The 54,716-nt window shown below is 63.5% G+C and carries 62 protein-coding genes and 1 pseudogene (1 of these 63 cut by a window edge); 27 read left to right on the top strand and 36 right to left on the bottom strand.

Going from position 1 to position 54,716, the window contains the following annotated elements; genetic code table 11:
- On the top strand, positions 1 to 321 hold the full coding sequence (locus tag HBA99_RS22465) for a hypothetical protein (RefSeq protein ID WP_057965465.1): 321 nt from the start codon (positions 1 to 3) through the stop codon (positions 319 to 321).
- Positions 322 to 378: 57 nt separating this feature from the next.
- Here the strand turns inward: HBA99_RS22465 and HBA99_RS22460 are convergent, their stop codons facing one another.
- Complete coding sequence (locus tag HBA99_RS22460) at positions 379 to 1,176, bottom strand: crotonase/enoyl-CoA hydratase family protein (protein ID WP_030097288.1); 798 nt, start codon at positions 1,174 to 1,176, stop codon at positions 379 to 381.
- Positions 1,177 to 1,204: 28 nt separating this feature from the next.
- Between HBA99_RS22460 and HBA99_RS22455 the strand changes: the two genes are divergently transcribed.
- Entirely contained in the window at positions 1,205 to 1,693 is a 489-nt protein-coding gene (locus HBA99_RS22455; protein WP_030097287.1) for a flavin reductase family protein, read from the top strand.
- Here the strand turns inward: HBA99_RS22455 and HBA99_RS22450 are convergent.
- On the bottom strand, positions 1,690 to 2,124 hold the full coding sequence (locus HBA99_RS22450; protein WP_070951932.1) for a tautomerase family protein: 435 nt from the start codon (positions 2,122 to 2,124) through the stop codon (positions 1,690 to 1,692). The genes HBA99_RS22455 and HBA99_RS22450 overlap by 4 nt on opposite strands.
- A 27-nt stretch (positions 2,125 to 2,151) precedes the next feature.
- Positions 2,152 to 2,847, bottom strand: coding sequence for an SDR family oxidoreductase (locus tag HBA99_RS22445; protein WP_070951933.1), 696 nt, complete (start codon positions 2,845 to 2,847; stop codon positions 2,152 to 2,154).
- An 89-nt stretch (positions 2,848 to 2,936) separates the two neighbouring features.
- Between HBA99_RS22445 and HBA99_RS22440 the strand changes: the two genes are divergently transcribed.
- Positions 2,937 to 3,404 (top strand): winged helix-turn-helix transcriptional regulator, encoded by a 468-nt coding sequence (locus tag HBA99_RS22440; RefSeq protein ID WP_057968455.1) that lies wholly within the window; start codon positions 2,937 to 2,939, stop codon positions 3,402 to 3,404.
- A 4-nt stretch (positions 3,405 to 3,408) separates the two neighbouring features.
- Here the strand turns inward: HBA99_RS22440 and HBA99_RS22435 are convergent, their stop codons facing one another.
- From HBA99_RS22435 to HBA99_RS22395, 9 genes are all read right to left on the bottom strand, one after another.
- Positions 3,409 to 3,705 (bottom strand): ArsR/SmtB family transcription factor, encoded by a 297-nt coding sequence (locus HBA99_RS22435; RefSeq protein WP_070951934.1) that lies wholly within the window; start codon positions 3,703 to 3,705, stop codon positions 3,409 to 3,411.
- Between the two features lie 81 nt (positions 3,706 to 3,786).
- Positions 3,787 to 3,942, bottom strand: coding sequence for a hypothetical protein (locus tag HBA99_RS22430; RefSeq protein ID WP_044105389.1), 156 nt, complete (start codon positions 3,940 to 3,942; stop codon positions 3,787 to 3,789).
- A gap of 74 nt (positions 3,943 to 4,016) precedes the next feature.
- On the bottom strand, positions 4,017 to 4,625 hold the full coding sequence (locus HBA99_RS22425) for an SRPBCC family protein (protein WP_070915790.1): 609 nt from the start codon (positions 4,623 to 4,625) through the stop codon (positions 4,017 to 4,019).
- A gap of 24 nt (positions 4,626 to 4,649) precedes the next feature.
- A complete protein-coding gene (locus HBA99_RS22420) occupies positions 4,650 to 5,396 on the bottom strand; it encodes a succinate dehydrogenase/fumarate reductase iron-sulfur subunit (RefSeq protein WP_030097281.1) in 747 nt (248 codons plus the stop codon).
- A 1-nt stretch (position 5,397) separates the two neighbouring features.
- A complete protein-coding gene (locus tag HBA99_RS22415) occupies positions 5,398 to 7,311 on the bottom strand; it encodes a fumarate reductase/succinate dehydrogenase flavoprotein subunit (RefSeq protein ID WP_064409839.1) in 1,914 nt (637 codons plus the stop codon).
- Between the two features lie 45 nt (positions 7,312 to 7,356).
- Positions 7,357 to 8,166, bottom strand: coding sequence for a hypothetical protein (locus HBA99_RS22410; protein ID WP_057968443.1), 810 nt, complete (start codon positions 8,164 to 8,166; stop codon positions 7,357 to 7,359).
- Complete coding sequence (locus HBA99_RS22405) at positions 8,163 to 8,435, bottom strand: hypothetical protein (protein WP_030097278.1); 273 nt, start codon at positions 8,433 to 8,435, stop codon at positions 8,163 to 8,165. Before HBA99_RS22405 ends, HBA99_RS22410 begins: the two co-directional genes overlap by 4 nt.
- Positions 8,436 to 8,545: 110 nt before the next feature.
- Positions 8,546 to 9,586, bottom strand: coding sequence for an isocitrate/isopropylmalate dehydrogenase family protein (locus HBA99_RS22400; protein WP_420063459.1), 1,041 nt, complete (start codon positions 9,584 to 9,586; stop codon positions 8,546 to 8,548).
- Positions 9,587 to 9,594: 8 nt separating this feature from the next.
- Complete coding sequence (locus HBA99_RS22395) at positions 9,595 to 11,010, bottom strand: NAD-dependent succinate-semialdehyde dehydrogenase (protein WP_070952415.1); 1,416 nt, start codon at positions 11,008 to 11,010, stop codon at positions 9,595 to 9,597.
- A 91-nt stretch (positions 11,011 to 11,101) separates the two neighbouring features.
- Between HBA99_RS22395 and HBA99_RS22390 the strand changes: the two genes are divergently transcribed.
- Positions 11,102 to 12,388, top strand: coding sequence for an aspartate aminotransferase family protein (locus HBA99_RS22390; RefSeq protein WP_199252987.1), 1,287 nt, complete (start codon positions 11,102 to 11,104; stop codon positions 12,386 to 12,388).
- Positions 12,388 to 12,882, top strand: a complete 495-nt coding sequence (locus tag HBA99_RS22385) for a DUF3830 family protein (RefSeq protein ID WP_030097274.1) — start codon at positions 12,388 to 12,390, stop codon at positions 12,880 to 12,882. Before HBA99_RS22390 ends, HBA99_RS22385 begins: the two co-directional genes overlap by 1 nt.
- A 7-nt stretch (positions 12,883 to 12,889) precedes the next feature.
- Here the strand turns inward: HBA99_RS22385 and HBA99_RS22380 are convergent, their stop codons facing one another.
- The gene (locus tag HBA99_RS22380; RefSeq protein ID WP_057965461.1) at positions 12,890 to 14,281 is read right to left on the bottom strand and encodes an amidase; all 1,392 of its coding nucleotides are present in this window, start codon (positions 14,279 to 14,281) and stop codon (positions 12,890 to 12,892) included.
- Entirely contained in the window at positions 14,274 to 15,140 is an 867-nt protein-coding gene (locus HBA99_RS22375) for a D-2-hydroxyacid dehydrogenase (RefSeq protein WP_234796973.1), read from the bottom strand. Before HBA99_RS22375 ends, HBA99_RS22380 begins: the two co-directional genes overlap by 8 nt.
- 190 nt (positions 15,141 to 15,330) lie before the next feature.
- Between HBA99_RS22375 and HBA99_RS22370 the strand changes: the two genes are divergently transcribed.
- From HBA99_RS22370 to HBA99_RS22355, 4 genes are read left to right on the top strand one after another with little or no spacing between them, the layout of a single operon-like run.
- Complete coding sequence (locus HBA99_RS22370) at positions 15,331 to 16,092, top strand: maleate cis-trans isomerase family protein (protein ID WP_030097271.1); 762 nt, start codon at positions 15,331 to 15,333, stop codon at positions 16,090 to 16,092.
- Positions 16,085 to 16,822 carry a maleate cis-trans isomerase family protein gene (locus HBA99_RS22365; RefSeq protein ID WP_030097270.1) on the top strand — a complete coding sequence of 246 codons (738 nt, stop codon included), beginning with the start codon at positions 16,085 to 16,087 and terminating at the stop codon, positions 16,820 to 16,822. Before HBA99_RS22370 ends, HBA99_RS22365 begins: the two co-directional genes overlap by 8 nt.
- Positions 16,803 to 17,495, top strand: a complete 693-nt coding sequence (locus tag HBA99_RS22360) for a GntR family transcriptional regulator (RefSeq protein WP_070921144.1) — start codon at positions 16,803 to 16,805, stop codon at positions 17,493 to 17,495. The genes HBA99_RS22365 and HBA99_RS22360 overlap by 20 nt, the downstream gene beginning before the upstream one ends.
- A gap of 29 nt (positions 17,496 to 17,524) precedes the next feature.
- Positions 17,525 to 18,289, top strand: a complete 765-nt coding sequence (locus tag HBA99_RS22355; protein ID WP_064409833.1) for an isocitrate lyase/PEP mutase family protein — start codon at positions 17,525 to 17,527, stop codon at positions 18,287 to 18,289.
- Here the strand turns inward: HBA99_RS22355 and HBA99_RS22350 are convergent.
- Positions 18,286 to 19,224, bottom strand: a complete 939-nt coding sequence (locus HBA99_RS22350; RefSeq protein WP_070921143.1) for a hydrogen peroxide-inducible genes activator — start codon at positions 19,222 to 19,224, stop codon at positions 18,286 to 18,288. The two genes, HBA99_RS22355 and HBA99_RS22350, sit on opposite strands and share 4 nt — an antisense overlap.
- A 99-nt stretch (positions 19,225 to 19,323) precedes the next feature.
- Between HBA99_RS22350 and HBA99_RS22345 the strand changes: the two genes are divergently transcribed.
- Positions 19,324 to 19,911: a peroxiredoxin gene (locus tag HBA99_RS22345; protein ID WP_070921142.1), complete on the top strand. Its 588-nt coding sequence runs from the start codon at positions 19,324 to 19,326 to the stop codon at positions 19,909 to 19,911.
- A 15-nt stretch (positions 19,912 to 19,926) separates the two neighbouring features.
- On the top strand, positions 19,927 to 20,454 hold the full coding sequence (locus HBA99_RS22340; protein WP_030097265.1) for an alkyl hydroperoxide reductase: 528 nt from the start codon (positions 19,927 to 19,929) through the stop codon (positions 20,452 to 20,454).
- A gap of 60 nt (positions 20,455 to 20,514) precedes the next feature.
- On the opposite strand, the gene HBA99_RS22335 is transcribed toward HBA99_RS22340, so the two are convergent.
- From HBA99_RS22335 to HBA99_RS22320, 4 genes are all read right to left on the bottom strand, one after another.
- Positions 20,515 to 21,243, bottom strand: a complete 729-nt coding sequence (locus HBA99_RS22335; protein ID WP_070951936.1) for an isochorismatase family protein — start codon at positions 21,241 to 21,243, stop codon at positions 20,515 to 20,517.
- A gap of 87 nt (positions 21,244 to 21,330) precedes the next feature.
- Positions 21,331 to 24,552, bottom strand: coding sequence for a bifunctional cytochrome P450/NADPH--P450 reductase (locus tag HBA99_RS22330; protein WP_234798072.1), 3,222 nt, complete (start codon positions 24,550 to 24,552; stop codon positions 21,331 to 21,333).
- Between the two features lie 138 nt (positions 24,553 to 24,690).
- Entirely contained in the window at positions 24,691 to 25,437 is a 747-nt protein-coding gene (locus HBA99_RS22325) for a cutinase family protein (RefSeq protein WP_109494236.1), read from the bottom strand.
- A gap of 53 nt (positions 25,438 to 25,490) precedes the next feature.
- Positions 25,491 to 25,973 (bottom strand): DUF4383 domain-containing protein, encoded by a 483-nt coding sequence (locus HBA99_RS22320; RefSeq protein WP_064409829.1) that lies wholly within the window; start codon positions 25,971 to 25,973, stop codon positions 25,491 to 25,493.
- A gap of 55 nt (positions 25,974 to 26,028) precedes the next feature.
- On the opposite strand from HBA99_RS22320, the gene HBA99_RS22315 reads away from it, so the two are divergent.
- Both HBA99_RS22315 and HBA99_RS22310 read left to right on the top strand, forming a co-directional pair.
- Positions 26,029 to 26,742, top strand: coding sequence for a TetR/AcrR family transcriptional regulator (locus HBA99_RS22315; RefSeq protein WP_234798073.1), 714 nt, complete (start codon positions 26,029 to 26,031; stop codon positions 26,740 to 26,742).
- A 255-nt stretch (positions 26,743 to 26,997) separates the two neighbouring features.
- Positions 26,998 to 27,966 carry an acyl-ACP desaturase gene (locus HBA99_RS22310; RefSeq protein WP_199252986.1) on the top strand — a complete coding sequence of 323 codons (969 nt, stop codon included), beginning with the start codon at positions 26,998 to 27,000 and terminating at the stop codon, positions 27,964 to 27,966.
- Between the two features lie 27 nt (positions 27,967 to 27,993).
- On the opposite strand, the gene HBA99_RS22305 is transcribed toward HBA99_RS22310, so the two are convergent.
- Positions 27,994 to 28,422 (bottom strand): Hsp20/alpha crystallin family protein, encoded by a 429-nt coding sequence (locus HBA99_RS22305; RefSeq protein WP_030097258.1) that lies wholly within the window; start codon positions 28,420 to 28,422, stop codon positions 27,994 to 27,996.
- Positions 28,423 to 28,592: 170 nt separating this feature from the next.
- On the opposite strand from HBA99_RS22305, the gene HBA99_RS22300 reads away from it, so the two are divergent.
- The 3 genes and pseudogenes from HBA99_RS22300 to HBA99_RS25050 all read left to right on the top strand — a co-directional run.
- Positions 28,593 to 29,252 carry a VC0807 family protein gene (locus HBA99_RS22300; protein ID WP_057965458.1) on the top strand — a complete coding sequence of 220 codons (660 nt, stop codon included), beginning with the start codon at positions 28,593 to 28,595 and terminating at the stop codon, positions 29,250 to 29,252.
- Between the two features lie 20 nt (positions 29,253 to 29,272).
- Positions 29,273 to 29,941, top strand: coding sequence for a VC0807 family protein (locus HBA99_RS22295; protein ID WP_070951939.1), 669 nt, complete (start codon positions 29,273 to 29,275; stop codon positions 29,939 to 29,941).
- Between the two features lie 44 nt (positions 29,942 to 29,985).
- A pseudogene (locus HBA99_RS25050) lies at positions 29,986 to 30,549 on the top strand (VC0807 family protein); the annotation flags it as partial.
- A gap of 56 nt (positions 30,550 to 30,605) precedes the next feature.
- On the opposite strand, the gene HBA99_RS22290 reads toward HBA99_RS25050, so the two are convergent.
- The 10 genes from HBA99_RS22290 to HBA99_RS22245 form a co-directional block, all read right to left on the bottom strand.
- Positions 30,606 to 31,157: a GNAT family N-acetyltransferase gene (locus tag HBA99_RS22290; RefSeq protein WP_070921138.1), complete on the bottom strand. Its 552-nt coding sequence runs from the start codon at positions 31,155 to 31,157 to the stop codon at positions 30,606 to 30,608.
- A gap of 18 nt (positions 31,158 to 31,175) precedes the next feature.
- Positions 31,176 to 32,051 carry a 5-oxoprolinase subunit C family protein gene (locus HBA99_RS22285; RefSeq protein ID WP_057965457.1) on the bottom strand — a complete coding sequence of 292 codons (876 nt, stop codon included), beginning with the start codon at positions 32,049 to 32,051 and terminating at the stop codon, positions 31,176 to 31,178.
- Entirely contained in the window at positions 32,048 to 32,695 is a 648-nt protein-coding gene (locus HBA99_RS22280) for a 5-oxoprolinase subunit B family protein (protein WP_064409826.1), read from the bottom strand. The genes HBA99_RS22285 and HBA99_RS22280 overlap by 4 nt, the downstream gene beginning before the upstream one ends.
- Positions 32,696 to 32,734: 39 nt before the next feature.
- Entirely contained in the window at positions 32,735 to 33,448 is a 714-nt protein-coding gene (locus tag HBA99_RS22275; protein ID WP_030097252.1) for a queuosine precursor transporter, read from the bottom strand.
- Positions 33,449 to 33,458: 10 nt separating this feature from the next.
- On the bottom strand, positions 33,459 to 33,851 hold the full coding sequence (locus HBA99_RS22270; protein ID WP_070941525.1) for a hypothetical protein: 393 nt from the start codon (positions 33,849 to 33,851) through the stop codon (positions 33,459 to 33,461).
- The gene (locus HBA99_RS22265; protein WP_081347740.1) at positions 33,851 to 34,831 is read right to left on the bottom strand and encodes an ABC transporter substrate-binding protein; all 981 of its coding nucleotides are present in this window, start codon (positions 34,829 to 34,831) and stop codon (positions 33,851 to 33,853) included. Before HBA99_RS22265 ends, HBA99_RS22270 begins: the two co-directional genes overlap by 1 nt.
- A gap of 60 nt (positions 34,832 to 34,891) precedes the next feature.
- The gene (locus tag HBA99_RS22260) at positions 34,892 to 35,434 is read right to left on the bottom strand and encodes a TetR/AcrR family transcriptional regulator (protein ID WP_191985279.1); all 543 of its coding nucleotides are present in this window, start codon (positions 35,432 to 35,434) and stop codon (positions 34,892 to 34,894) included.
- A gap of 41 nt (positions 35,435 to 35,475) precedes the next feature.
- Complete coding sequence (locus HBA99_RS22255; protein WP_064409822.1) at positions 35,476 to 36,543, bottom strand: NAD(P)-dependent alcohol dehydrogenase; 1,068 nt, start codon at positions 36,541 to 36,543, stop codon at positions 35,476 to 35,478.
- Positions 36,540 to 37,007, bottom strand: coding sequence for a DUF4334 domain-containing protein (locus tag HBA99_RS22250; protein ID WP_030097247.1), 468 nt, complete (start codon positions 37,005 to 37,007; stop codon positions 36,540 to 36,542). Before HBA99_RS22250 ends, HBA99_RS22255 begins: the two co-directional genes overlap by 4 nt.
- A 67-nt stretch (positions 37,008 to 37,074) precedes the next feature.
- Positions 37,075 to 37,668 (bottom strand): LysE/ArgO family amino acid transporter, encoded by a 594-nt coding sequence (locus HBA99_RS22245; RefSeq protein WP_030097246.1) that lies wholly within the window; start codon positions 37,666 to 37,668, stop codon positions 37,075 to 37,077.
- 71 nt (positions 37,669 to 37,739) lie between these two features.
- On the opposite strand from HBA99_RS22245, the gene HBA99_RS22240 reads away from it, so the two are divergent.
- Positions 37,740 to 38,615: a LysR family transcriptional regulator ArgP gene (locus HBA99_RS22240; RefSeq protein WP_070951941.1), complete on the top strand. Its 876-nt coding sequence runs from the start codon at positions 37,740 to 37,742 to the stop codon at positions 38,613 to 38,615.
- Here HBA99_RS22240 and HBA99_RS22235 read toward each other — a convergent pair.
- Positions 38,612 to 39,370, bottom strand: coding sequence for an IclR family transcriptional regulator (locus HBA99_RS22235; RefSeq protein WP_420063460.1), 759 nt, complete (start codon positions 39,368 to 39,370; stop codon positions 38,612 to 38,614). The two genes, HBA99_RS22240 and HBA99_RS22235, sit on opposite strands and share 4 nt — an antisense overlap.
- Before the next feature lie 162 nt (positions 39,371 to 39,532).
- On the opposite strand from HBA99_RS22235, the gene HBA99_RS22230 reads away from it, so the two are divergent.
- From HBA99_RS22230 to HBA99_RS22215, 4 genes are all read left to right on the top strand, one after another.
- A complete protein-coding gene (locus HBA99_RS22230; protein WP_070952420.1) occupies positions 39,533 to 40,024 on the top strand; it encodes a MaoC family dehydratase in 492 nt (163 codons plus the stop codon).
- Positions 40,021 to 40,848: an HpcH/HpaI aldolase/citrate lyase family protein gene (locus HBA99_RS22225; protein ID WP_070951943.1), complete on the top strand. Its 828-nt coding sequence runs from the start codon at positions 40,021 to 40,023 to the stop codon at positions 40,846 to 40,848. Before HBA99_RS22230 ends, HBA99_RS22225 begins: the two co-directional genes overlap by 4 nt.
- 91 nt (positions 40,849 to 40,939) lie before the next feature.
- Entirely contained in the window at positions 40,940 to 42,580 is a 1,641-nt protein-coding gene (locus HBA99_RS22220; RefSeq protein ID WP_070951944.1) for an AMP-binding protein, read from the top strand.
- Positions 42,570 to 44,453 (top strand): acetoacetate--CoA ligase, encoded by a 1,884-nt coding sequence (locus HBA99_RS22215; RefSeq protein WP_070951945.1) that lies wholly within the window; start codon positions 42,570 to 42,572, stop codon positions 44,451 to 44,453. The genes HBA99_RS22220 and HBA99_RS22215 overlap by 11 nt, the downstream gene beginning before the upstream one ends.
- A gap of 17 nt (positions 44,454 to 44,470) precedes the next feature.
- Here HBA99_RS22215 and HBA99_RS22210 read toward each other — a convergent pair whose 3' ends face one another.
- Entirely contained in the window at positions 44,471 to 45,526 is a 1,056-nt protein-coding gene (locus HBA99_RS22210) for a ferredoxin--NADP reductase (protein ID WP_070952421.1), read from the bottom strand.
- A gap of 59 nt (positions 45,527 to 45,585) precedes the next feature.
- On the opposite strand from HBA99_RS22210, the gene HBA99_RS22205 reads away from it, so the two are divergent.
- From HBA99_RS22205 to HBA99_RS22190, 4 genes are read left to right on the top strand one after another with little or no spacing between them, the layout of a single operon-like run.
- A complete protein-coding gene (locus HBA99_RS22205) occupies positions 45,586 to 46,470 on the top strand; it encodes an SDR family NAD(P)-dependent oxidoreductase (RefSeq protein ID WP_052399558.1) in 885 nt (294 codons plus the stop codon).
- A gap of 35 nt (positions 46,471 to 46,505) precedes the next feature.
- The gene (locus HBA99_RS22200) at positions 46,506 to 47,426 is read left to right on the top strand and encodes a ferritin family protein (protein WP_046255047.1); all 921 of its coding nucleotides are present in this window, start codon (positions 46,506 to 46,508) and stop codon (positions 47,424 to 47,426) included.
- Between the two features lie 11 nt (positions 47,427 to 47,437).
- Positions 47,438 to 48,937, top strand: coding sequence for a flavin-containing monooxygenase (locus HBA99_RS22195; protein ID WP_070951946.1), 1,500 nt, complete (start codon positions 47,438 to 47,440; stop codon positions 48,935 to 48,937).
- Positions 48,934 to 49,692 carry a MerR family transcriptional regulator gene (locus tag HBA99_RS22190; protein ID WP_070951947.1) on the top strand — a complete coding sequence of 253 codons (759 nt, stop codon included), beginning with the start codon at positions 48,934 to 48,936 and terminating at the stop codon, positions 49,690 to 49,692. The genes HBA99_RS22195 and HBA99_RS22190 overlap by 4 nt, the downstream gene beginning before the upstream one ends.
- An 18-nt stretch (positions 49,693 to 49,710) precedes the next feature.
- Here HBA99_RS22190 and HBA99_RS22185 read toward each other — a convergent pair whose 3' ends face one another.
- The 3 genes from HBA99_RS22185 to HBA99_RS22175 form a co-directional block, all read right to left on the bottom strand.
- A complete protein-coding gene (locus tag HBA99_RS22185) occupies positions 49,711 to 49,971 on the bottom strand; it encodes a cytochrome C oxidase subunit IV family protein (protein ID WP_070951948.1) in 261 nt (86 codons plus the stop codon).
- 4 nt (positions 49,972 to 49,975) lie between these two features.
- The gene (locus HBA99_RS22180) at positions 49,976 to 50,488 is read right to left on the bottom strand and encodes a cytochrome c oxidase subunit 3 (protein ID WP_165615242.1); all 513 of its coding nucleotides are present in this window, start codon (positions 50,486 to 50,488) and stop codon (positions 49,976 to 49,978) included.
- Positions 50,489 to 50,565: 77 nt separating this feature from the next.
- Positions 50,566 to 51,318 carry a hypothetical protein gene (locus HBA99_RS22175; protein ID WP_070951950.1) on the bottom strand — a complete coding sequence of 251 codons (753 nt, stop codon included), beginning with the start codon at positions 51,316 to 51,318 and terminating at the stop codon, positions 50,566 to 50,568.
- A gap of 496 nt (positions 51,319 to 51,814) precedes the next feature.
- Between HBA99_RS22175 and HBA99_RS22170 the strand changes: the two genes are divergently transcribed.
- Positions 51,815 to 52,210, top strand: coding sequence for a hypothetical protein (locus HBA99_RS22170; RefSeq protein ID WP_070951951.1), 396 nt, complete (start codon positions 51,815 to 51,817; stop codon positions 52,208 to 52,210).
- Here the strand turns inward: HBA99_RS22170 and ligD are convergent.
- Complete coding sequence (gene ligD, locus HBA99_RS22165) at positions 52,207 to 53,415, bottom strand: non-homologous end-joining DNA ligase (protein WP_070952422.1); 1,209 nt, start codon at positions 53,413 to 53,415, stop codon at positions 52,207 to 52,209. The genes HBA99_RS22170 and ligD overlap by 4 nt on opposite strands.
- A 121-nt stretch (positions 53,416 to 53,536) precedes the next feature.
- Between ligD and fadD2 the strand changes: the two genes are divergently transcribed.
- Positions 53,537 to 54,716, top strand: the 5' portion of a protein-coding gene (gene fadD2 / locus HBA99_RS22160; RefSeq protein ID WP_070950527.1) for a long-chain-fatty-acid--CoA ligase FadD2. Its footprint extends 491 nt past the window's final position; 1,180 of the gene's 1,671 nt are visible here — the first part of the coding sequence; it begins with the start codon at positions 53,537 to 53,539; the stop codon falls past the right edge of the window.

Raw genomic sequence — 54,716 nt, 5'->3', positions numbered from 1 at the left:
ATGCGGACGATTTGTTCGGTAGTCGCAGGGGTTGGTGTGGCGGCGGTGCTGGTTTCGGTGTTCGCCGCACCCGCTGCTTCGGCGGTGCCGGGGGAGGGCCCGGTTGCCGTTCAGTGTCAGGTCTATGCCAACAACAATTTCGGCCCACCTGGGTTTGGCCCGGGAAGCATGCCGGGTATGGGTTTCGGCATGAAGCAGTGGGCTGGCTCTGTGATCGGTCACGGAAGTAACGAGCCTGAAGCCCGGCAGGATGCGGAGCGTCAGATGTGGGGCCCGTACGGCATGGCGCCCGAGCTCCGTGACTGTGTGCCTGCGGCGTAACGAGCGAAGCAAAGATCACGGGGCTAAGGGCCGAGTAGGCAACCTCTTAAAGGGGGACTAGATACTGCGGGCCTTGAACTGAGGTTCGGTCTTATCGATGCCGGCTTTGCGTGCGATGGCGAAGTTGGGTCCCCGCATGAGCCGCAGTTGCAGGCGTCGCTCCAGGCCGAACGCGCGCCGCGGGACCATGGACCATGCCTTGTCGAACAAGGTCTTGGTGGCTGCCACCGAATCGGGGGAGCGCGACAGGATCTGGTCGATGAGTTCGGCGGCGTCGGCCTCGGGGTCGGCGCTCACCTGGGTTACCAGTCCGATTTCCTTGGCGTAGAAGCCGTCGAACATCTCACCGGTCATGGTGAGCCGTTTGGCGGTGTCGATTCCGATCAATTGACTCAGCGTGACGCTTCCGGACATATCGGGGATCAGGCCCCACTTGGCTTCCAGGATCGAGAACTCCGCATCGGGTGTGGTGAACCGGAAGTCGGCGGCCAGGGCCAACTGAAGCCCGCCGCCGTAGCAACGGCCGTGGATGACGGCGATCACCGGGATGCGCAACCGGCGCCAGGCCCAGCACGCCTCCTGAAAACCATTGGTACCCAGCCAGGGGAGCGGAATGAAGTTCGCGACCACGCGCGCCGGGTCCTTGCCTGCGGCCGCGAAATCCAGCCCGGTAGAAAAGGCGTCCCCCTCACCGGACAACACCACCACACGGATCGAGGTATCTGAGGCAATATGGCGGGCGGCGGCAGTCAGCCCGTTGAGCATGTCGAGGGTGAGTCCGTTGAGCTTCTCGGGCCGGGACAAGGTGACGCGGGCTACCTCGCCGTCGACGCGTAGGGTCACATGTGACGTCATGAAGCAAGACTAGAGGTGACATCCAGTTATGACGAGCGATACCACTTTGGACGCGGCGACGCTGCGCGAGGCATTCGGGCACTTCCCGACCGGCGTGGTTGCCATTGCCGCCGAGATCGGTGGAACGCGAACCGGATTGGCCGCCAGCACGTTTGTGCCGGTGTCCCTGGATCCGCCGCTCGTGGCGTTCTGCGTTCAGAACTCTTCGACAACGTGGCCCAACCTGCGGGTGGCCCCACGTCTGGGTATCAGTGTGCTGGGTGAGGCGCATGACGATGCTGCCCGCACGCTTGCCGCCAAGACCGGCGATCGGTTCGCGGGCCTGGACACCTCGACCACCGAGAGCGGTGCGGTGTTCATCGGCGGCACCACCGCCTGGATCGAGACCTCTATCCAGTCCGAGGTGCCTGCCGGTGACCACGCGATCGTCATCCTCAACATCCACGGATTGACCGTGCACTCCGCAGTGGCTCCGATCGTGTTCCACCGCAGTAAGTTCCGCAAGCTGATTGGCTAGACGGGCGCCGGGTAGGGACTGCTCCGGTTGGTTCGGGCCCAGTCACGTTCGGCGTCGGAGTTCATCGGCGGCGGCACCAGTCCGTTGATCATCCAAAGCTCCTCGCTGGTCTCGTCGATGTGAAACTCCCAGTGCAGGTCCGCCCGGTCCAGATGCGGTGCCAGGACGCGGCCAAGGTGCTGGGTGATGCGCTCGCGCCCGGCTTTGTCGGGCAGCGTCCGTGCGATGTGATCCACGACGATCCGTACCGCGTTCGTGGTGGGTTCCCCGCCGACGTAGAAGTCGGACGGTGGGATCTCCTTGAACACCGTGACCACGTAGAACCGCGGAAGCCCGACGGCGACGTAGACCTCCGTTATGCGTGCGGCCAGATCGGCCTTTTCCTTGTCGGAAAACATGTTTGGTGTGTGGTAGATGGTCCAGAGGGGCATGTCGATCTTCTCCTGGTGGATGCGAGGTCAGTGGCCGGGACGGTAGGCGAGATTCTCGACAGGGCCCGATAGCTGCGACTTCACCTGCGCGGTGAGCTCGTCGGTCAACACCTCGTTATCGCCCTTCTCCAGTGCATCGATGATGCGTGCCGCGATCACGCCGGGCGGTGTCTTCGGAACGTCGAGGGCGGACACCATGTCGGTGTCGATGAATCCCGCGTGTACGCCCAGCACGTGTGTGTGCTGTGGTTCCAGCTCCAGGCGCAGGGTGTTGGTCACCGACCAGATGGCCGCCTTCGACGCACCGTAGGCGCCGGCTCCGCCGAGCCAGGAGAGCACCGAGTGGATGTTGACGATCGCTCCGCCGCCGTTGGCCTTGAGGATCGGCGCGAACGCCCGGATGACCCGCAGCGGGCCGAAGACGTTGGTCTGGAACGTCGCGTCCATCCGATCAAGGTCGCCGGTGAGCAGCGAATCGGGATGCAGCACACCGGCGTTATTGACCACGATCTCGACGTCGGTGAGCTCACGGGCCAGCGCTCGCACCGATGACTCGGAGGCCACCTCGAGCTGTTGGGGAATCACCTGCGCGCGCGGGTCCTCGAAGGGTTGGCGGGCGGTGCTGTAGACCTTGCGCGCTCCGCGGCTCAGTACCTCGTCGACGATGGCTGCGCCCAGTCCGCGGCGCCCTCCGGTGACCAGTACGACCTTGTTCTCGACCATCCCTATCTCCTAACTAACGATTGCGTTAGTTAGGATGCTAGCGGGACTAGCTGAATAACGCAAGCGTTAGTTACAATGGCTCGGTGACCATGGAGTTCGAGCGGCTGCTACAGGACCGCTCCCGCTGGAACACCGATGCGTGTTCTATCGGGAAGGCCCTGGACTTGCTGGGCACCAAGACCGCATTCCTGATCGTCCGCGAATGCTTTTACGGCTCAACCCGATTCGACGAGTTTTCCGAGCGCATCGGGGTATCTGCCCCGGCGGTGTCGCGTGCACTCAAGCAGTTGGAGGCGGCGGGCGTCATCGAGAAGGTGCCTTATCGCGAGCCCGGTCAACGGGAGCGGGACGGGTACGTGCTGACCCGGATGGGCCAGGATCTGCTTCCGGTACTGCTGTCCCTGCTCAAGTGGGGGGACGAGTACCTGCAGGATGGGCACAAGCCGCTGGAATTGATCGATAAGAAGACCGGGCGGGAAATCGATGTTCAGGTGACATCGCGCCCGGGTCAGCAGCTGAGTGCCGAAGGCATCGAGGTCAGGTGGGCGGGGCGTTAGACCGCTAGGGCAGGTGTCCTTCCAGTGCGTCCAGGTGCCCGCTCCAGAAGTGCCGGTATGGGTCGATCCACTGGTCGATCTGGACCAGGCCATCGGCACGCAGCGCGTAGATCCGGCGTTGTGCATCCGGCCGGGCATCGACCAGGCCGGCCTCGCGCAGCACGCGAAGATGCCGCGAGACGGTGGGCTGTGTCAGGCCGGGCAGTGTCGCGACGAGTTCTCCGGCGGTCCATTCCCCGCCGGCCAGCGCATCGAGCAGAATCCGGCGGCTTGGCTCCGCCACCGCTTCGAAAGCGTCCATGCGTCGAGTATTGCACTCTATCTATATAGACGCAATGCTATATAAAGGATCGTCATCATCACGCCCCGGCCGCTATACGGCCTAGGGGCGTTTGGCGAGTTCCTCTTGGTATCCGCGGATGCGATCACGGAGTTCGCGCGCGTCGTCGGCGCGATCTTCGCGATCGGCGAGATCGGCGCGCAACGAAAGCTCCTTGATGGCAGTGCGGATATCCGCGACGCTCACAGTGTCACCCATATTCCGATGTTGCCCGTGTTGCCCGAATTGGGCATTGGCAACCAGTCACAAAGTCCCGCGCAACAACTTGGAGTTCAGCGGCGCCCGATGATCGCGCGGAGCTTGCCGATCTGCCACTTGGCCACCGGACGCACGAGTGGTGCGGCCAGGCGCAGCGGGAGCCAGCCCACCCATTTAGGAGTGCCGCCCACATGCCAGGTGAGCCGGGTGCCGCCGGTGCCGTTATCTGCCACTTCGAAGATCTCCGCAGCCGAATCCAGAACCAGCGGAACAGAACATGCGGTGATGGTGACACCCAGTGTGCGGTTGGGTTCATTGACGACGATCTGTTCGGCCAACACCCCGAAGGTGTTGACGAATGCGCGCTTGGTGCCCACCTCTCGCAATGCCGTACCGGCGTAGTCCACACCCTTGGAGAACGGGACCCAGCTCATGAACCGCTCGTCGAGCAGGGCCTTGAACACGCGATCGGGAGGGTAGAAGAAGTCGCGCTGGACCGAGAGTGCGAAGGAGGCGTCGGAAGCCAGATACTCATGCAGCTGATCGGCGGCTACGGGGGTGAGATTGAACCGAGCGGCCGAGATGCCGCCCGCAGCAAGAATTGCCAGCAGGATCAAGCCCGCGACGGCACCTACGGCTGCCAGGCAGACAACGGCGATGACGATGACGAGCCAGGTTTCCATGCGCTTCTCCTGTGCAAGACCCGGCTAGCGGCGGAACAGCTTGTTGCCCAACCAGACAATCGGGTCGTACTTGCGATCGGCGATCCGCTCCTTCATAGGGATCAGCGCATTATCGGTGATGTGGATGCCTTCGGGGCATACCTCGGTGCAGCACTTGGTGATGTTGCAGTAGCCCAGGCCCAGTTCCTCCTGAGCCACCTCGCGCCGATCGGCAACATCGAGTGGGTGCATCTCCAGCTCGGCCACCCGCATCAGATAGCGCGGTCCGGCGAAAGCCTTCTTGTTCTCCTCATGGTCGCGCACCGCGTGGCAGGTGTTCTGGCAGAGGAAGCATTCGATGCACTTACGGAACTCCTGTGACCGCTCTACATCTTCCTGCTGCATCCGGTACTCGCCGGGTTTCAAGCCCTTCGGTGGGGTGAATGATTGGACTTCTCTGGCCTTTTGGTAGTTGAACGACACGTCGGTAACCAGGTCGCGAATCACCGGGAAGGCGCGCAGTGGCGTCACGGTGATGGTCTCGGATTCATCGAATGTCGACATCCGGGTCATGCACATGAGCCGCGGACGGCCATTGATCTCGGCCGAGCAGGAGCCGCATTTTCCGGCCTTGCAGTTCCAGCGCACCGCCAGGTCCGAGGCCTGAGTGGCCTGGATGCGGTGGATGATGTCGAGCACGACCTCGCCCTCGCTCACCGGAACGGTGTAGTCGATGAGCTCACCGCCGTCGTCATCGCCTCGCCAGACCTGGAGGTGCGCGTCATAGCTCACGTCAGGACTTCCTTCCTGGGTGCTCTGCCAGTTCTTCGGGCGTGAAGTATTTCTCCAGCTCGCCGATCTCGAAAAGTTCCAAAAGATCTGGGCGTAAGGGGATCTGCGGCTCGGGCGTGACGAGTACATCGGGTACCGCCGGATCTCCGCCGGTGGTGCTGCAGACCAGCAGGGTCTTGCGCCAGGTGGCGTCCATGTCCGGATGGTCATCGCGGGTGTGCCCGCCTCGGCTCTCGGTGCGCAGCAGCGCCGCCTTGGCCACGCACTCACTGACCAGCAGCATGTTGCGCATGTCGATGGCCAGGTGCCAGCCCGGATTGAACTGCCGATGCCCTTCCACGGCAACGTGTTTGAAGCGCTCCTTGAGCTCATTCAGCTTGACCAGGGCCTGTTCGACTTCCTCTTCCTTGCGGATGATGCCGACCAGGTCGTTCATGGCCTGCTGCAAGTCGGTGTGCAGTGTGTACGGATTTTCGGCACCCTCGGCCGCCGGGTCGCCGAAGGGCGCCAGCGCCAGGGCGGCAGCCTTGTCGACGTCGGCCTCGGTGATCTGTGGGCGGGAGGTGAGTCCCTTGACGTAGTCGGCGGCTCCCAGACCGGCGCGCCGTCCGAACACCAGCAGGTCGGAAAGGGAGTTGCCGCCCAACCGGTTTGACCCGTGCATGCCGCCGGAGCATTCACCGGCCGCGAAGAGACCGGGCACCGTCGCGGCTCCACTGTCGGGATCGACCTCGATGCCGCCCATCACGTAGTGACAGGTCGGACCGACTTCCATGTCGTCCTTGGTGATGTCCACCTCGGCGAGTTCCTTGAACTGGTGGTACATCGACGGCAGCCGCCGCTTGATCTCTTCGGTGGGGATTCGTGAAGCGATGTCCAGGTACACGCCGCCGTGCGGGGTGCCGCGGCCGGCCTTGACTTCGGAGTTGATGGCCCGGGCGACCTCGTCACGGGGCAGCAGGTCAGGGGTGCGCCGTGCCGAGTCGTTGTCCTTGAGCCACTGGTCGGCTTCTTCCTCGGTCTCGGCGTATTGACCCTTGAACACCGCGGGGATGTAGTCGAACATGAATCGCTTGCCCTCGGAGTTCTTGAGCACGCCGCCGTCGCCGCGCACGCCTTCGGTGACCAGGATGCCTTTCACCGAGGGAGGCCAGACCATGCCGGTCGGATGAAACTGGATGAACTCCATGTTGATCAGCGTGCCGCCGGCGCGCAGTGCCAGGGCATGACCGTCACCGGTGTACTCCCAGGAGTTCGATGACACCTTGAATGACTTGCCAATGCCGCCCGTGGCCAAAACCACTGCGGGAGCCTCGAAGAGGATGAACCGGCCCGATTCGCGCCAGTATCCGAACCCGCCGGCGATCCGGTCCCCGTCCAGGAGCAGGTCGGTGATGGTGCACTCGGCGAAGATCTTGATACGTGCCTCGTAATCACCGGTCTCGGCGAAATCTTCCTGCTGTAGCGAGACGATCTTCTGCTGCATGGTGCGGATGATCTCCAGGCCGGTGCGATCGCCGACGTGCGCCAGCCGCGGATAGGTATGGCCGCCGAAGTTGCGCTGGCTGATCCGGCCATCCTTGGTGCGATCGAACAACGCGCCATAGGTTTCCAGTTCCCAGACCCGGTCCGGGGCCTCCTTGGCGTGCAACTCGGCCATCCGCCAGTTGTTCAGGAACTTGCCGCCGCGCATGGTGTCACCGAAGTGCACCTGCCAGCTGTCCTTGTCGTTGGCATTGCCCATCGAGGCGGCGCAACCGCCTTCGGCCATCACGGTGTGTGCCTTGCCGAACAGGGATTTACAGACGACCGCGACCTTAAAGCCCCGTTCACGTGCCTCGATGACGGCGCGTAGTCCGGCGCCACCGGCACCGATCACGACTACGTCGTATTGGTGCCGTTCGAGTTCAGCCATTAATTAACCCCAGTTTGTTTGCGAGGATGAGTATGAATGTGATTGTCAACCAACAAATCTCATGTCGGAGATGGTGCCGCTGGCCACCAGCATGACGTACAGGTCGGTGAGTATCAGCGTGCCCAGCGTGATCCAGGCGAACAGCATGTGCCTGGTGTTGAGCTTGCTGACCTGTGTCCATATCCAATACCGGACAGGGTGTTTGGAGAAGTGCTTGAGCCGCCCGCCGGTGACATGCCGGCAGGAGTGGCAGGAGAGCGTGTACACCCACAGCAGAACCACGTTGGTCACCAAGATCACGTTGCCCAAGCCGAATCCGAAACCGCCGGTCTTTTCCGAGTGGAAGGCGACGATGGCGTCATAGGTGTTGACGAGCGAGATGATCGCCGCGGCGTAGAAGAAGTACCGGTGAATGTTCTGCATGATCAGCGGCAGCTTGGTCTCGCCGGAATACTTCGCGTGCGGCTCGGCCACCGCGCAGGCGGTCGGCGACTGCCAGACCGAGCGGTAGTAGGCCTTGCGGTAGTAATAGCAGGTCAGCCGGAAGGCGAGCAGGAACGGCAGCGAGATGAAGGCCATGGGAATGAACCAGGGCAGATCACCCACCCAATGCCCGAAATGGCTGGCCCCGGGGGCGCAGGCAGTGCTGACGCATGGTGAATAGAACGGCGTCAGATAGTGATACTGCGGCACCCAGTACGCGCTGCCCCAGAAAGCGCGCACAGTGGCGTAGATGACGAATGTCGCCAGCCCGAGGTTGGTGAGTAATGGTGCGAGCCACCACTTGTCAGTGCGTAGCGTGCGCTGCTGAATCTGGGCACGCGAAGGCGAGAAGACCCCGGTGGCTTGACTCATCTGTAGCCACCAACTCCTTCGTCGTCGATATCGCCCCAGAACTCCCGGTCGTACTCGGTGTCGGGGATTTGGATCTTCTCGTTGCTCGCGAGCCGGTGCTCATGAGGTGAGAGATCCAGATCGGCGGCGTCGATATCCAGCCGCTCTACGTCATTGACGATGCGGCGCACGGCCGGCAGGTCGCCATAACGAGACTGCAGAGAGTGGACACAGCGGCGCAGGCTGCCAAGTGCTTGGTTGAGCTCGGTGAGCTCCGTCTTCGTCGACATCGGACTCCTTGGGCTGAAGGTGTCGTGGATCACAGGCTACGACAACCATCTTGCCAGGACAGCCGAACGGAAAGTGACACAAGTCACTGATGTCGTCAGTTAATTCAAGATCACCGAGCAGTTTCGGCGATTGCTGTGCCGAGCTGCTCGGTGGTGTCGCTACCTCCGAGATCGGGCGTGCGAACGCGACCTTCTTCCAGTACCTGGTCGACGGCGAGGCGAATCTTGTTGGCCGCGTCAGGCTCGTTCAGATGGTCCAGAAGCATGGCGCCGGCCAGTATCTGTGCGATGGGGTTGGCGATGCCCTGGCCGGCTATGTCGGGTGCCGAACCGTGCACCGATTCGAACATGGAGATGGCGGTTCGTTCCGGGTTGATGTTTCCGGATGCCGCCAATCCCAGGCCTCCGGTAACCGCCGCCGCCAAGTCGGAGAGGATGTCGCCGAAGAGGTTGGAGGCAACGATGACGTCCAGGCTGCCGGGATCACTGATCATCCGGGCGGCAAGAGCGTCGACGTGCATCGACACGGAGGGAACCTGTGGGTATTCGGCCGCCACCATGTTGAAGATGCTGTCCCAGTAAGGCATTGAATGAATGATGCCGTTCGATTTCGTGGCCGAGCAGACGCGGAATCCGGCAGACGCGGCCAGCTCGAATGCGTACCGGATGATGCGCTCGCACCCGATGCGCGTGAAAACCGATTCCTGAAGCGCGAATTCGTTCTGATTGCCGCGGTTGTGAATGCCGCCGATCGGCGAGTATTCGCCCTCGGTGTTCTCGCGCACGATGACCATCGAGAGGGCATCGGCAGATACTCCGGCCAGGGGCGAGGCGATACCGGGCAGCAGACGTACGGGTCGCAGGTTCACGTACTGGTTGAAGGCGCGCCGCAGCGGGATGAGCAGTCCCCATAGCGAGACGTCATCGGGCACGCCCGGATACCCCACGGCGCCAAGCAGAATAGCGTCGAATCCGGCCAGCGTCGCGGGTGCTTCGGCGGGCATCATGGCGCCAGTGTTGGCGTATCTCTGGCAGGAATAGTCGAATTCGGTCCATTCGATGCGGCCGCCGGTGGCGGCGTCCATCACCTTGACGGCCTCCCTGGTCACGTCGACGCCGATCCCGTCACCCGGAATGGTCGCCACATTCATCCGGGCGTTCATACGGCCGCGCCGATGTACTTGGTCTCCAGGAACTCCTCGATTCCCGCGAAGCCCCCTTCCCGTCCGATCCCGGATTGTTTGACGCCGCCGAAGGGGGCGGCGGGGGTGGACACGACGGGCCGGTTCAGCCCCACCATGCCGGTCTCCAATTGCTCGGAAACCCGCCATCCGCGTCGGGCATCATTGGTGTACAGGTATGCCACCAAACCGAATTCGGAATCATTGGCGCGGGCGATGACTTCTTCCTCAGTGTCGAAGCTCGCTATGGCGGCCACCGGGGCAAAGATTTCGGTCCGCATCATGTCGCTGTCATCGGGCACGTCGGTCAGCAGGGATGGAGGGTAGAAGTATCCGGCACCGTCAGGAATCTCGCCGCCCAATCGCACTGTGGCACCGCGCTTCCGGGCGTCCGTGACCAGCCGGTCGGCCTTGGCCACCGCGTCTGGGTCGATCAGCGGGCCGACATCGACACCGGGTTGGGTGCCGCGTCCCATATGCAGCGCCCCGAGCTTTGCGGTGAGCGCCTCGGTGAACGCTCCGGCGACACCGCGCTGCACGTAAATCCTGTTGGCAGCGGTGCAGGCCTGGCCGATGTTGCGCATCTTGGCGATCAGGGCGCCGGCGGCGGCCTCTTCGGGGTCGGCGTCGTCGAACACGATGAACGGTGCGTTTCCGCCCAACTCCATCGAGGTGCGTTTGACGGTAGGTGCGCACTGCGTGAGCAGGTAGCGGCCCACCTCGGTGGATCCGGTGAAGGAAAGCTTGCGCACTCGGGGGTCGGCAAGCAGGGGCGCCATGGTCGGTCCGGGGTCGGCGGTGGTGATCACCGATACCACCCCGTCGGGAACTCCGGCTTCGCGCAGGATGCCGAGTAGGGCGAGCATCGACAGTGGCGTCTGTTCGGCCGGTTTGACCAGACAGGTGCAGCCCGCGGCCAATGCGGGGCCGATCTTTCGGGTGCCCATGGCCAGCGGGAAGTTCCACGGCGTGATCAGCAGGCAGGGGCCCACCGGGCGGTGGGTCACGATCAACCGTGATCCGCCGTCGGGTGCCAGCATCACGCCTCCGTCCTGGCGTACCGCTTCGCCGGCAAACCAACGGAAAAACTCTGCCGCGTAGGTGACCTCGCCGCGTGACTCGGTGAGGGGCTTGCCCATCTCCAGGGTCATGAGCAGGGCCAGGTCTTCGGTGCTCTCGATCATCAGCGTGTAGGCACGCATCAGTATGTCGGCGCGCTGCTGCGGCGAGGTCGAGGCCCAGGAGCGTTGGACGGCAACCGCATTACTCAACGCGGTGAGTGCGGCGCGGCCGTCCATGTTGGCGACGTCGGCCAGCACCTCTTCGGTCGAGGGGTCCACGACGGGGAAGGCAGGACCGTGGCGGAACTGCTGGGAGAGCGCGGCGGCGACCACCGCGCTTTCGGTGGACAGGGGGGTAGACACTGCGCCTGGATGCATGCCACCATGCTAGGGAGATTGTCAACAATCGACAATAGTTCTGAGTATGTCAGTGGAAAGTTCTGAGTATGTCAGTGGAAGGGATGCCGTGACTGCGTTATCGCCCGTGCTCAAGCAGGCCACCTCGGTGGTGGCGGTGCGAGGCCAGGGTTGCTATCTGTATGACGAAAGTGACCGTGAATACCTGGATTTCACTGCGGGTATCGGTGTCGTGAGTACGGGTCACTGCCATCCTCGTGTGGTCGAGGCCGCGCAACGGCAGGTGGCCACGCTCATTCACGGGCAGTACACCACGGTGATGCATCGACCATTGCAGAACCTGGTGCGCCGTCTTGGCGATGTGTTGCCTGCGGATCTGGATTCGTTGTTCTTCGCCAACTCGGGCAGCGAGGCCATCGAGGCCTCCGTGCGGTTGGCGCGGCAGGCCACCGGCCGCCCGAACATCGTTGTGTTCCAAGGTGGATTCCACGGACGTACCCTGGCCGCGGCCACCATGACCACCTCGGGGCCACGATTCTCATCGGGAATCGGCCCCTTGATGGCCGGCGTGTACACGGCTCCTTTCCCGACGGCGTATCGGTATGGCTGGAGCGAGACCGACGCCACCCGGTTCGCGCTGCAAGAGCTGGACTACCTGTTCGCCACCGCGACGGCACCCAATCAGGTGGCAGCGATGGTCATCGAACCGGTGTTGGGCGAGGGCGGTTACATCCCCGCCAACACCGAGTTCCTCAACGGCGTCGCCGAACGCGCTCGCCAGCACGGCATCCTGCTGGTGGTTGACGAGGTGCAGACCGGATTCGGCCGCACCGGAGAGTATTTCGGCCATCAGCACTTTGGCGTGACGCCAGACATCCTGGTGATGGCCAAGGGAATCGCCAGCGGGTTCCCCATCTCGGGTATCGCGGCCTCTGCCGAGCTGATGGGGCGTGCCTGGCCCGGTTCGCAGGGCGGCACCTATGGCGCCAATGCCGTTGCCTGTGCGGCTGCGCTGGCCACCCTCGACGTGATCGACGAGGAACGGCTTGTCGAGAACGCTCGGGCGCGTGGCCGGGAGCTTCTCGACGGTGCGCGAAAGATTGCTGCCGAGAGAGGGATTGACGGTGATGTGCGCGGTCTGGGGTTGATGGTAGGTGTGGAGTTCAGTGCCGGCGGCAGGCCTGCGGCCCAGCTCGCCGCCCGGGCCCAGGCATTGGCGGCCGAGAAGGGGCTGCTCCTGCTGATGTGCGGTCCTCATATGAATGTGGTGCGGATGATTCCACCCCTGGTAGTGACGGCCGATCAGATATCCGATGCCCTGGGCATCTGGAGCACCGTGTTGGCGGAGCTGTGATGGATCGTTATATATCCATCACGCTGACCAAGAGGGGCGTGACCTGCCGTGCCCGGCTGCTCGACGCTGAGGCACCGAGAACCTGTGAAACGGTATGGAACTCACTACCTGTGGTTGGGCAGGCGTACCACGCAAAGTATGCGCGCAACGAGGTGTACACCCTGTTGCCGCCGTTACTGCCGGCGCCCGGCCGGGAGAATCCAACCATCACCCCGATCCCCGGGGATGTGTGCTTCTTTGGGTTCGAGCCATGGGAGATCGGTAACCCCGCCTACGGGTACGAGCCGGGATCGGAAGCGCATTCGGCGCAGGGCGCCACCGATCTGGCGATCTTCTATGGCCGCAACAATCTGCTGATCAACGGGGACGCCGGATGGGTGCCCGGGAATGTGTTCGCGACCATCGAAGAGGGTCTGGCCGATATCGCGGCCGCCTGCCAGGATCTGTGGCTCACGGGCGTTCAGGGCGAGCAGTTGGCCTTCGCGCGGGCTTAGTTTGGGCCTAACCCGCGAGCACCCGCTCGGCGAAATGGCCGACCGCCAGCACCAGGTCGTCGCTGTGCCGCGGGCCGATGATCTGCATGCCGACCGGCAGCCCTGTTGAGGTGCGGCCCACCGGAATCGACAGGGCCGGCTGCTGAGTCATGTTGAACGGGTAAGTGAATGGTGTCCACTGTGCCCACCAGCGCATCCCTGAGTTCGGCGGGACGTCGGCGCCCAACGGGAACGCGGGGATCGGCACGGTCGGGGTGATGAGCACGTTGTGGATCTCGTGGAAAGCACCCATGATGGCGCCCAGTTCTACACAGGCGTTGCGTGCTCCCAGATACTCGGTGGCGGAGGCCTCAAGGCCGATGTCCCACATCTGGGCCAGCCCTGGATCTATCCCGTCGCGTACCTCGCTGAGGGTGCCATAGTTGTTGAGACTGGCGGCTGCCCCTGCGGCCCATAGGATTTCGAAGGCATCGATAGGGTCGGAGAATCCCGGATCTGCGTGGGTCACGGGCAACCCGGCCTCGTCAAGGGCGTTCACTGCGTTTTCGACCAGGTCGGCGACCTCGGGATCGACGTCGGCGTAGCCGAGCGTGGGTGAGTAAGCGATATCCAGGCCTGTCATATCCCGGTAGACCTGCGAGCGGTAGGTGGTGAGGGTGGGCGGCTGCGAGGTGGGATCTCGGTGGTCCGGCAGGCTGATGATGTCCATCAGCAGCGCAGCGTCTTCCACCGTTCGAGTTATCGGGCCACCGTGTGCCAGCGGCCCGAAGGGGCTGATCGGATACATCGGGACCCGGCCGTGCGTGGGTTTGAAACCGACTACGCCGCAGAAGCTGGCGGGTATCCGGATGCTGCCCCCACCGTCGGTGCCGATGGACATCGGGCCCATGCCGGCGGCCACCGCAGCCGCGCTGCCGCCGGAAGACCCGCCTGCCGTGCGGCGCGGGTCGGCCGGGTTATGGGTGATCCCGCGCTGACGGCTATCGGTAACCCCCTTCCAGGCCAGCTCGGGCGTGGTGGTCTTGCCGACCATGACCATGCCGTCGGCCCGGATGCGATGTACAGCGGGGCTATCTGCCTCCCATGGGCCGGCCGGATCGACCAGGCCCGAGCCTCGCAGGGTCGGCCAGTTCTGGGTCAGGAAGACGTCCTTGATGGAGATCGGCACCCCGTCGAGCAGCCCACGGGTGTAGTGGCCGTGCCATCGCTCCTCGGATTGTGTGGCCGCTGCCAGAGCGGCTTCCTCGTCGACGAGGCAGTAAGCATTGATAGCGCTGTCGGTTTGGGCGATTTTGGACAACACCGCGGCTGTCGCCTCCACCGGAGAAAGTTCCCCCGAGGTGTAGGCAGCCACCAGCTCCAGAGCGGTCATCTCGGTGGGATCGGTGGGTTCATGCATTGCGGTGCATCCTGTCCTTGTCGACGATATTCAGAAGTTCCTCGCCACGCAGATAGCGGTCGAAGTTGGCGACAAACTGGTCCTGAAGACGGTCGGTCCATCCGTGTACATCGCCACTGTTATGCGGGGTGATGTACGTATTCGGCGTGCGCCACAGAGGATGTCCCACCGGCAGCGGCTCGGGATCGGTGACATCCAATGCGGCCCCGGCAATGGCTCCCTGATTCAGCGCGGACACCAGATCCCACGTGCCCACCAGCTCGCCACGGCCCACATTGATCAGCCGGGCTGACGTTGGCATCGCCGAGAGCACGCGTGCGTTGACAATTCCGTGCGTGCGCGCGGTAAGCGGAGCGGCGAGCACCAGATACTCGACATCGGCTACATGGGAAGACAACTCGGCGGATTCGGTTCTGCCGAGCACGGTAACCCGCATGCCCACCGCGGCCAATAGGGCGGCGATGGCCTGGCCGATCGGTCCGGTACCGAGTACCGCTACGGGCACACCTTCGATGGATTCTGATTCGAAATGGCGCCAGCTCAGCGCGGCCTGGGCGCGCGTGGAACGGCGAATGTCCTTGGCGAAAGCCAGGATCTGTGCCAGCACGTACTCGGCGATGGGGCGCTCGAACAGACCGCGGGAATTGGTCAGTACCACGTCACTCTCGACGAGTTCATCGAACAGCACCGGATCGGCACCCGTGGCCGCGATCTGCACCCAGCGTAATGAGTCTGCGGCGGACCATGTTTCGCGCAGCGCCGAGGAACGAAAGTCGTAGACGAAGAGGATCTCGGCTCCGGGCAGCGCCGTGGCGAGTTGGTCCGATTCCACCAGTCGTAGCTCAGCGGACGCGGCCATGGTGTCGAGTCGGTCCGGTATCGAATGAGGTGAGTGCTGCACGGCCACCACTGGTCTTCGCGCAAGCTGCTCATCCGCGAGAATCGGGCGCGCGCTCACGTTGACACGGTATGGAGATATCGTATGATTGTCAACAATCTGAGTGATCGCTCGGAGCGCGGAGCGATGCTGCGAGTGTTAGGTCTTGCCGGTGGATTTCTCGTCTCTTCCCGATTTCTCGGAGTCGGCTGATCAGCGCGGCATCGGCATCATTGCGCCTTTCGACCTTGCGCTGGAGCGTGAGCTGTGGCGTTGGGTTCCGGCCGAGGTATCGCTGCATCTGGCCCGTACCCCGTATGAGCCGGTACCGGTGAGCAGGGCCATGGCCGAGTTGGTTTCCAATACCGCTCACCTGCAGGCGGCCACCCGCGATGTCCTGCACGTCGAGCCGGAAGTCGTTGCATACCTGTGTACTTCGGGCAGTTTCATTCGCGGTGTCGAACACGAGCGGTCGCTGGTCGAGGCCATCATGGCGACTGGTGCCAAGTCTGCTGTCACCACCTCCGGCGCGCTGGCGGAGGCCGTGACCGCCCTGGGTATCGGCCGGATCAGCGTCATCACGCCCTACGACGCCGAGCTGACCGAGCTGCTCGCCAAGTTCCTGGGGGAGTTGGGTGTAACGGTGGTGCGGACAGATCATCTGGGCCTGGGCGGGGGCATCTGGAAGGTCAACTACCGCACCGTCGCCGAGCGAATTCTCGCTGCCGACACCGATGATGCCGAAGCGATTTTCGTCAGCTGTACCAATCTGCGCACCTATGACGTGATCGAGCCGTTGGAACGGCTGCTCGGCAAGCCGGTGTTGACGGCCAACCAACTGACCATTTGGGCCTGTCTGGACCGGATGAGTCTTCCCATGATGGGGCCCGGTAAGTGGCTTCGCGATGTCTTCGGAGGAGGTTCGAGTGAGTAATACGCGTCCGACGGTGGGATTTATCTACCCGGATCACGCGGCTGAGTCGGACTACCCCCTGGTGGCGCGCCAGTTGGATATGAACTTCCCCGTCGTGCACATCTACGGCACCGATCTGCATGCCGTGCCCGAACTGCTCGATCTGGGCAGTCCGGAGAAACTCGCCGAGGGTGCTCGGCTGCTGCGCCCTCATGAACCGGGTGCTGTGGTGTGGGCGTGCACCTCGGGCAGCTTTGTCTACGGTCCGCAGGGCGCGGCGCATCAAGTGGCGCTCCTGTCCGAGTCCAGCGGTACGCCTGCGTCGAGCACGTCCTTCGCCTTCGTCAACGCGGCCGTAGCACTCGGGATTTCGAAAGTGGCGGTGGCTGCGAGCTATCCGCGCGATATCGCCGAGCTGTTCGTCGCATTTCTGGCCGCGCACGACATTGAGGTTGTGTCGATGGGCGAGGCGGGCATCGACACGGCGGCCGAGGTGGGCCGGCTTACCGCGAGCCAGGTCGACGAGCTGGCAGATGCCCACGACCATCCAGACGCCGAGGCGCTGTTGATTCCCGACACCGCCATGCACACCGTCGCGCACGTTGAGCGGCTCGAATCTCGGCTGGACAAGGTGGTATTGACCGCGAACCAGGTCACGGTGTGGGAAGGTTTGCGATTAATCAAAGAGGTGCCCGATTTTCCGGGTTTGGGGCGGCTTTTCAGGAGACGACATGACGACGCTGGTACCTGAGGAGTTCGCGCCCCTGGAACGGCAATCCACCGCCGAACTGATCGCCGAACGGTTGCGCATCGCGATCATGCGCGGTGTGCTGGCGCCAGGCGCCCAGCTGGGGGAGGCGTCATTGGCCGCGCGGTTCGCGGTCTCCCGTGGACCACTACGCGAAGCGATGCAGCGCCTGGTGTCGGAGGGTCTGCTGCGCAGTGAGCGCAATCGCGGCATCTTCGTCATCGAGCTGACCGATGAAGACGTCCACGATGTCTACCGGTCGCGGGCAGCCATCGAACGAGCGGCGTTGGAATGCATCATGTCCGGCGACACCGTCACCGCTTACCGGCGGCTGCTCGTGCCCGTGGCGGTGATGACGGAGGCCGCCGCTCGCGGCGATATCGTCGCGGTGACCGACGCCGATCAGGACTTTCACGAGGTGCTGGTGGACTCCTCGGGAAGCCCCCGGCTGCGCCGCGCCATGCGCACCCTGCTGCTGGAGACCCGGATGCTGCTGGGGGAACTGCAGGGCGCCTACCCGGACCTGACGGAACAGGTCCGTGAGCATGAGGTCCTGTGCGCGGCGATCGGCGCCGGTGATGCGCCTGCTGCGTATCGATTGATCGAGGAGCATATGCACGATGCGGTTGCGCGCCTTATGGCACGGCGCGGCTCCGCGGGCGCATCGGTGGAGTAAATCCGTGCGGGACGGGGTTGGATGTAGGCATGACCAACACCTCCGGTGATCTTGCCGCTAAGGCCGTTCTGCTGAAATCGCTTCATGTGCCGGGTGACCCGGTCTTCCTGCCGACGGTGTGGGATGCCTGGTCCGCGAAGCTCGCCGCCGATGCCGGATTTGCGGCGTTGACGGTGGGTTCGCATCCGCTCGCCGATTCGGTGGGTAAGGCCGATGCGGAGGGCATGTCATTCGAGGACGTGGTGGCACGGGTCTCGCAGATCACCGCCGCGGTCGACCTGCCGGTGTCCGTTGATATCGAGTCCGGCTATGCGCAGACGCCACAGCGGCTCATCGAGGGACTGATCGAGGCGGGTGCGGTCGGTCTGAACATCGAGGACTCGGTACATAGCGAAGGCGGCCGGATTCGTGAGCCGCAGGAGCACGCCGATCTTGTTGGGGCACTGCGGGTTGCGGCCGATGAGTCGGGCGTGCCGGTAGTGATCAACGCGCGGACGGACATCCTCCTGCGCCAAATCGGGGACGAGTCGGACCGGGTGGATCGGGCCATCGCGCGGTTAACGCTCGCTGCCGAGGCGGGCGCCGACTCGCTGTACCCGGTAGGCCGTCATGATCCGGATGTGCAGCGACGCTTGACATCTGAGCTGCCGCTTCCGGTGAACGCGATCGCGCTGCCCGATGTGGATGATCCGGCCTCGTTTGGTCCGTTGGGCGTTGGGCGGATCAGTTTCGGGCCGTTTCTGCAGCGCGCACTCTCGGCCCGGGCCGAGGAAATCCTGGCCCGCTGGCGTTAGACCGCCTCAGCCAAGACCGGGTGCACGGCCGCGACAAGTTGGGTCAGCAGCTCGGCCAGCCGTCGGTAGGCGTCTTCCCGGCCGCTGATCGCGCGGTACACCAATCCGATCCGGCGGCCTGGTACCGGTGACGCGAAGGTGGCGGTGGCCAGTCCGCCGCTGGCGGTCTCGGCGGTGACCGCGGTGCCCGGGATGAGCGTGACGCCGAGGCCGCCCTCGACGCACTGCACAGCGGTGGCCAGCGAGGCCGCACGGGTGTGTCCGAGATCGGGCCGCACTCCCGCGAGTTGGCATACCTCCAGAGCCTGATCGCGCAGGCAATGTCCTTCGTCCAGCAACAACAGCGGCATATTCGCCAGATCGGCGGGCTCGACCTTCGTGCTGCCGGCAAGCGGATGTCCGGACGGCAGGGCGAGAACGAAATCTTCCCGGTACATGGGAATCTCCGCCATGCCGGGAGTTTGCGCGGGCAGCGCCATGACCGCTACATCCAGGGACCCGTCGGCCAGCGACCGCAGCAGCCGGCCGGTCTGGTCCTCGGTGACCCGCAAGGACATCTCCGGGAACTCACGGGACAGTCCGCTGAGCACCATGGGCAGCACATAGGGGGCCACCGTGGGAATCAAGCCGAGTCGCAGCGTCTGCGCAAACGGATCGCGTACCCCGCTTGCGGCCGAGGTGAATTCGTCGACCGCATCCAGCGCGCTGGTGGCCTTCTCCAGTAGCGCCTCGCCCTCCGGAGTGAGCAGCACCTTGCGGGTGTTGCGCTCGACGAGCCGCACCCCCAGCCCCTCTTCGAGCATGGACAGGGCCTGCGACAGCGAGGGCTGACTCACTCCGAGCTCGGCGGCGGCGCTGCCGAAGTGGCGTTTACGTGCGATAGCCACGAAAGCGCGCAGGCCGACCAGGGTCGGCTGATAACTACGATCGGACATACCTATCAATATAGTGCCAACAATCACGTTTTGTTTTTGAAAGATTTCCGGCACGATGGTGCCAGTAAGCATTCAGCGAATACGTAAAGGAGAAGGATCGTGACTCTGCGGACCATCGGCGATGAATTCCCGGCCTACAACCTGACCGCGGTCATCGGCGGCGATCTGTCGAAGGTGAACGCTCAGCAGCCTGACGATTACTTCACCACCGTTACCAGCGACGACCACCCCGGCCAGTGGCGCGTCATCTTCTTCTGGCCGAAGGACTTCACCTTCGTGTGCCCCACCGAGATCGCTGCCTTCGGCCGTCTGAACGACGAGTTCGCCGATCGCGACACCCAGGTGCTGGGCGCGTCGGTGGACAACGAGTTCGTGCACTTCCAGTGGCGGGCACAGCATGAGGACCTCAAGACCCTGCCGTTCCCGATCCTCAGCGATCTCAAGCGCGAGCTGGCCGAGGCGTCGGGCGTGCTGAACTCCGATGGTGTGGCCGACCGCGCCACCTTCATCGTCGACCCCGACAACATCATCCAGTTCGTCTCCGTCACCGCGGGTTCGGTGGGCCGCAACGTCGACGAGGTGCTCCGCGTGCTCGACGCGCTGCAGTCCGACGAGCTGTGCGCCTGCAACTGGCGCAAGGGTGACCCGACGATCGATGCGGGCGAGCTGATGAGCGCGGGCGTCTAGGAGGATTGGGTAACTGTGTCTATTGACAACCTGAAAGAGGCGCTGCCCGAGTACGCCAAGGATCTCAAGCTCAACCTGGGTACGGTCGCTCGTGGCACCGTACTGTCGCCGGCCCAGCTCTGGGGTACTCTCGTCGCGACGGCGGCGGCCACCCGGAACGATCAGGTGTTCAAGGAGATTCGCGAAGAGGCTGCCACCGTGCTGTCGCCCGAGGCACTCGACGCCGCACTCGGCGCGGCCTCGATCATGGCGATGACCAACGTGTTCTACCGTGGGCGGGGCTTCCTCGACGGCGCCTATGACGACCTGCGCCCGGGTCTGCGGATGAACATCATCGGTAACCCCGGCGTCGACAAGGCGGAGTTCGAACTGTGGTCCTTCGCGGTGTCGACCATCAACGGCTGTCACTTCTGCGTCGGCTCGCACGAGAAGGTGCTGCGTGAGGCCGGATTGACCCGCGAGCAGATTCTCGAGGCACTCAAGATCGCGGCGATCGTCTCGGGCGTCGCCCAGGCGCTGGCCACCGTGCCCGCGCTGGTCTAGGCACAAAGACATAAGGCCGCTTGCGCGTGACGCAAGCGGCCTTTGTCGTGCCGTCAGCTGTTACGAGTTATCAAGTGCCGCGATCGCGGAGCGGGTGGTCAGTATTTTGGCGGTCCGCTCCGCGCACCAGGCGAGTGCTTGGTTGTGCCCCGTAGCGGTGTAGTCCGCCACGGCATCGGAGACGACGAATGCCTGAATATCGTTCTGGACCGCGTCGGCGGATGTCACGGTGATTCCGGAGAAGGCGTAGACGCCGACGATGATCAGCTGATCGCGGTTGGCGTTACGCAGAACCTCCAGAAGTTCAGAGCGGAAGAACTCGCTGTACTTCCATTTCGTCAGCACGGTATCTGTCGTCGTCGGCGCTATGGGATCGACAATCGCGCGCTCGGCGTCGTCGTCCGGCATGCCCGGCCCATAGAGCTGGCCGAAGAGTCCGCGCTGCTCCGGTGTCATACCGCCAGGCTGCGCTGAGTAGAGCACGGGCACACCGCGGGCATGCGCGACGTCAAGCAGGCTCTTGATGTTCTTCAGCACGGTGGCGATGGGATCGGCATGCGGCGCATATGCCTTCACAAAGTAGTGCTGCATATCGTGGACCAGCAGCACGGCGCGGTTCGTTTCCAGGGTCCACGGCGCGCTTTTCGCAGGTACATCAATGGTGCTGAACGGGTAGGCAATTGACCCGGTGGGGCGGACGTCGGCAGCTGCGCTTCCGGCCGTCGAGAGGCCCAGTGCGACGGCGGGCAATGCCACGGAGCTGGAACGGAGAAAGGTGCGTCTGCGCATCGGTTCACTCCCGCTTGAAGAGTCAGGGACCTTCAAGAAACACTACGTGCCGCCGAGGCCGGGCTTCGCGGCGCGGGAGTGTATGCCTCACTCGGTCCAGACGTCCTCCACGTAGCGATCGGCCTCCACTAGGCCGGTAAGCCAGTTCCGTGCCTGGGGTTCGGTGGCGCCGGTGTGCTTTCGGTAGATATCCAAGAATGCCTCCCGGACGGCTGGGGCCATCTTGCCGCCGTCGCCACAGACATACACATGGGTCTGTTTGGCCGGATCGCCGAGCAGATCCCAGACGTCGTCCGCGTCGGCGGCAATCCGGTCTTGTACATACTTGATGCCGTTCTCGGATGCGCGAGAGAACGCCGGGCGCATGTGGACCACGCCCGACTGTTCGGCGGCCGCGAACTCGTCCCGGAACAGATAGTCGACTTCCGGATGCCGGACGCCGAAGAAGCAGAGTGCCGGAGCATACGGTTCGCCGGCGCGCTGTGCGGCCAGCCGGTCGCCGACAAATCCCCGGAACGGTGCGACTCCGGTACCGGCACTGACCAAGATGACATTGCGGGCGGGGTCGGCGCCGGCACGAAACGCCTGCCGGGCCTGGTCGACCCGTGCCCGTATCTGTTGTCCTGGTGCGATGTTGGCGAGATAGTTGGAGGCCACTCCTTGATAATCTCCGAACCCGGATCGGGCTGGGGCATCGAGCACGCTGACCACCAGCTCGACGATCCCCGGGCTCTGCCGTGCCGAGGACGCTATCGAGTAGTGCCGTGGCGTCATCGGCTCGAACAGTTCAAGAAGTTCGGCGCGCGACAGCGTGGTGGCGGGAAACTCCATGAGGCACCCCGCGATACCGAGCGAGCGCGTCTCTGGATGCTCGGCGAGCGCCTCCAGCGCGGATCGCTCCGGTGGGCAGGGGTTCGCCGCGGCCAGCCGGAGCAGCTGCGTTCTGGTGGCCGGCTTGCGCAGTTCGACGAAGTGGGTGAGTAGCTCGCGCACGCTTACTTCGCGGTCCAGCGCAATGGCCCGTCGGCTGTTGCGCCGGGTGTTGATGGAGATGCGCCGTTCAAGGATGAGGCCGAGCAACTCGCCGGCTTTGTCCACGATTTCGGGCTGGTTGTCCGCGAGGACGGTGAGGTGGTCGCCGGTGTGATATTCGACGTCGGCGGGCAATGCCACCCGTACCAGCCGCTTGGCCTGTCCCAGTGGGTTGTTGGCGCCGACCAGTTCCCGGTTCTCCAGAACGGTCATGGGTATTACCTCGAACCGGGCATCGATTGCCGCCGTCACCGGCCCGTCGATGGCGCGGAGTTCGTAAAGGGGACCCTCGAGGGTGCCGGTGGGAGTATCCGCACTGGCGACCGTGCCCAACGACGTCCAGAGTGCTTGCGAGAAGGACTCGACGCTGCCTGCGAAATCACCGGAAGTGTCTGCCTCGCAACGGGAAACAATTGGCGTGCCACCGAGCGCGGCGAGGCGTTCATCGATTTTTCGGGGCACCGCCTGGTACGTCTCGGCCCAGTTCCGGTCTCCGACGCCGAGTACCGCGTAGCGCAGCCCGCCGTCCGCACGCGCTTCTGCGCTATCGAGCCAGGTGAGGAACTGTCGGGCATCGTCAGTTGGTTGACCGTTGTAGGAGGAGGCGACGACCACCGTGGCACCCTCGCTGGGCAGGGCGTGTGTCGCTTCGTTCAGCGGGGCCACCGTCGTCCGGTAGCCGAGATCGGAAGCTTCCTCAGCCAGTTGGTGTGCCAGTGCCCGACAGGTGCCCAGGTTTGAGCCATGGAAGACGGTCAGCGCCGATCCGGGTACAGCGGTGACCGCCAGTTGCCGCGACTCCTGTGGTGTCGGGGTGGCCGTGGCTGCCGACTCATGCTGGCGGTCCTGGGAAGTACGTCGCGCCAAGCCAATCCGAAAGCCCACCGGTTTCCGGATGAGATCACTTTGGGTGCGCAACTGGTAGTGCTCGGAGTCGATGAAGCGGTATCTGTGTACCAGTGTCGCTAGGGCCATCGTCGCCTCGTGCAGCGCGAACTGCCGTCCGATGCAGGATCGGGCTCCGGTGCCGAAAGGTTTGAACAGGTTCACCGGTCGCTTGGCAGATCGTTCCGGCGAGAACCGGTCTGGGTCGAAAGTCTCCACGTTGTCGCCCCATTGCGGCTGACGGTGCAGCGCGGTCGTGAGGACAGTGACGACTTCACCCTTGCGCACCGGGTAGCGCCCGGCGAGCAGGGTGTCTTCTGTTGCCATTCGGTCGAATTCACGGACCGGGGGCGAAAGCCTGAGTGTCTCGTCCACGATTTGACGGATGTAGCGGAGCTTGCCGATTTCGTCGAACGTGGGGGTGTGCTCGTCTCCCGGCCCGAACAGTGCGTCCACCTCGGCCTGAGCCCGGTGAAGCACGGCAGGGTTTTTGACCAGGCTGTAGAGCGCCGTCGGCATCACCGTGGAGGTGGTGTCCTGCCCGGCGATCAAGAACGTCAGGACCTGAGAATGAACGCTGCTCAGCTCCAGTGCCGGGGTCTGCGGGGTGCCGGGCGCGAGCATGAGTCCGAGCAGGTTCTCGTGCTCGTCCGCACCGTCGTCGTGCCGGGTGATGAGCTCATCGATGAAGGTGTGCAGCTTCTGCTGTTCGGCCGCGAACAGGTCGCTGTTCTCGCCTCCAGGAGCCAGCATCTGGTGCAGTGCGACGGCGAAGCTCGCCGGAATAGCCGCAAGTCCCTCCCGCTGGTAGGAGTCGAACCTCGCCCCGAACCCGGCTAGCCCGACCGTGTCCATGGCGAGTTTGCCCAGATCCTCGGCCACGTCCACAAGATGCTCGCCGGTGCTCGCATCCCACCGGGCAAGGAGCTGACGATTGATATCGAGCATGGCCGGGTGGTAGTTGCGTAGACCGCTGAAGCTGAAGCCGGGCAACAGAACATCGTGGGCCTTCTGCCAGTTCGGCTCGCCCGGGTAGGCGGTGAACAATCCGTCGCCCGCGAGTGGACGGAATCGGTCCAGCCGGTCGGTGATGCCCTTGATGAACCGGCTCTCGTCGCACAGCTCCTCGACCAGTGCCAGCGAGCACGCATACAGCCGGCGCGAAACCCCGAAATCGGCATAGAAGAGCGGCCCGAACTCCTCGACCAGCAGATCTGCGGGCAGCGCGTAGGGGCGGCCCGCCACCGGGCCGGGTGGCAGCGTTCTTCCGTCGGCGCAGGGAATGCCTTCGATCTCCGGTGGACGTGCGGGTGAGGTGTACTCGCCCGGCTCCACCACGCGAATATCGCTGCTCATGCGCTCGTCGCCCTCCACTCCCGCCGGTGTAGTCATTCGTCTACATCATGACCATCCACGACTGTACACATGTGGCTACAACCCGCGCAATGTCGTGGTTTGGGGTGGTTTGATTGTTCTGCGTCAGGCCGTCCCGGCACGCCGGAACCGGCAAAACGGGGCGCTTGGCTCCGGTTATGCGCTGGGTGCGCAGGTCGCGGAGGTGCCCGACGGCTCGCTGCTCTGGCAGCGATTTCCCAATGCGGCGACCAGGCGCTGAACCACAGTCTCCGCCGCGCCGTCGGTGAGTTTGTCCTTGGCGTAGGTGGTGTGCGAGACGATGTCCCCGCCCTGCGGATCGCAGAAGAAGTCTCCGGGGTTGCAGACGTCAATCACCTTGTGCAGCAGGTCTTCGCGGATCGCGAGGTTGGCATCGACGCCGGGTGGCCGAATGTTCTTAGGATCACCGAACAGCACAATGGAGACGATGCGCTGCTCGAGCCCGGCGGGCAGGGGATTGGTGAAGGTGTAGGTACCCGGGGGAGTGTTGCCCAGCAGCACGTCGACTACTGCAGCGCCCTGCGCATACCCCCCGACGACGAATTTCATCTTCGGGCAGTCGGCGGCCGTCTTCTGGATGTGCTTACTCAGATCGTCCGAGCCCTTGCCGGCCTGGATGAAATCGATACTTGCGGGATAGTCCACGCCGTAGGTGGAGATGGTCATCCCCTTGGCGCCCTGCAGTTGCTTCTTCACGGCATCGGTGAATGACTTGCCGACGTCGCCGAGGCCCGCGGGCTCGTTGGTGCCACGCGCAAAGGCCAGGTCAATGTCAGTGCAGCTCGAGGCGTGCGCGGTCTGCGGGGATTGCAGCCCGTACCCGCCGAGCAGGATCAAGAAGGCAGTGGCGGCCGCTGCCGCGCGGCACATCGCAGTTCGCACGGCTTTCAAAATACCGACCGGCTCGATTGCCCGCCCAGTGCGACGGAGGACTCCTAGGAGGCCGGGACGGCCTGGGTTACGGGTGACTTGTTTCCGCTCGCCACGCCGGCGGCAGCGATCAGGGCCAGGATCAGCCCCTCGGAGCTGTGGACCCAGTTGCCGACGGTATCGACGGCCATCACGCTGCACACGGTCATACCGCCCCCGATGCACACTGCCACCATTGCCCAGTAGACCAGCGCCACCACGGCCGCATAGCGGATTGCGTTGGTGCGAGTGCGGGCGCCAATCAGTAGGGCAATACCGGTGGCCAGGTGGAAGAAGGCGTGCCAGCCGTTGACGGCGACGGGGATGACGCCATACGCGTAGAACGATGCCCGGTACATCTCGTGCGTGGAGTGCAGCGGAAATTCGTGGTTGATCATCAGTCCGATCGCCCAGTTGCTGACGAACCATGACCCCATGAGGAAGGTAAGGAACTGAACGCGGCTCGCGCAGACTTCCTGGATGTAGCGAGAAAACGCTGCTCGGGACATGTGTCCTCCTCCGTTGGAGATCGTGAGACAATTTACATCTCTTTGTCTCTGAAGTATGGTCGGCATCCGGAGGAGTGACAAGGAGCGCGCGACGCAAGTGACTGAGGACACACTGCTCAATACGCTGGCCTCGGCCGACCCTGCTGCGCTGCGCCTGCCCGATAATGTCGACGAACTCACTGAGCGGGTACTGACGGCCGCGTTCGAACAGATCGCGGTGGTGGGCTGGCGCCGATCCACGGTTGATGACGTCGCGAAGCGCGCTGGGCTGAGCCGTGCGACGGTCTACCGGCGATTTCCGAACAAGAAGGCCCTCACCGAAGCGGTCGTGTATGCGGAGCTGCGTAAATACATGATCGGGGTGTCCGCGCGTGTCGAGGGCCGCACGATGACGCTGGCCGAACGAATGGCTGAAAGCTCCTCCTACACTGTTGAATTCATCATCGATCACCCGCTTCTGCGGAGGTTATTGGAAACCGAGCCTGACTCGATCCTGCCGTCCCTCACGGTGGAGGCCGGCCCGCTCATCGGGACGTTCCGCGAGTTTTGCGCGAGCCTCTGGAAGAGCGAGATCTACGGTGACGCAGAGGTTTCGGAGCAGATGCTGGCTCACTTGCGTACGGTTGCCGAGCTGCATATACGTATTGCCCTGTCCTTGATTCTGACGCGGCAGACGGTGATAGACCTGGAGACTCCGGAACAGGCGCGCCGGTTTGCGCTGGACTATCTGGCCCCGATGTTGGACTCGGGCGGCGATTCCTCGGTGTGAGGGCGATGTGACACGGCCCGATTAGTGATGTTGCTCTCACGGCGCTATGGTGCTGCGAAGCCGGTTCGAATATCGGGTCTGTAGCAAGCCGTTGCCCAGCTGTGGGGGCCGAAACAGGCATGGTGACCCGTCCGGCGGTGTGGTCGGGGTGGAAGTTGCAGGCAATCAGTCGTGACTGACAGGCGCCTTAAGGCATTGCTCAGATAAGTTACCCTGTGCGTGGGCTCGGGGTTCCAACGCGAAAGACAAGGTGAAATGTCAAGAGAGTTGACCGACCTTGAGATGCTCAGCGAGTTGGAACCCGTTGCTGAAGCCAACCTTAACCGGCATTTGTCGGTGGCCACGGAGTGGCATCCGCACGACTACGTTCCCTGGGAACGTGGTCGTAATTTCGCGCAGATGGGCGGCGACGACTGGGACCCGGAGCAGTCACAGCTGAGCGAAGTTGCCAAGGCGGCGATGATCACCAATCTGCTTACCGAGGACAACCTGCCGTCCTACCACCGTCAGGCGGCCCAGTACTTCGGTCTTGATGGTGCCTGGGGAACCTGGGTGGGGCGTTGGACTGCCGAGGAGAACCGGCACGGCATCGTCATTCGCGACTATCTGGTTGTGACGCGGGGTGTAGATCCGGTGGCGTTGGAGCGGGCGCGGATGGAACACATGACCGCGGGCTTCAATCCCACCGATGAGGAAGAGTCGGTACACAAGACCGACTTCCTGCTCTCGGTCGCGTACACCACGTTGCAGGAGCTGGCGACCCGCGTCAGCCACCGCAACACCGGCAAGGTGTGCGACGATCCCGTCGCGGACCGGATGCTGCAACGTGTCGCTGCCGACGAGAACCTACACATGATCTTCTATCGCAATATGTGCAGTGCCGCACTGGATCTCGTGCCAGATCAGGCGTTGGAGGCGATTGCCGCGGTGATCGAGAATTTCCGCATGCCCGGTCAGGGCATGCCGAACTTCCGCCGTAATGGTGTGCTGATGGCCAAACACGGCATTTACGACCCCCGCCAGCATCTCGAAGAGGTAGTCACGCCGAATCTACGGAAGTGGCGGATCTTCGATCGCAGTGATTTCAGTGCCACGGGAGAGCAGCGACGCGAGCAGCTCGCCGCGTACGTGGAAGACCTTAAGCGCCAAGTCATTAAGTTCGAAGAGCAGCGCGACCGCATGCTGGCCCGTGAGGCGAAGAAAAGGGAAGCCCGCGCCGGATAGTGCGGACTTCCCTTCTCGGCCTGCCGATTACTTGGTGATCTCGATCTTCTGCGCCTCGGCGTTTGCGTAGGCGCCGGCGACCTTGACGGTCAGCACGCCGGCGTCGTAGCTCGCCGAGATCGCATCACCCGTCACATGGGTGGGCAATGTGAAGGTGCGACGGAACGTGCCGTAGCGGACCTCGCGCAGTACGCGTCCTTCCGTTTGTTCGGCGCGTGCGTCGCGGCGCTCACCGGACACCACCAACTTGCCGCGTTCCACCTCGACCGTGACGTCCTGGTCGACGTCGACGCCGGGCAGGTCCAGACGGACCAGGGCGTCATCGCCGTCCTTCACGACCTCGGCGGACGGAACGAAACCGGGGGTGGGCCAGCTGGTGGCCGGGCCGAAGGACTGACGTACCAGCGCGTCGAACTCGGCGAACGGGCTGCGGCGTGTCCAAACCAGATTGCTCATAGCGTGTCTCCTTCTATAGGGCCGGAATCTGAACCGGCCGTCACACGTACAAACTTGAGTGACTCGCGCTAAAGTTCCGTTTTCTGTACGCCGACGGCGAACGCGCGCGCGAGCTCATCGCCGCTGCGTGCCAGCCTCTGATTCCCAGTTTCGCCGGGTACCCTCGCCGCGTGCCCGAGCAGCCCGCAGAGAATCAGAAGGCGTCAGCGCGCGTCGTGCTCCGGCACACCCTTGCCAGCGTCGGACCATCCCTCGGCACCTATTACCTGCTGCGTGCCTTTGGGCAACCCGAGATTCACGCGTTGATTGCTGCCACGGTGGTCGCCGCGATTCAGGTGTTGATCACGGTGGTCAAGAACCGCAAGTTCGACGTCCTGTCGGGCTTCCTGATGTTCAACTTCGGGCTGAGTCTGGTCATCGCGCTCGTCACCTCCGATGCACGTATGGCCCAGGTATCCAACACGATTCCCGGCATCCTGCTATCGCTGTTTCTTATCGGAAGTGCGTTCATCGGCAAGCCCCTCACCGAACTGATGATCGCGAAGGCTCGGCCTGGGCGAATCGAAGAGATTGCGGCCGAACACCATTGGACTCCGGAGAACTTCCGTTCGTATCACCGGATGCATGTCCACGTGAGTTTGTGGTGCGGTGTCATCAGCCTGCTGCTGTCGGCAATATCGATCGTCATCATCTACAGCTTCTCGGTTGATATCGCCCAGGCGGTCAACCAAATCTTCTCCCTGGTGACCACAATGGGACTGATCATCGGCATCATTGTGGTTATCCGACGCTACCTTCAGCGCATGACGTACGACTCGCCCGCGGCCTGACGACCGGATACAGTCGCGCGGTGTCACTGTCCACCGAGCAGCCCGAAACCGAGAGCGGGATCTCGCCCCGCCAGCTTTTGATCGAGGGCGTGCTCAATGTCGGACCCGCGCTATGTGCCTACTTCGGTCTGCGCCTGGCAGGCTTCTCGGAGCTGCACGCGCTGATGGCCGCCACCGCGGTATCGGCCGCCCAGGCGTTGGTGAAGATGGCGTGGAAGCGGGCCCTGGATCCGGTCTCATTGCTGGTGGTGCCCATCTTTGGCGTCAGCCTCGTCATGGCGTGGCTCACCCGCGACCCACGTTTGTCACAGGTCACCAATGAGGTGCCGGGCATGTTGCTGGCCAGCTATTTTCTGATCAGTGCGCTCATCGGCAAGCCACTGACCGAGCTGTTGGTCACCAAACTCTGGCCCGGCGGCGTGGAGAAACTGGCCGAGGAACAGGGCTGGACCGATGAGGACCAGCGCTCGTACCACCGGCTGCATGTTCTCGTCAGCTTCTGGTGCGGGATCTTCAGCCTGCTGTTCTGCGCCTTGATGGTGGTGATCATCTACAGCTTCTCCGTCGATGTGGTCCAGGCGGTGAACCCGGTGGTGTCGATGCTCACCACGGGGGGACTGATCGTGGGCGTCGTCGTTGCGATCCGGATGTACTTGCGCCGTAAGGAGCGCGCCCTCGCTGGCAGGTAGCCCCGCTTTCTCAGGCTCTCTTAGATTGCGTCGGTACCGTCGCTGTGGTGAGTGGGTTGGGTAAGGGTGCAGGGAAATTCACACTCGGACACGCTTTGGTCAGTGCCGCGCTCGGCCTGGGTACGTACTACGGGATGCGCCTGCTGGGTGCCTCGGAGTTGCACGCCCTGATGGCCGCGGCGGTGGTCTCCGCGCTGCGCGTCATCTACACGGCATTACGAGACAGGCGCTTCGACATCGTCGCGGGATTCATCATGCTGATGCACGGCGCGACGCTCGTGGTCGCGCTGCTGACCAGCTCACCACAGCTGGCTCAACTCACCCACGTGGTCCCGGTGGTGCTGTTCGGCCTGTTCTATATCGGTAGCTGTCTGACGAAACGGCCTCTCACCGAAGTCATCATCGACATGATCCGCCCGGGTTGGGTAGCACGCCATCACTGGGGCGATGCGGACTTGCGCGCCTATCACCGGATGCACGTGCGGCTCTGTGTGATCGTCGGCTCGCTGGAGTTGGTACAGGCCGCTGCGATGGCGGGAATCATCCTGCGGTATCCGGTGGACATCGCGCAGGTGGTCAACGGCCTACTGGCGACGGTCGGCAGTGCTGCACGGCTGGCGTTTGTGATCGCCGTGATCTGGGTGTTCCTGCGTCGCCGCGGACATCACCAGGCGTCGCCGCCGCGCCAATCACAGGTCAGTGAGCCGGAGGGGTCAACCCCGGAACTCATCGGCAGTACGTGCACGCCCTCATCCGCTGCGGGCACGATGCCGTCTGCGGTCGCGACGGGAGTGGTTCCGAGCCAGGGGACCCAGCCGCGCGCCCGATAGAACGGCGCGACCTCGTCGTCGGCGCTCAACGCGCCCAGCTCATAGGCGCCACGCAAAACCTGTTCGGCCGCGTCCATGATTGCGCGCCCGAGCCCGTTGCCGCGCCAGTCGCTATCTACCGCAACGCCTTCCACGTATCCGGTGCGTATGGCCCGCCCTTGATGGAGCAGCCGGCGCTGGATCACCGCGGCGTGGGCGATGAGTGTGCCGTGGTACCAGATGAGCGCATGCATGCCGCCCAGGCAATGTTCCCAGTCTTCCTCGGTGAACTCGCCCTCAAAGGCTTCGATCAGTAATTCCCTTGCCGCATGGCGTGTTTCGCTATCCAGATCGGCGGTGTGTATGAGTCGCGCGGTGTGGGTCCGGATGACGGGTACGGTCGGCATCGTAGACACGGGATGCTCCTAGCTGAGGCGCGGTCTTGACCAGCGGAACCGAACGGTTTGTCCTGGTCGCACCTGGGCGGCCAGATCCACATCCTGATCGGTGATCACCCCGATGACCGGATAGCCGCCGGTCACCGGATGGTCAGGGCCCAGGATAACGGGCTGGCCGCCGGGTGGCACCTGGATTGCACCGCGGATCACGCCCTCGCTCGGCAGCTGCCTGGCGGGGTCGCGTAGCTCCAGAGGCTTACCGCTGAGCCGGGTGCCTACCCGGTCGCTGCGATCGGAGACGATCCAGCTTCCGTGTGTCAGCTCGTCGGGATCGACGAACCAGTCGTCACGCGGACCGGGCACCACCTTGAGTTCGACGATGTCATCGGACATGGTGGCTACCGGTGCTTGCTCGATCTCCGGGAAGGAAGGGGACCGTGGTCCGACCGGCAGCCTGTCCCCGGCCTGCAGCGGCTTGGGGCCGATGCCAGACAGGATGTCGAAGCTGCGCGAGCCCATCACCGGCGCCACGCTGACTCCACCGCGCACGGCCACGTAGCTACGCAGGCCACTGAGCGGTGCGCCGAGCGACACCACATCGCCATCTTGAACTTGGGTAATACTGTTGGTGCCGAAGGGAATTCCGTTGACGGACGGATCGGTGTCGGCACCGGTCACAGCCACCACCGCATCACCGCCGGAGACCCGAAATGACATGCCGCCCAGTGTCACCTCGATGGTCGCCAGATGATCGGGGTTCGCCACCAACCGGTTGGCCAGCGAATGCGATTTGCGATCGGCTGCCCCGGAGCGTCCGACACCCATGGCCGCCTTGCCGACGCGCCCGAGGTCCTGAATCAGAGCGAGAGGGCCGGTGCGCATTACCTCAAGGGTGGGTCTCATGCGATCGTCCCCTGGGTTTGTACTTGGAACTGGACACGGGTGCCGGGCGTCAGTAACGCAGGTGGGTTGCGGTCGAGGTCCCAGATGACGGCGTCGGTGCTGCCGATCAGTTGCCAGCCGCCGGGAGATTCACGCGGGTAAATCCCACTGAACTCGCCGGCGAGCGCGACGGCACCGGCAGGTACTTTGGTGCGCGGGTCGGCGCGGCGCGGGATGGCCAGGCGTGTGTCCCCGCCCACGAGGTACGCGAATCCCGGTGCGAATCCGCAGAATCCGACGGTCCATACCGTTCCGGTGTGTGCCGCGATGACACCGTCTACACCGAGGCCCGTGTGCTCGGCAACTTCTTCGAGATCGAGACCGTCGTACCGGACCGGGATGGTCACCGGTGGCGAGGCGGTGCTCTCCGCCGTGCCCGTCGGTGCCGTGCGTTGCGTCAGCCGGTGCCGCACTATGGCCTGGTCGGCCGGGCTGTCGAGCTTGAGAAGTACGGTCCGGGACGCGGGAACGATATCGGTGACGCCGTCGATAGGGTCGGCATTCAGCGCCGACGTCCACGCCAGCACTTCCTGCACGGATGTGCACTCGAGCAACAACGCCCGATCCCCGTGATCCCGCACCTTCAAATCCGTTGCGGTACTCATATTTCGACGGTACTCCCGTGGCCACGCCTAGGGGCGCATTTATCCGGCCTGTGTATAAGTCGGCTCGTGCTTCTTGATGTAGGCGATCACCCGATAGGTAATCGGCAGCATCACGATCTCCACCACCGACTTGAAGATCCAGCCCAGGGCCGTGTACGTCGCCAACTGGCCGAAGGTGTGAATGCCCAGCGCGGTGGCCGCGATGGAACAGAACACCAGTGAATCGGCGAACTCGCCGATAACCGTCGAACCCACCAGTCGCGCCCACAGGTGGCGTTCCTTGGAACGCTTCTTCATGCGCACCACCACGAGCGCGTTAAGTGTTTGTCCAACAAGATATCCCGCGAGTCCTGCCACCATGAGCGTGGTGATGCTGGTGACGATGGTGGAAAAGGCCTCTTGGTTGGGATAGAAGTCGGCGGGCGGCAGGATCTTGGCCGTCCACAACACCAGGCATGCCAGGAGTTCCATCGCGAACCCGAGCAGGATCACCCGGTTGGTGGCGCGATACCCGTAGACCTCACTGAGCACATCGCCGATCACATAGCTCAGCGGGAACAGCACGAATGCCCCATCGGTGATCAGCGACCAATCGCCGACCACAGGGCCAAAGCCAATTGCCTTGGTGGCAGCCACGTTCGAGATGAGTACGACTCCGACAAAGACAGCCGACAGCAGCGGATAGTAGCTGCGGCCCACCTGGGCGAAGACCACATGATCCTGGGGGCTTGTCTCGACCTCGCTTGTCGCCATTCCGCGAAGTCTAGGGTGCGTGCTTGCAGTGGGGCGCGGGTGGATTTGTCGCGCAGGGCGGAGGGCGGTTGGGCATGGTGGCGGCCGAGTAGATCAACAATGCCGCCGCCGCGAGATACACGACGAAGCCGATGGTGAAGGCGCGAAGCCATTGCCTGCGGGGAAGCGCCAACGGCAGCGTGCCTGAGGCCAGCAGTCCGCAGGGCAGGGCGAGCACCATTCCGATGATCAGCCCGTAGCCGTGCGGGTCGGCGAACGGATTCGACGACAGCCGGGTCGACAACACCATGTATGCACCCAGTGCGAAGACACCAAGAGCTATGGCGCCGACGATGCCACCGACTACGCGAATCACAACGTCAGCCCAATACGGCTGGGCCGGTCGGGCGGGTGGGTAGTTCATCACCCCAGTACTCGGGCCAGCTGGGGGACCAGGTTGTCCGCCACGTAGGTCAGACTCAGCGGCGAGCTGAAGTTGATGGCGCCGGCCAGCTCCTTGCTGGTGAAAATGCTGCGGTTCAGCAGCGAGGAGCCCAGTTTGGTGATCACCGGGTCGGCCTGCAGCGCGGTGCTCTGTTCGTCGGATTCGGTGCCCCACAGCAGCACATCGGCCTGCCCGAGCACACTGGCAAGCTGATCGGCCGGAAGATGGGCGAGCTGGTCGGCCTTGCCGTAGCTCTCCAATTCGGCGGGAACAGCCAATCCGAGGGAGCTGAGGAATCCGGTGCGCGGTCCGGATCGATACGCGATGGCCTGTCCGTCGAGCAGTTCACCCTGCAGGTAGATGACCTTCTTATCCTTGAAGCTGGGGTGCGCAGACGTGGCCGAAGCGAATCTGCTGTCGACGGCCTGCGCCACGGCGTCCATCTCCGACGGCTTGAACACGGACTGCCCGATGGCCTTGGCCTGGTCCTTCCACGGCTCGAAGAACGCGTACTTGCCCGACTGCGCGATGGTCGGTGCGATACCGGACAACTTGTTGTAGTTGTCCTGATCCAGCCCGGCGTTGGTGGCCAGGATGAGGTCGGGTTTCAGGGATGCGATCTTGTCGACCATCAGTCCGTCGGTAAGGGTGAGCACCTCGGGTGTGGCCGCGCCCAGGCGATCGGTAGCCCATGGCCAGGTGGCGAAGGGGAATCCTCCGTACCACTCGGTGACCGCGATAGGGACGATGCCCAGCGCCAGCAGGTAGTCATGCTCGGTGTACCCGGCGCTGACGATGCGCTGCGGCGGGGTCTTGACTTCGGTGGTGCCGAACGCGTGCTTGATGACGGCGACACCGTTGCGCTCGGAGGTGGGGGGAGAGTCCTTGGTGCAGGCAGCCAGCGCGGTGCCCGCGGCGAGCGTGGCACCGGCAGCGAGAAACCCGCGGCGGGTCAATATCGCGGACGGCACATATCGAGAGTAGCTGGCACATGCACTCAGGGGGTGCGGCGATGTTCGTTAACGGGCTACCAGCCGGCGTGCCGCCTCGGCGGCTGCGGTGCGGCGGTCCGCGAGCACGTCGTCGCCGAGCGGTTCGCCGACAATCCGGTCGATACCGAATCCGCTAGCCGCCATCGAGTAGGCGATATCGATCAGCATCATGAGCAGACATGTGGGGTCCCACGCCGGGTCGATGAGCCCGCACTGCTGGCCCCGGCGCACCTCGTCGAGTTTCGCCTGGAAGATGCGGCGCAGTACGTGGTTGTCGAACATTCCGTCGGGGGCTTCCAGCTCGATCCAGCGCTGTAACCGTGCGCCCTGGGGGTCGGCGACGATGTTGTCGAAGAGGCCCGCGACGTAGCCTGGCACATCGTCGGCGCGCAGCGGCACCTTGTATGGCGCATCATTGATCCATTGCGCCACAACGGCTTCAAACAGCTGCTCCTTGCTCTCAAAGTAGCTGTACAGCCGTTCCTTACTTGCGTTCGCATTGGTGGCAATTCGGTTGAGCCGCGCACCGGCGAAGCCGTACTCGGTGAACTCGGCCTTGGCGGCCGCCATGATCCGGTCGTGGGTGGCCTGCCCGGCCGCTCGCATGGCGCTCACCAGAGCAGCACCGGTTTGATCGCGATTCCCGATCGCGCGTCCGCGACGGCTCGATCGATATCACGCGCCGGGTAGGTGCGTATCAGCGATTCGATCGGGAAGCGGCCCTGCGCGTGCATCCTCAGCAGTTCCGGAATGAACTCCAGAGGATTCGCGTCGCCCTCGATGCATCCACGGATCACCTTGCCGCCGAACATCAGATCGGTGAGATCGATTGTTCCGCGTGAGGCACCCAGCCCGACCAGAACCAGTACACCGCGCTGCCGCAGCAGCCCGAGCGCCGTGGCGATGACATCGGGGTTGGCCGTGGTGTCCAGAGCATGGGTGGCCCCGCGTGCGATGGTGGTCACGTCCTGGGCCGTGGGGTCGACGGTATGGGTCGCACCCAATTCGGTGGCTTTGTCTCGCCGCGAGGCGACAGGGTCCACAGCGATGATCGTCTGCACTCCGACCGCCTTGGCGGCCATCACCGCGGCGAGGCCGACACCGCCAGCGCCGAACACCACGAGGCGCGAATCTGGTTCAGGTGTAAGTACGTTGAGCACCGCGCCGGCACCGGTCTGCAGACCGCAGCCAAGGGGAGCGGCGATGGTGAGGTCCGTGGAGGGGTCCACCACGACGGTGTTGTCGGCGGTGGCTAGTGCGTACTGGGCGAAGCTCGACTGTCCGAAGAACGAGCCGAACAGTGCGTTCCCGTTCTGGGACAGTGTCGTCGTGCCGTCGAGCCGTGTACCCGAGAGGTTGAGCCGGGCGGCGCGGGAACAGTAGGCCCGCTCACCCGCATCGCACTGTCGGCACTGGCCGCAGCTGCGGTAGCTCAAGACCACACGGTCTCCTGGCCGGATACCGCTCACGTCAGGGCCTACGGCCTGGACAACCCCCGCACCCTCATGGCCGAGCACCGCCGGGATCGGTACCTGTGATGTGAAGGTCAGGTCGGTGTGGCACAGGCCGGTGGCGTGAATCTTGACGAGCACCTCGTCGGAGCGCGGATCCTCGAGTTCCACCTCTTCGAGGGCGAATGAAGGCTCTGCGGATCGGCTCAGTGCTGCAGTGACTTTCACTGATCGCGTTCGAGAATGAAGTAGAGGTAGTTGCCGCTGGCGCGCTGACGTTTGCCGTTCATGATGCCCATCAGCGTGTTCTCGTCGACCCACTTGAAGTGATCAAAAGTGGGCTGTCCGTCGTACACCATGGTGCCGGTGACCTCGCCGCGGAACTCGATGTCCCACAGGGTTGCACCACCCAGACTCAAATCGTTGTTGGAGAACAACTTTCCTTCGTCGTCGTAACAGACGATCGGCTCGACGTCGTTGATGGATCTGAAGATCTTGCCGTACCAGCGGGCGGCGGCCAGCTGTCCGTTCATCTTGTGTCCGGTGTGGAACTCGTCGCCCTTCCAACTGCCGAGCATGTCTTCGGGTCGGGCGGTATCGAGCGCGGCCCAGATCTCGTCGAGGTCGGCGGGACTGACGTCCCGGTGACCTCGAAGTTCGGCGAAGCGGGTGCGGGCCTTGTCGACATCCATTGTCTCTCCCAAGTCAGTTGGTTCGGGAAGGACGCTAACACCGAACCAAATGGTTCGGCAAGGGTGATCAGACGACCAATGTGAGGCCCAGCGTGATCATGACGACGGCGATGACGGCGTCGAGTACACGCCAGGTTCCCGGACGCTGGAACAGTCCGGCAAGGTGCCGGGCGCCGAAGCCGAGTCCCACGAACCAGACGACACTTGCGATCAGGGCGCCCGCGCCGAACAGCCAGCGTGCGTCCTTGTGTGCGTTGGCGAGTGAGCCGAGCAGCACCACGGTGTCGAGATAAACGTGCGGATTCAGGAAGGTGATGGCCAGTGCGGTCATCAGCACCGCGCCGAGGCGTGCCGGATTGGATTCGGCGGGAACCAGAGTGCCGGGCCGTAATGCGCGGCGGGCGGCCAGCAATCCGTAGCAGATGAGAAACGCGGCACCGCCCACCTTGGCCACGGTGAGCAGGCTCGGCGTGGCCGCGATCAGTCCACCGAGGCCGCCGATGCCCGCGGCGATGAGCAGAAAGTCGCCGGTGATGCACACGGCGACCACCGGCAGCACGTACTCACTGCGAATCCCTTGTCTGAGTACGAAGGCGTTCTGGGCGCCGATGGCGGCAATGAGGGACATTCCGGTCAGGAAGCCAAGGAAGAGGACGGTCACAACGTCGACGCTAGGGCGGTAAAAAGCTGTAGTAAAGCTAATGATTCTTACTCTGCATTAGAATCGCTAATGTGAGTCTGGACTCCCAGCAGCTGGTTGCCTTCGCCGCCGTCATCGAGGAGGGCAGCTTCGATGCCGCCGCCCGGCGGCTCGTCATCACTCCTTCGGCGGTGAGTCAACGTGTCAAGGCGTTGGAACAGTCGGTGGGTCAGGTGCTGGTTCGCCGCGAGAAGCCCTGTGTGGCAACCGATGCGGGTGTCTCGTTGATGCGGCTGGCGGCCCAGGTTGGCACACTGGAGCGTGAGGCACTGCGCGAGATGGGTGTCGATGGATCTCCGATCCGGGTCGCGATCGCGGTGAATGCCGACTCATTCGAAACCTGGATGGGGTCGGTATTGGCGCAGATTCCCGACGGCGTGCTTATCGACATCCGCGTTGAGGATCAGGATCATTCCGCGGAGTTGTTGCGCGCAGGCGTTGTGATGGCAGCGGTGACAACGGAGCCGAAGCCCATCGCCGGATGCCGCTCCGAACCGCTTGGCTCGATGCGGTACTTCGGGATGGCGTCACCGGGTTATGTAGCGCGCTACCTCCCGGGCGGTCTGCTTGACTCGGGGATCGAGGCCGTGCGGCGCGCGCCGATGATGCGGTGGGACAGGCGCGATGCACTCCAAGATCAGTTCTTACGCAAGCTTTTTCGTCGGGATGTCGCGGTCCCGGAACACTACGTGCCTACGACAAGTGGAAACACCGAGGCGCTGCGGGTCGGATTGGGCTGGGGAATGATGCTTGAGCAGTTGGATCGCAGCGGCCTTGTCGACCTGGCGCCGGGTCGGTATCTCGATGTGCCGTTGTATTGGCAACATTGGAAATTCGAATCCTCGACACTGCAGGCGATCACCTCGGCGGTACGCAAGGAGGCTTCCGTTCTGCGGCGCGAACGCTAGCGGCGCACGGCGCGGCTGAGCCGATGCGCGTGCCGCAGCAAGAGCTGTCCGAGGACCGGTTGGCGTTCGGTGTTGAACCGTGCCTCGATGCCGGTCAGGGTGAGCGCACCGATGGGGTTGTGGTTGGTATCGAACACGGCGGCGGCCATGCCCCAGGATCCCTCGACCAGCTGGCCCGGGTTGAGCGACCAGCCGGCCTGCCGGGTGGCGCCGATCCGATCCCAGACGGCGTCGGTGCGAAAACCGTTGCCCCACTCGGACTCCAGGTCGGCCCTGGTCAAGTAGGCATGGATCGCGTCGTCTGGAAGGTAAGCCAGGACGGCCATTCCGGACGAGACGATTCCGAGCGGAAAACGGGCGCCCTCGTACAGCACGTGCGATCGGATTGGGAAATCGCCATCCTCGCTGAGCAATACGACGGTGTGATCTCCGCGGCGCAGTGAGAAGAACGCACTCTCGCCGGTTTCCCGTGCCAGCGCCGCCACGTCGGCGGCCGCCTTCTCCGTGATGTTGTAACGGGGAGCCGAGGTAGCGCCGAGCACGTAGATCTCCGGACCTAGGAACCATTGGCCAGAGCGGGCATCGCGCTCCACGAACCCTTCGGTGGCGAGCGATTCCAGCAGCCGGTGCGCGGTGGCCCGCGGGATGTCGGTGCGGCGAGCGAGTTCTGTGGTGCTGACGCCCGTTCCGGTGTCTGCTGACACGGCACGCAGCAGGGCCGCGGTGCGGCGTACCACGCTGGGTGCCTCGGTCACCCGCTCACGATACGTGTCCACTGAATGGACGTTCAAGCCCGAGTGTGTTCATCCGGTGAGAGCTTTCTGCACCATCCTTGCCGTGCAACTGGGTTTTCATCCAAGGTGTCGGTGCGCCGGTGCGCCAGCAAGTGGACGCCCTGGTTGGGCTTGGAGGTGGTTGTGAGCGACAAACAGATCGTCGAGCAGCGCGGTCTGTGGTTCGAGGAATTCGAGCCCAATGTGCTGTACGTGCACCGGCCGGGGCGGACGATCACGGAGGCCGACAACGTCTTGTTCACCACGTTGACCATGAACACCCAGGCATTGCATCTCGACGCGGCGTTCTCGGAGGCGCTACCGCCGTTCAATCAGCGGCTGGTGAATTCGATGTTCACTCTGTCGACGTTGGTCGGGTTGTCGGTCGCACAACTGACCCAGGGCACCATCGTCGGGAATCTGGGATTCTCCGATATCGCTTTCCCCAAGCCGCTGTTCCACGGTGACACGCTGTATGCGGAGTCAGAGGTGATCGGTAAGCGTGAATCCAGGAGCCGCCCGGGTGAGGGCATCGTCACCTTCGCGCATACCGGCAGGAATCAGCACGGCGACGTGGTGGCAACGGCCTCGCGAAAGACCATGGTGCGTAAACGGCCCGGAGGGCAGCAGCAGTGACACTTCTTGATGCCGGTCCGGGCTGGCTGTTCTGTCCGGCCGATCGCCCCGAACGCTTCGAAAAAGCCGATGCAGCAGCAGATGTGGTGATTATCGATCTTGAGGACGGGGTTGCGGCTGCCGATCGCCCTGCTGCCCGCGACGCCCTGATCAATACCCCGCTGGATCCCGATCGCACCGTGGTGCGCCTCAACCCGGCCAACACCGCTGAACACCGGCTGGATGTCGAGGCACTCGCGCGGACCGAGTACAGGACCGTAATGCTGGCCAAGAGCGAACACGCGGATCACGTCGCGGCACTGGCACCGTGGTGCGTGGTGGTCCTCGTCGAGACTCCGTTGGGAGCTCTCAACGTCGCGGAGTTGGTGCGGCCCGGGAACGTTGTCGCGGCGATGTGGGGTGCCGAGGATCTCTTTGCCGCGACGTGGGGTACCAACAACCGCTGGCCAGACGGCAGCTACCGCGATGTAGCGCGGCATGTGCGTTCGCAAACCCTCTTGGCGGCAAAGGCATTTGGCCGGATAGCCGTGGATTCGGTGTACCTCGATATCACGGGGCTCGATGGTCTGCGTGCGGAAGCGGATGACGCGGTGGCCGTCGGATTCGACGCCAAGGTGGCGATCCATCCCACGCAGGTAAACGTCATTCGCGCGGCCTACCGGCCGGCCGCCGAACGGGTGCGCTGGGCGCACGGTGTGCTTGAGCTGGCGGGCCGGGAACGCGGTGTCTTCCAGTTCGAGGGCGCCATGGTTGATGCGCCCGTGCTTCGGCGCGCGGAGCGAATCATCCAGCTGAACATGGTGACTGGCGGGAGGCCCGGGTGAGAAGCATCCGGCGGCAACGCACCGAAACACCAGGTGCGGGCTGGGATGAGTCGTTAGAGTCGTGGTCGGTCTATGTGGTGGAAGCGAGACGATGAAGTCCTATGAGGCCGGGCCGTCGACGTCCCCGATCATCGAGGAGACGATTGGTGAGAACTTCGAGCGCATCGCCGGTACCTATCCCGATGTTGATGCGCTGGTCGAGGTCGCGGGCGGACGCAGTTGGACATACCGGGAGCTCGACGCCGACATCAATCGCGTTGCGCGCGGCCTTATGTCACTCGGAATCGACGCAGGGGACCGGGTGGGCATCTGGGCGCCGAACTGTCCGGAGTGGGTCCTGGTGCAGTACGCGACGGCAAAGATCGGCGCAATACTGGTCAACATCAACCCGGCCTACCGAACCCATGAGCTGGCCTATGCCCTCAATCAGTCGGGTGTTCGCACGCTGGTCTGTGCCACGGCGTTCAAGTCCTCCGACTACGTCACGATGGTGGAACAGGTGCGCCCGGAGGTGCCCTCGCTGGTGGACGTCTTGTTCATCGGTACCTCCGACTGGGCGGATCTGATTACCGTCGCAGGGCAGGTCTCCGAGGAGGCACTGCGCACCCGGATGTCACAGCTGTCCAACACCGATCCCATCAACATCCAGTACACCTCGGGGACAACGGGTTATCCGAAGGGTGCGACACTGTCGCACCGCAACGTGGTCAACAACGGATACTTTGTGACCGAGTCGATTCACCTGGAAGCCGGCGATCGGCTGTGCGTCCCGGTGCCCTTCTACCACTGCTTCGGAATGGTCATGGGCAATCTCGGATGCACGACGCACGGCGCCACCATCGTGGTCCCGTCGCCGGGATTCGATGCGGCACGCACGCTCGAGGCGATCGAACGTGAGCGCTGTGTGGGGGTGTATGGGGTGCCCACCATGTTCATCGCCATGCTGGCAGACCCCGACTTCGCGCAGCGCGACCTGTCCAGCCTGCGGACGGGAATCATGGCGGGTTCGGTGTGCCCCGTAGAAGTGATGAAGCGGTGCATAGACGATCTGCACATGGCAGAGGTGGCAATCGCGTACGGAATGACCGAGACATCGCCTGTCTCGTGCCAGACGCTCGTCGACGACGACCTCGATCGCCGCACCGCGACAGTCGGGCGTGCGCACCCGCACGTTGAGATCAAGGTGGTCGACCCCGGGACCGGAGAAACGGCGGAACGCGGGCACTCTGGTGAGCTGTGCACGCGCGGCTATTCGGTGATGCTCGGTTACTGGAACAACGAGGAGTACACCCGTGAGGTGATCGACTCCGACGGATGGATGCATAGCGGGGACCTGGCCGTGATGCGAGAGGATGGCTACTGCACCATCATTGGGCGAATCAAGGACATGGTGATTCGTGGCGGCGAAAACATCTATCCGCGCGAGATCGAGGAGTTTCTGCTCACCCATCCCGACATCGAGGATGTTCAGGTTGTTGGGGTGCCGGACGAGAAGTACGGCGAAGAATTGTGCGCGTGGGTTCGGATGAGGACAGACCGTGCGAGTTTGGACGTCGCCGCCGTGCGTGCCTTCGCCGCGGGGCGCCTTGCCCACTACAAGATTCCGCGCTACGTGCAGGTGGTCGAGAGCTTCCCGATGACCGTCACCGGGAAGGTACGCAAGATCGAAATACGGGCGCAGGCGATCGAACTTCTGGGGTTACGCGAGCCGGGCCGGTCGCATGGGGAGTAACGCGTACGAGCGGTTCGTCGAGCACGTATCGCAACGGTATGGGCTGTCACTGAAGGACTATGCCGATGTGTGGCGCTGGTCCGTTGATTCCGTACCGCAGTTCTGGCGCGCATTGTGGGAGTTCTTCGATGTTCCGGGACGCGGGCTGCGTGACGGCGATGACGGCGTGCTGTCCGATTCGGTGATGCCGTGCGCGCAATGGTTTCCGGGCACCGAGCTCAACTACGTGAGCCCGATGCTGCGCCACGCACATCTCGACGGGGACGCCATCGTGGGTGTGGATGAAGCGGGCGGGCGCATCGCGATCAGCTGGGGTGAACTGCCCGGCAGGATCGGTGCGGTGGCCGCGGAGCTGCGTCGGCTGGGGGTCGGCCGCGGTGATTGTGTGGCCGCGTATCTGCCGGATGTGCCCGATGCCATGGTCGCCTTCCTGGCCACCGCGGCGGTAGGGGCGGTGTGGGCGGGATGCGGCCAGGACTACGCCCCCGAGGGGGCGGCGGCGCGGCTGGGTCAGCTCAATCCCAAGGTTCTCATCTCCGGCCCCGGATACCAGTACAACGGTCGGTGGGTGGATAAGGCAGCCGACACCGCCGAACTGCATCGCCTGCTGCCCGGTACTCCGGTGCTGATAGTCGAATTGCCCACGGGCAGTGAAGAGCCCGTAGTCGAGATGGTGCCATTCGATCAACCGATCTGGGTCCTGTTCAGCTCGGGTACCACCGGCAAGCCCAAGGGGATTGTGCACGGCCACGGAGGCATGCTGCTGGAGCATCTCAAAGGGGCGGGGCTGCACTGCGATCTAGGCCCGGGCGACGTGTTCTTCTGGCAGACGGCGTTGTCGTGGATGATGTGGAACTTCCGGTGTAGTGGGCTGCTGGTCGGCGCCACCGTGGTCTGCTACAGCGGGCATCCGCTGTATCCCAACGCGGATCGGCTGTGGGAGCTGCTGGGTTCCGAAGCGGTGAGTTACTTCGGCACCAGCCCCGGACACCTGCAGGCAACCAAGAAGGCGAAACTGGAGCCGTCGGCCATCCATGACCTGAGTGCACTGAAGACATTGGGAAGCAGCGGATCTCCGCTCTCGCCGGACCTGTTCGATTGGGTGGGTGCGCATGTCGGGGTCACGGTGTCGTCCCTGTCGGGAGGTACCGACGTGTGCACCGCCTTCGCCGGCGGTACACCGGGAGTGCCCGCGCATCCCGGCGAGTTGCCCGCCCGCTACCTGGGGGTGGACCTGCACAGTTGGTCACCCGATTGCCGATCCCTCGTCGGTGAGGTGGGCGAAATGGTGATCCTGCAACCCATGCCCTGCATGCCGATCCGATTCTGGGATGACCCCGATGGATCACGTTATCGGGCTGCCTATTTCGAGCATGAATGGGCCGATGGCCCACACCCCGGGGTCTGGCGCCATGGTGACTGGGTCACCGTCACCGAGCACGGATCGCTGGTCATCCATGGACGCAGTGACGCCACCCTGAACCGCAACGGAATCCGGATGGGCTCGGCGGACATCTACGAGGTCGTGGAGTCCATGGACGAGATCGCGGAGGCATTCGTCCTCGGTGTCGACGGGCCCGGTGGCGCGTATTGGATGCCGCTGTTCGTCACGATGGCGCCGGGGCACACCTTCGATGGCGACCTGGGTGCCCGGATCGCGCGGGAGATCCGGGCCCGGCTGTCGCCGCGGCATGTCCCCGACGAGGTGATCGAGGCGCCGGGAATCCCGCACACCCGAACCGGCAAGAAGCTCGAGGTCCCCATCTGTGGTGTGCTCGCCGGACGCGTTGACGTGTCATTGGATCCGCGTTCGATCGACAATCCCCATCTGGTCGACTGGTACCGGGAGCAGGGGCGCGGTCACCGCTGGTAGCGGCACCAAAGCTTCTGCTAGCGGTCGAAGACGATGGTCAATGTGTCCGACTGCGGCAGTGACTGGCACGCCAGCCGCACGCCGTGGCGGATCTCGTGGTCGTCGAGGATGTCGTTGACCTGCATTGTCACTTCACCCTCGCGAAGGGTGTAGGAGCAACCACCGCAGTTCCCCTCGCGGCAGACGTAGGGCGCATCGATGCCGAGGCCGAGGAGCACATCCAGAAGGATCTGTGTTTTCGGCCAGCTGATCTGGTGGGTGTCGCCCTCGATCTCGACGGTGGCGCTCACCGCATCGGGATCGGTCGGTGCGGTCGCGACAACTGGTGCCGCGGCGAAGGCATCGGTGCTCAGCGACACGAAGACCTCACGATGGATGTTCTCTCGGGCCAGTCCGGTATCGCCTAGTGCGGCCGCCGCTACATCCATGAAAGGGGCTGGGCCACAGAGATATGCGGCAGTGCCGGGGACTGGGGTGGGCAGCAGCGCGCGCAGGCCGTCCGGGGTCGGCAGACCGGCCTCCGCCTCGATCCAGTGCACGATCGCCAGGCGGCTCCCGTATTTCGACTGCAGTGCCGCCAGCTCGGCCTCGAAGATCACCGATTCGCGGTCTCGGTTGGCGTAGACAAGGACTGCATTCTGTACGGAGTGGGAGAGCACCGTCCGGATCATGGACATGATCGGCGTGATGCCGCTGCCCGCGGCCACGAACACCGGAACTGCCACGGTGTCACGCATGGTGAATGCCCCTGCAGGGCGCAGTGATTCGAGCGTCATTCCGGCGCGAGCGTTATCGCACAGCCAGTTCGAGGCATGGCCGCCGGATGTGCGTTTGACGGTGACCTTCAGATGTTCGTCGAGGCCGGGTGCGCTCGAGAGCGAGTAGCACCGAGATACGGAGTCCGTGCCGGCCGGTACGCGCAGCGTGAGGAACTGTCCGGATTTGTAGGCGAAGTCTGCCCGGGCGTCGTGCGGCGCGGCGAACACGATGGAGACCGCATCGGGAGTTTCGGCGATGACTTCGAGCACCTCCAGTGCGTATGCGCTGGGGGCGGTGGACGCGTGCGTCGTCATGCGAGTTCCTTCCGGAGTGGTGTACGCCTCATTGTCATCATGCACTGTGCCATTGACAAATGGCACAGTTGCTGTTGTTCTATTTCCTCATGGGGCTCCTTGACGTCTTCAGACGCCCGCCGATCTCTGTGAACTCAAAAGCAGTGGTCACCGGCGCGGGCAGTGGTATCGGGCGTGCTTTCGCTCTTGAACTGGCCCGCCGTGGCGGTCACGTGATCTGCGCGGACATCAACGCCGAACGGGTCGCGGAGACCGTGGCTGAGATAGACCGGCTGTCTGCGGGCTGCGCACATGCGGTGACCTGCGATGTCTCATCGCGAGATGAGGTGGAGAAGCTGGTCTTCGAGGCGCAGGAGGTGTTCGCGGGGCCGCCCACGCTGGTGATCAACAATGCGGGCGTCGGAATCGGCGGTAAGCCAGTCGGCGAGATCGGCATGGACGACTGGAAGTGGGCGCTGGGTATCAACCTGTGGGGCGTCATCTACGGCTGCGAACTGTTCACGCCATTGCTCCGTGCGGCCGGCCGCGGCGGAATCATCAACGTCGCCTCCGCCGCGGGGTTCGCGGCAGGTCCCTCGATGGCCTCGTACAACGTGTCCAAGGCCGGGGTCATGTCTCTGTCGGAAACCCTCGCTGCCGAGCTGAGCGGCACCGATATCAACGTGACCGTGCTGTGCCCCACCGTCGTCAAAACGAACATCTTCAAGGACGCTCGCCTCACCGGGGTGGAGATCGGCACCTCGGGCTTGGTCGACCGGCTCATCGAGCTCACCGGTTTTTCCCCGGAGAGGGTCGCCGTGAGCACCCTCGACGCACATGACCAGGGCCGCCTGTATGTGGTCCCGCAGTTCGACGCGAAGGTCATCTGGCACTTCAAACGGCACTTCCCCGTGCTACACGCGCGCGTTGCGGGCTTGCTTGGCCGCCTTCTTCCCACTCACTGAACTTCGTATCACCTGACTGAAAGGAAAAACGTTCCATGTCAATGGATCTCGACAACATGCTGCAGATGATCAAAGACAAGCAATGGTCCCTGGCCGACATCGACTGGGAGGCGCCCGGTGCCGAGCTGATCGAGCCAGAGCTACATGCCAAGCTCAAGCCGTTCATCGCGGATCTGATGTGGATCGAGAACGTCGGCGCACGCGGATTCGCGGCGCTGGCCAAGAAGGCGCCGAACCCCACTCTCAAGAGCATTTACGAGCACTTTCATGCCGAAGAGCAGAAGCACGCCAACGCCGAGCTCGCGCTGATGCGCCGGTGGGGCATGCTCGAGAACGACGAAATCCCTTCCCCGAGTATCAATGTGCAGTTGGTGATCAACTGGCTCGACAAGTACTCCGACGGGATGTCGCTGTCGTTCCTGGGGACGGTCATCCCCATGCTGGAGGTCGCTCTGGATGGTGCACTGATCAAGTTCATCACCGACGAGGTCAAGGATCCGATCGCGCAGGAGGCCTTCAAGCGGATCAACTCCGACGAATCGCGGCATCTTGCAGTGGATTTCGAAGTCATGGACATCCTCGGCCATGCCAAGATGCGCAAGATGCTCATCGAGTTTGTCGGCGGCTGGCTCAAGCCCAGCCTGCTGATCGGCGTGCTGAGCTATGTGCCGCTGCTCAACAAGATGCGCGACAACATCGTGGCGATGGGTGTCGACGAGGAACGTCTCTATGGGGCGATGAAACGGTACAAGAGCGTGGGCGAGCGTAACGAGAATGTCCGGCGGCTGCCGAACTACCGCATCATCTCCTGGCATGCGATGAAGGTGATCAATCGCAAGTCCAAGTACCACATCACCGCTGACTTGCTCGTGAAATTGACGGGCAGAATTCCCATGCGGTTGGTGGAGAACAAGCCCACCTGGTCGCAGGAACTCACCTACGAACCCGTCGCCTGAAAGCAGCCAGCATGAACATCTCCGTAGCCATCATCGGTGCCGGATTTGCCGGCATCGGTGCAGCGATCCGCCTGAAAGACAAGGGAATCACCGACTTCGCGATCTTCGAGCGCGGGGACACGGTGGGTGGCACCTGGCGTGACAACACCTACCCCGGGGCGGCGTGCGACATTCCCTCGAGGCTGTACTCCTACAGTTTCGCGCCAAATGCCGAGTGGTCGCACACGTACTCCGGTAGCGGTGAAATCCTGGGCTATATCGACCAGATGGTCGAATCGGCAGGCCTTCGGTCGTACATCCGCTTCGGGCACAATGTCGTTGGCCTCACGTATGACGAGGCCAACGGGGAGTGGACTGTCGAGTTCGAGGGCCAGGAACCGGTGCGGGCCCGCACCGTCATCATGGCGTCCGGCCCACTCGCGAATGTGAGCTTTCCGGCCATTCCGGGCCTTGAGAGCTACGAGGGCCACAAGATCCACAGCGCGCGATGGGATCACGATTACGACTTCACCGGCAAGCGAGTGGCAGTGGTCGGCACGGGAGCCAGCGCCGTCCAGATCATCCCGGAACTGGTGAAGTCCGCCGAGCTGGTGAAGGTTTTCCAGCGGACGCCCGGCTGGGTTTTGCCCCGCGTCAACCGCGCCACCGGCAGTCGGCTCAAACAGCTGTACCGCAACTGGCCGCTCAGCCAGCGGCTGGCGCGTGCGGCCTGGTTCTGGGGACATGAGTCGGTGGCCATGGGTGTTGTGTGGGATACACCATTCACCCGCGTGGTCGAGGCGGTCAGCTCCGCGCACCGGCGCATGCAGGTCAAGGACCCGTGGCTGCGCCGGCAGCTGACACCCGATTTCTCGGCCGGCTGCAAGCGTCTGCTGATGACCAGTGACTACTACCCAGCCTTGCAGGCAGAGAACTGCAAGCTGGTCACCTGGCCCATCGCCCGGCTGGCCCCGAAGGGTATTCGCACGGTAGAGGGTATTGAGCACCAGTTCGATTGCATCGTCTTTGCCACCGGTTTCGACGTGTGCAAGGCCGGGACGCCCTTCCCGGTCACCGGGATCGACGGACGGGACCTGGCCACCGAGTGGTCGGGAGGGGCATATGCCTTCCGCAGCGTGGCGGTGTCGGGCTATCCCAATCTGTTCCTTACCTTCGGACCCAATTCGGGACCGGGGCACAGTTCGGCGCTGGTGTACATGGAGGCGCAGATCAACTACATCACCGACGCGATCGCGGCGGTGGTCAACAACGGCTGGAAATCGGTGGAGCCCCGCCCCGAGATCCAGGAGAGCTACAACCAGGACATCCAGCGGCGCCTGCAATCCACCACGTGGAACTCGGGCTGCCAGAGCTGGTACCTGACGGATGACGGCTTCAACGCGACGATGTTCCCCGGATTCGCCACGCAGTACGTCAACCAACTCAAGAGATTCGACCTGCAGGACTATAAAATCACTGTCTCGAACACCAGTGACGAACTGATACTGACAGGGCCAGCTTCGAAACCATGACCGAGTACCGGATCGACGACCTCGCGCGGGCATCGGGGACGACGACCCGGAACATCCGTGGTTATCAAGAACGAGGGCTCCTGCCCCGGCCGCTGCGCCGGGGCAGGACAGCCATCTATAACGATTGGCATCTGCGCCAGTTGAGGGCGATTAATCGCCTGCTCAGCGAGGGTTTCACTCTCAAACACATCACGAAGTTTCTCAGTGGGCTGCAGCGCGGTGCCCAGCTCGCCGATGTGCTCGACCTGTCGGATCTGGAGGGCCTGCTCGAGAAGCGGTTCTCCAACGCTGCCCAGGGAAATCTCTCGTTGAGGGAGCTCGAAGAGACGCTCGGCCCGATCGATTCGGCGGCCCTTGCGCGCCTGGTCGAAGCCGGGCTGATCCAGCCTGTTGACGGCTCGGATTCTTATCTCGTCACCGATCTCGACACCATTGACAACTTCGCGGCGTTGATCTCCCTCGGAATGAGAGTGACCGACCTAGCCGACATCCACGTGAGGACCAACGCGAAGCTCGACGATGCCGCCCGGGTGCTTATCGGTGCCGCGCGCGATGAGGTGGCACGTCAACGTGGGCCCGGTTGGGTTCCCTCCACCGACGACGAACTGGCTTGGGCAACAGAACTTATCGGGACGATGCGCCGTGCGGCGACGCACACCTCGCACGCTGCCATGAACCGAGCGCTCGATGATGCGCTGCGCGCCGAGATGGACCTGTACCGGGAGCAGGCGCAGCTGCCCACCGATCCTGCGTGAGTTGCCGGAAGGCTTCGGCTACACATAGAAGAACCCGAGCAGGATCGCCAGGACGGATGCGACGTATCCACCGAAGAGGAACTGCAGCACCCCTGGCGCTTGGCGCAGCTCCATGAAGTAGTTCCCTACCAGCCAGATCTTGACGAAAGTGATGGCGACGATTATCGATGAGATGTTGTAGCCATGTCCCTTCTCGGTGTCAAGCAGTAGCGAGATACATGTTGCCGCAATGAGAACCAGGAAAACCAGTGTCGCTTTGCGACTGTATGTGAGATTCATGTGCCTATGCCAGATAGAGAAGTGAGAAGAGCCCGATCCACAAGAGGTCGATGAGATGCCAGAAACAGGAGCCTCCCTCGAGGAGCCGGATGTCCGAACTGGCCGCGGCACCGCGTGATGCATACGTCATCGCCCCGAGTATGACCGTGGCAACAATGGTGTGAACCAGATGGATTCCCGTGAAGATGAAGTAGACCATGAAGAAGTGACTGGTCATCGGGCTCAAGCCTTGGCTTGTAACCTCATGGTATTCAATTAATTTCACGCTGACGAAGCAGATACCACTGCCTGCCGCCGCTAGGTAATAGCGGGCCGCGTGTGTTGATCCGTTTCGCGCCTTCTCCAGGCCGATTGCCACGAGCAGTGAGCCGCTCAGCAGCAGAACGGTATTGAGTGCCCCGAGGCCAAGGTTCAACTGGGATTGCCCGGAGGTGAATGCCTCTGCTTCGGATGATCGATAGTGTGCGATGACGGCAAAGAATGCCGCGAAGACGATCATGTCGCCGAACAGAAACACCCAGAGTCCGGGCTCTCCGGGGACGTGCGGTGCCCGGAGATGGGCCGGTGTCTGCTTGTGAGTTGTTAGATCTCCTGTCATGAGACCTTTGGCCTGATCTGCTCAAGAACGGTGGAAACCCCTGTCTGGGCCCGATAGTCGGATAGCAGGGCCTGTGCGAGCGCGGCGAACATCCCCGCCTGGAAGATCGCGGTGGCAGCCGCCGGGATGTACAGGCCGACAAGGCCGTCGTACGCGAACGGCCCGTCCTTGAAGAAAATGATCAGCACTGATCCGGCGAACAGAAGTCCACACCAGAGGAGGAGATAGGCCGACCAGCGTGGCAAGGGCTCGTTGCCGGGTTCGGCACGCAGGATCGCTATCGCCATGAGTGTGAACAGGACGGTGAACACGGCCCAGGTGAAGAGGAAAATGAACCACCCCAGGTCGTTGAGTGCCTGGGTGATCTGCGGTTCGAGTTGTTCGGGTCGGAAGGCGGCCACCGACCACACGATGAACGGAAGAATCAGGAGGAAGAGCGCGATCGGCATGAGTATCAACGACGCGTAGGTGAACACCGGTGTGTCTCTTTCCGTTCGGCGCAACCGGGCGAGTACAACCCCCAGTGGCAGTGCAAAGAGCGGCATGAAGAACAGGGCCACAATGCACCCCAGCCGTATGTGATTCTTGTTGCCCACGTAGAACGCCGCCAGCTGCTCAGCGCTCCAGGCCGGGCTTGGTGCGGGTAATGCAAAGCGTGCAAGCAGCAGCCAGCCGACGATAAATGCCAGCGTGAAACCTCCGATTCCGATGGCGGTGAATATGGCCTGCGTGCGGATGTTTGATGACATGTGGGCAGACTCCTCAATACGTGGGCAGAAGATTCCAGGGCGGTGGGGGATAGCGATGCCCGGGATCGGGGATCTCCGGGTGCGGTCTCGCTGTGCTCAGTCTCTAGAACGACGAGAAGCGGTCACGGATATCCGCACCGCTCCGAAGTTGAACTCAAGGTCGGACGACACCAAGAGTGTTGTGTAGAGCCAACTCTGGAACCGATGGCGAGGCCGATGGAGAGCGGATGCACGGCTCAATGCGCACCTCCTTGTGCGTCTGTCGGTGCGTGCGGGTCGCTGCGCCGAACGTATTTACGGTAGATGGGGAATCGTAAATTGAATAGTCGGTAATATCGGGTATCACATGAGTGTCTATGTGTGACCACCATCACAGCAGAGAGGGATGGCGCAACGATGGGAACTGTCACATAGTAAACCGATTGGTATATTTCGAATCGATTTCCATAATCGTTGTAGGGCAACGTCTATGGACTGAACTCAACGAGGAGAACTCATGTCCGCGTCGGTGGTCGTCCGCTCAAACCCCCTGAAACTTCTCATCCTGGGGCGCAGCATCGTTGCCTCAGGCAGTCTCCTGACGCCGAACGTGTTCGCGCGTGTGTTCCGGATGGAGGCGGCGGGTACGCCTGCCATACCCATGGGCCGCATGTTCGGCATCCGCAACGCGCTGTTGGCATTTGGACTGGCGCGCCTTGGTGCATTCACCACCCCTGCCACGTTCCTGAAACTCAATGTGTTGACCGATGCGGTTGACGCGGCAGTGCTGGTCGCGGCCGGGCGTCGGGGTGAAATCAGCAAGCTGACTTCGACTCTCGGCACTACGGTGGCGCTATCGGCCGTGGTGTTGGGTGCCGCCTCGTTGGCTGCTCAACCGGCGCAGCAGGGCTAGCCCCACGGCGAGTAGTCGGCGATCAGTTCCTCCTGCGCGGGCCGCTCGGCCTCGGGGACGTGCACCAGGTTGACTCGCACCCGATACCAAATCGAGCTGGGGCCGCGCATGCCGTCAATCAGAATGTCTTGCGGTTCAAGTAATTTAGCTACTACTGGATACTTGTCCCGCCACATGCCGAACGCGGCCTCAGCCTCCGGCTTGGTCTTGGTTCGCGCAATCTCGACCAACGGCATGATCGACTGACGCCGACCGTCCCGGGAAGCGCCTTTCGGGGCTTTTTCGGCGGGGCCCAGTTCGGCGGCCAGCTCCAGGAGCTGATCCAGCGCCCCGGTGCCGGCTTGCCTTTCGGCGTCCATGTCCCGCCACGGATCGCCGATCTCAGCGAATCGTTCGCGCACGGTGTGCAGCGTGAACTCCGAAGGGCGACAACGGGCGACCTCGTCCCAGCGCAGCGGCGTCGACACCCGGGCATCGGGGGTCGCACGCACGGAGTACGCCGAGGCCACCGTGCGATCCTTGGCGTTCTGGTTGAAGTCGACGAACACCCCATGGCGTTCCTCCTTCCACCACCGGCTGGTCGCCAGCTCCGGGGCGCGCCGCTCCACCTCGCGGGCCACCGTCTCGGCGGCCAGACGCAGCTCCCGGAACGTCCATCGCGGCGCGATGGGCGCGTAGATATGAAAGCCGCGCGAGCCAGACGTCTTCGGCCATGCCGTCAGCCCATGGTCTTCAAGAACCGCGCGCACGACGAACGCGACATCGAGGATCTGGCTCCACGGCACCCCCGGGACGGGGTCCAGGTCAATACGCAGCTCGTCAGGATGATCCAGATCGTCTGCACGCACTGGGTGCGGATTGAGGTCGACACATCCCAGGTTGACCACCCACGCCAACGACGCCGCATCGGTGACAACGGCCTCTCGGGCGGAGGTTCCGCGCGCGTAGTGCAGCTCCGCGGAGGCAATCCAGTCCGGCCGCTTCTCGGGCACCCGTTTCTGGAACACCGCCTCCTGTGAGATGCCCTTGACGAACCGCTTCAGAATCATCGGCCGGTCACGCACGCCGCGCAGCGCCCCTTCGGCGACATCCAGGTAGTAGTGCACCAGGTCGGCCTTGGTGACGCCCGCTGTGTCCTCACCCGGGGGAAAGACCACCTTGTCGGGGTGCGTGATGGTGACCTCGCGCCCCGCGACCTGCAGCACGACGTCTGCCATGGCGTCATCGTAGGGCTGCAGACCGACTTTCCCGGGCGTAGTTGGTGACGGGCCCCCGACCGACCGGTTGGCTGTGCCGCTGAGAGGGAGGTCATATAGGCTGTCGATCATGTCGATCATCGCCGAACGGCCGCTCTTCTCGAAACTTCAGACCCTTGCGAAGCGCGGTGGCGCTGAGCTGCATTATCTCCGCAAGGTCATCGAGGCGGGCATGCTCAAACTCGATCCGCCCAACGTGCTCGCGGCAATCGTCCGCGACTTCTACCGGTTCGGTGAGATCGGCGCGGTACCGGGCTTCGGAGCGCACCGCAGCCCGGCGCGGACCGCCATCATCGACGACGAGGGCTCGATCACCTATGCCGAGCTCAACGACGCCGTCAACGCCCTGGCACACGGTCTGAACCGTCTGGGTATCAAGGGCGGCGACGGAGTGGCCATCCTGGCGCGCAACCACCGCTGGTTCATCATCGCCAACTACGCCGCACACCGCGCCGGCGCTCGCGTCATCCTGCTCAACACCGATTTCTCCGGGCCGCAGACCAAGGAGGTCGCCGAGCGTGAAGGCGCCCGTGTCCTGATCTATGACGCCGAGTATGCCGAGTTCCTGGACGGCTACAGTCCCGAGCTGGGCCGGATCATGGCGTTGCCGACCAACCCGGAAAACCCGGATCAACCCGCCTCCGGCGACGAGACCATCGCCTCGGTGATCAAACGCAACAGCACCTCCGCCGCGCCGCGCCCCTCGAAGTACTCCTCGCTGGTGATTCTGACCAGTGGCACCACCGGCACGCCGAAGGGAGCGCCGCGGAAGCTGGCGCTGACCCTGGCGCCGGTCGGCGGCATGTTCTCGCATGTGCCGTTCCGCTCCGGTGAGGTGACATCGGTGCCCGCGCCGATGTTCCACGCCCTGGGATACCTGCATCAGAGTCTGGCGCTCACCCTGGGCTGCACCCTGATCCTGCATCGCAAGTTCAAGCCGGAGAACGTGCTCTCCGATATCGAGAAGTACCGGGTGACCGCTGTGGTGGTCGTTCCGGTGATGCTCAACCGCATCCTGAACGCCATCGACGAGGCGGCGACCAAGCCCGACTTGTCTTCGCTGCGTATCGTTTTCGTGTCGGGATCACAGTTGGGCGGCGAGCTGGCCTCCCGCGCGCTGGACACGCTGGGGCCGGTGATCTACAACCTGTACGGCTCCACCGAGGTGGCCTTCGCCACCATCGCGCGGCCGCAGGATCTGGCCATCAATCCATCCACAGTGGGCCCTGTTGTCAAGGGCGCTACCGTGA

This window comes from Mycobacteroides chelonae (assembly GCF_016767715.1).
Classification (GTDB): Bacteria; Actinomycetota; Actinomycetes; order Mycobacteriales; family Mycobacteriaceae; genus Mycobacterium; species Mycobacterium gwanakae.
The sequence above is the reverse complement of the archived record's forward strand: the minus strand, read 5'-3'. Positions and strand labels throughout refer to the sequence as shown.

What these genes read in the sequence shown, in the direction of transcription:
- HBA99_RS22465 (WP_057965465.1), top strand. Translation starts at nt 1, where the DNA reads ATGCGGACGATTTGTTCGGTAGTCGCAGGGGTTGGTGTGGCGGCGGTG.
- HBA99_RS22460 (WP_030097288.1), bottom strand. Translation starts at nt 1,176, where the DNA reads ATGACGTCACATGTGACCCTACGCGTCGACGGCGAGGTAGCCCGCGTC.
- HBA99_RS22455 (WP_030097287.1), top strand. Translation starts at nt 1,205, where the DNA reads ATGACGAGCGATACCACTTTGGACGCGGCGACGCTGCGCGAGGCATTC.
- HBA99_RS22450 (WP_070951932.1), bottom strand. Translation starts at nt 2,124, where the DNA reads ATGCCCCTCTGGACCATCTACCACACACCAAACATGTTTTCCGACAAG.
- HBA99_RS22445 (WP_070951933.1), bottom strand. Translation starts at nt 2,847, where the DNA reads ATGGTCGAGAACAAGGTCGTACTGGTCACCGGAGGGCGCCGCGGACTG.
- HBA99_RS22440 (WP_057968455.1), top strand. Translation starts at nt 2,937, where the DNA reads ATGGAGTTCGAGCGGCTGCTACAGGACCGCTCCCGCTGGAACACCGAT.
- HBA99_RS22435 (WP_070951934.1), bottom strand. Translation starts at nt 3,705, where the DNA reads ATGGACGCTTTCGAAGCGGTGGCGGAGCCAAGCCGCCGGATTCTGCTC.
- HBA99_RS22430 (WP_044105389.1), bottom strand. Translation starts at nt 3,942, where the DNA reads ATGGGTGACACTGTGAGCGTCGCGGATATCCGCACTGCCATCAAGGAG.
- HBA99_RS22425 (WP_070915790.1), bottom strand. Translation starts at nt 4,625, where the DNA reads ATGGAAACCTGGCTCGTCATCGTCATCGCCGTTGTCTGCCTGGCAGCC.
- HBA99_RS22415 (WP_064409839.1), bottom strand. Translation starts at nt 7,311, where the DNA reads ATGGCTGAACTCGAACGGCACCAATACGACGTAGTCGTGATCGGTGCC.
- HBA99_RS22410 (WP_057968443.1), bottom strand. Translation starts at nt 8,166, where the DNA reads ATGAGTCAAGCCACCGGGGTCTTCTCGCCTTCGCGTGCCCAGATTCAG.
- HBA99_RS22405 (WP_030097278.1), bottom strand. Translation starts at nt 8,435, where the DNA reads ATGTCGACGAAGACGGAGCTCACCGAGCTCAACCAAGCACTTGGCAGC.
- HBA99_RS22400 (WP_420063459.1), bottom strand. Translation starts at nt 9,586, where the DNA reads ATGAATGTGGCGACCATTCCGGGTGACGGGATCGGCGTCGACGTGACC.
- HBA99_RS22390 (WP_199252987.1), top strand. Translation starts at nt 11,102, where the DNA reads ATGTCAGTGGAAAGTTCTGAGTATGTCAGTGGAAGGGATGCCGTGACT.
- HBA99_RS22385 (WP_030097274.1), top strand. Translation starts at nt 12,388, where the DNA reads ATGGATCGTTATATATCCATCACGCTGACCAAGAGGGGCGTGACCTGC.
- HBA99_RS22380 (WP_057965461.1), bottom strand. Translation starts at nt 14,281, where the DNA reads ATGCATGAACCCACCGATCCCACCGAGATGACCGCTCTGGAGCTGGTG.
- HBA99_RS22375 (WP_234796973.1), bottom strand. Translation starts at nt 15,140, where the DNA reads ATGGCCGCGTCCGCTGAGCTACGACTGGTGGAATCGGACCAACTCGCC.
- HBA99_RS22360 (WP_070921144.1), top strand. Translation starts at nt 16,803, where the DNA reads ATGACGACGCTGGTACCTGAGGAGTTCGCGCCCCTGGAACGGCAATCC.
- HBA99_RS22355 (WP_064409833.1), top strand. Translation starts at nt 17,525, where the DNA reads ATGACCAACACCTCCGGTGATCTTGCCGCTAAGGCCGTTCTGCTGAAA.
- HBA99_RS22350 (WP_070921143.1), bottom strand. Translation starts at nt 19,224, where the DNA reads ATGTCCGATCGTAGTTATCAGCCGACCCTGGTCGGCCTGCGCGCTTTC.
- HBA99_RS22335 (WP_070951936.1), bottom strand. Translation starts at nt 21,243, where the DNA reads ATGCGCAGACGCACCTTTCTCCGTTCCAGCTCCGTGGCATTGCCCGCC.
- HBA99_RS22330 (WP_234798072.1), bottom strand. Translation starts at nt 24,552, where the DNA reads ATGACTACACCGGCGGGAGTGGAGGGCGACGAGCGCATGAGCAGCGAT.
- HBA99_RS22320 (WP_064409829.1), bottom strand. Translation starts at nt 25,973, where the DNA reads ATGTCCCGAGCAGCGTTTTCTCGCTACATCCAGGAAGTCTGCGCGAGC.
- HBA99_RS22315 (WP_234798073.1), top strand. Translation starts at nt 26,029, where the DNA reads ATGGTCGGCATCCGGAGGAGTGACAAGGAGCGCGCGACGCAAGTGACT.
- HBA99_RS22310 (WP_199252986.1), top strand. Translation starts at nt 26,998, where the DNA reads ATGTCAAGAGAGTTGACCGACCTTGAGATGCTCAGCGAGTTGGAACCC.
- HBA99_RS22305 (WP_030097258.1), bottom strand. Translation starts at nt 28,422, where the DNA reads ATGAGCAATCTGGTTTGGACACGCCGCAGCCCGTTCGCCGAGTTCGAC.
- HBA99_RS22290 (WP_070921138.1), bottom strand. Translation starts at nt 31,157, where the DNA reads ATGCCGACCGTACCCGTCATCCGGACCCACACCGCGCGACTCATACAC.
- HBA99_RS22285 (WP_057965457.1), bottom strand. Translation starts at nt 32,051, where the DNA reads ATGAGACCCACCCTTGAGGTAATGCGCACCGGCCCTCTCGCTCTGATT.
- HBA99_RS22280 (WP_064409826.1), bottom strand. Translation starts at nt 32,695, where the DNA reads ATGAGTACCGCAACGGATTTGAAGGTGCGGGATCACGGGGATCGGGCG.
- HBA99_RS22275 (WP_030097252.1), bottom strand. Translation starts at nt 33,448, where the DNA reads ATGGCGACAAGCGAGGTCGAGACAAGCCCCCAGGATCATGTGGTCTTC.
- HBA99_RS22270 (WP_070941525.1), bottom strand. Translation starts at nt 33,851, where the DNA reads ATGAACTACCCACCCGCCCGACCGGCCCAGCCGTATTGGGCTGACGTT.
- HBA99_RS22260 (WP_191985279.1), bottom strand. Translation starts at nt 35,434, where the DNA reads ATGGCGGCCGCCAAGGCCGAGTTCACCGAGTACGGCTTCGCCGGTGCG.
- HBA99_RS22250 (WP_030097247.1), bottom strand. Translation starts at nt 37,007, where the DNA reads ATGGATGTCGACAAGGCCCGCACCCGCTTCGCCGAACTTCGAGGTCAC.
- HBA99_RS22220 (WP_070951944.1), top strand. Translation starts at nt 40,940, where the DNA reads ATGAAGTCCTATGAGGCCGGGCCGTCGACGTCCCCGATCATCGAGGAG.
- HBA99_RS22215 (WP_070951945.1), top strand. Translation starts at nt 42,570, where the DNA reads ATGGGGAGTAACGCGTACGAGCGGTTCGTCGAGCACGTATCGCAACGG.
- HBA99_RS22210 (WP_070952421.1), bottom strand. Translation starts at nt 45,526, where the DNA reads ATGACGACGCACGCGTCCACCGCCCCCAGCGCATACGCACTGGAGGTG.
- HBA99_RS22205 (WP_052399558.1), top strand. Translation starts at nt 45,586, where the DNA reads ATGGCACAGTTGCTGTTGTTCTATTTCCTCATGGGGCTCCTTGACGTC.
- HBA99_RS22200 (WP_046255047.1), top strand. Translation starts at nt 46,506, where the DNA reads ATGTCAATGGATCTCGACAACATGCTGCAGATGATCAAAGACAAGCAA.
- HBA99_RS22195 (WP_070951946.1), top strand. Translation starts at nt 47,438, where the DNA reads ATGAACATCTCCGTAGCCATCATCGGTGCCGGATTTGCCGGCATCGGT.
- HBA99_RS22190 (WP_070951947.1), top strand. Translation starts at nt 48,934, where the DNA reads ATGACCGAGTACCGGATCGACGACCTCGCGCGGGCATCGGGGACGACG.
- HBA99_RS22185 (WP_070951948.1), bottom strand. Translation starts at nt 49,971, where the DNA reads ATGAATCTCACATACAGTCGCAAAGCGACACTGGTTTTCCTGGTTCTC.
- HBA99_RS22175 (WP_070951950.1), bottom strand. Translation starts at nt 51,318, where the DNA reads ATGTCATCAAACATCCGCACGCAGGCCATATTCACCGCCATCGGAATC.
- HBA99_RS22170 (WP_070951951.1), top strand. Translation starts at nt 51,815, where the DNA reads ATGTCCGCGTCGGTGGTCGTCCGCTCAAACCCCCTGAAACTTCTCATC.